Origin of the sequence: Flavobacterium muglaense (assembly GCF_014305155.1) — a bacterium.
GTDB classification, from domain to species: Bacteria; Bacteroidota; Bacteroidia; order Flavobacteriales; family Flavobacteriaceae; genus Flavobacterium; species Flavobacterium muglaense.
This window is the reverse complement of sequence record NZ_JACRUK010000035.1, coordinates 1-42,913: the sequence shown is the minus strand read 5'-3', so window position 1 is coordinate 42,913 and position 42,913 is coordinate 1. Positions and strand designations below refer to the sequence as shown.

The 42,913-nt window shown below is 35.6% G+C and carries 38 protein-coding genes; 33 read left to right on the top strand and 5 right to left on the bottom strand.

Annotated features, from left to right (window positions below; translation table 11 throughout):
- Window positions 1-53: 53 nt before the first annotated feature.
- The 19 genes from H8R24_RS13035 (at window position 54) to H8R24_RS12945 (ending at window position 18,085) form a co-directional block, all read left to right on the top strand.
- Complete coding sequence (locus H8R24_RS13035; RefSeq protein ID WP_187019719.1) at window positions 54-695, top strand: NAD(P)H-dependent oxidoreductase; 642 nt, start codon at window positions 54-56, stop codon at window positions 693-695.
- A gap of 50 nt (window positions 696-745) precedes the next feature.
- Entirely contained in the window at window positions 746-1,312 is a 567-nt protein-coding gene (locus tag H8R24_RS13030) for a YceI family protein (protein ID WP_187019627.1), read from the top strand.
- Between the two features lie 335 nt (window positions 1,313-1,647).
- Window positions 1,648-3,048: an anthranilate synthase component I family protein gene (locus H8R24_RS13025; RefSeq protein ID WP_187019630.1), complete on the top strand. Its 1,401-nt coding sequence runs from the start codon at window positions 1,648-1,650 to the stop codon at window positions 3,046-3,048.
- A 57-nt stretch (window positions 3,049-3,105) separates the two neighbouring features.
- Window positions 3,106-3,735 (top strand): anthranilate synthase component II, encoded by a 630-nt coding sequence (locus H8R24_RS13020; RefSeq protein ID WP_187019632.1) that lies wholly within the window; start codon window positions 3,106-3,108, stop codon window positions 3,733-3,735.
- An 85-nt stretch (window positions 3,736-3,820) separates the two neighbouring features.
- A complete protein-coding gene (trpD, locus tag H8R24_RS13015; protein ID WP_187019635.1) occupies window positions 3,821-4,813 on the top strand; it encodes an anthranilate phosphoribosyltransferase in 993 nt (330 codons plus the stop codon).
- An 84-nt stretch (window positions 4,814-4,897) separates the two neighbouring features.
- Window positions 4,898-5,683: an indole-3-glycerol phosphate synthase TrpC gene (gene trpC, locus H8R24_RS13010; RefSeq protein WP_187019637.1), complete on the top strand. Its 786-nt coding sequence runs from the start codon at window positions 4,898-4,900 to the stop codon at window positions 5,681-5,683.
- 160 nt (window positions 5,684-5,843) lie between these two features.
- Window positions 5,844-6,482 (top strand): phosphoribosylanthranilate isomerase, encoded by a 639-nt coding sequence (locus tag H8R24_RS13005; RefSeq protein WP_449404290.1) that lies wholly within the window; start codon window positions 5,844-5,846, stop codon window positions 6,480-6,482.
- Between the two features lie 12 nt (window positions 6,483-6,494).
- Window positions 6,495-7,676 (top strand): tryptophan synthase subunit beta, encoded by a 1,182-nt coding sequence (gene trpB / locus H8R24_RS13000; RefSeq protein ID WP_187019642.1) that lies wholly within the window; start codon window positions 6,495-6,497, stop codon window positions 7,674-7,676.
- 154 nt (window positions 7,677-7,830) lie between these two features.
- Window positions 7,831-8,151 carry a gamma-glutamylcyclotransferase family protein gene (locus H8R24_RS12995; protein WP_187019645.1) on the top strand — a complete coding sequence of 107 codons (321 nt, stop codon included), beginning with the start codon at window positions 7,831-7,833 and terminating at the stop codon, window positions 8,149-8,151.
- 54 nt (window positions 8,152-8,205) lie between these two features.
- Window positions 8,206-8,967, top strand: a complete 762-nt coding sequence (gene trpA, locus H8R24_RS12990; RefSeq protein WP_187019647.1) for a tryptophan synthase subunit alpha — start codon at window positions 8,206-8,208, stop codon at window positions 8,965-8,967.
- 189 nt (window positions 8,968-9,156) lie between these two features.
- Window positions 9,157-9,630 (top strand): SRPBCC family protein, encoded by a 474-nt coding sequence (locus H8R24_RS12985; protein WP_187019650.1) that lies wholly within the window; start codon window positions 9,157-9,159, stop codon window positions 9,628-9,630.
- Window positions 9,631-9,943: 313 nt separating this feature from the next.
- The gene (locus tag H8R24_RS12980; protein WP_187019652.1) at window positions 9,944-10,594 is read left to right on the top strand and encodes a peroxiredoxin-like family protein; all 651 of its coding nucleotides are present in this window, start codon (window positions 9,944-9,946) and stop codon (window positions 10,592-10,594) included.
- Between the two features lie 311 nt (window positions 10,595-10,905).
- On the top strand, window positions 10,906-11,415 hold the full coding sequence (locus H8R24_RS12975) for a TlpA family protein disulfide reductase (RefSeq protein WP_187019653.1): 510 nt from the start codon (window positions 10,906-10,908) through the stop codon (window positions 11,413-11,415).
- Between the two features lie 11 nt (window positions 11,416-11,426).
- Entirely contained in the window at window positions 11,427-12,125 is a 699-nt protein-coding gene (locus tag H8R24_RS12970; protein WP_222617405.1) for a thioredoxin family protein, read from the top strand.
- 127 nt (window positions 12,126-12,252) lie between these two features.
- The gene (locus tag H8R24_RS12965; RefSeq protein ID WP_187019655.1) at window positions 12,253-12,870 is read left to right on the top strand and encodes a YbhB/YbcL family Raf kinase inhibitor-like protein; all 618 of its coding nucleotides are present in this window, start codon (window positions 12,253-12,255) and stop codon (window positions 12,868-12,870) included.
- Between the two features lie 78 nt (window positions 12,871-12,948).
- On the top strand, window positions 12,949-13,626 hold the full coding sequence (locus tag H8R24_RS12960) for a response regulator transcription factor (protein ID WP_187019657.1): 678 nt from the start codon (window positions 12,949-12,951) through the stop codon (window positions 13,624-13,626).
- Window positions 13,619-14,884 carry a sensor histidine kinase gene (locus H8R24_RS12955; RefSeq protein WP_187019659.1) on the top strand — a complete coding sequence of 422 codons (1,266 nt, stop codon included), beginning with the start codon at window positions 13,619-13,621 and terminating at the stop codon, window positions 14,882-14,884. Before H8R24_RS12960 ends, H8R24_RS12955 begins: the two co-directional genes overlap by 8 nt.
- Window positions 14,885-15,008: 124 nt before the next feature.
- Window positions 15,009-17,420, top strand: a complete 2,412-nt coding sequence (locus H8R24_RS12950) for a TonB-dependent receptor domain-containing protein (protein ID WP_187019662.1) — start codon at window positions 15,009-15,011, stop codon at window positions 17,418-17,420.
- Window positions 17,421-17,569: 149 nt separating this feature from the next.
- A complete protein-coding gene (locus H8R24_RS12945) occupies window positions 17,570-18,085 on the top strand; it encodes a GNAT family N-acetyltransferase (protein ID WP_187019665.1) in 516 nt (171 codons plus the stop codon).
- 103 nt (window positions 18,086-18,188) lie between these two features.
- On the opposite strand, the gene H8R24_RS12940 is transcribed toward H8R24_RS12945, so the two are convergent.
- The 3 genes from H8R24_RS12940 to H8R24_RS12930 form a co-directional block, all read right to left on the bottom strand.
- Window positions 18,189-18,752: a DUF4494 domain-containing protein gene (locus H8R24_RS12940; RefSeq protein ID WP_187019667.1), complete on the bottom strand. Its 564-nt coding sequence runs from the start codon at window positions 18,750-18,752 to the stop codon at window positions 18,189-18,191.
- Window positions 18,753-18,908: 156 nt separating this feature from the next.
- Window positions 18,909-19,361, bottom strand: coding sequence for a hypothetical protein (locus H8R24_RS12935; protein ID WP_187019669.1), 453 nt, complete (start codon window positions 19,359-19,361; stop codon window positions 18,909-18,911).
- 137 nt (window positions 19,362-19,498) lie between these two features.
- A complete protein-coding gene (locus H8R24_RS12930) occupies window positions 19,499-20,056 on the bottom strand; it encodes a C40 family peptidase (RefSeq protein ID WP_187019671.1) in 558 nt (185 codons plus the stop codon).
- A gap of 448 nt (window positions 20,057-20,504) precedes the next feature.
- Between H8R24_RS12930 and H8R24_RS12925 the strand changes: the two genes are divergently transcribed.
- From H8R24_RS12925 to H8R24_RS12890, 8 genes are all read left to right on the top strand, one after another.
- Entirely contained in the window at window positions 20,505-21,857 is a 1,353-nt protein-coding gene (locus tag H8R24_RS12925; protein ID WP_187019673.1) for a cytochrome ubiquinol oxidase subunit I, read from the top strand.
- Between the two features lie 9 nt (window positions 21,858-21,866).
- Complete coding sequence (cydB, locus tag H8R24_RS12920; protein ID WP_187019675.1) at window positions 21,867-22,904, top strand: cytochrome d ubiquinol oxidase subunit II; 1,038 nt, start codon at window positions 21,867-21,869, stop codon at window positions 22,902-22,904.
- A 661-nt stretch (window positions 22,905-23,565) separates the two neighbouring features.
- Window positions 23,566-27,231: a CheR family methyltransferase gene (locus tag H8R24_RS12915; RefSeq protein WP_187019678.1), complete on the top strand. Its 3,666-nt coding sequence runs from the start codon at window positions 23,566-23,568 to the stop codon at window positions 27,229-27,231.
- Window positions 27,232-27,234: 3 nt separating this feature from the next.
- A complete protein-coding gene (locus H8R24_RS12910) occupies window positions 27,235-27,651 on the top strand; it encodes a response regulator (protein ID WP_187019680.1) in 417 nt (138 codons plus the stop codon).
- 189 nt (window positions 27,652-27,840) lie between these two features.
- The gene (locus tag H8R24_RS12905; RefSeq protein WP_187019682.1) at window positions 27,841-28,473 is read left to right on the top strand and encodes a TetR/AcrR family transcriptional regulator; all 633 of its coding nucleotides are present in this window, start codon (window positions 27,841-27,843) and stop codon (window positions 28,471-28,473) included.
- Window positions 28,463-29,788: a TolC family protein gene (locus tag H8R24_RS12900; protein ID WP_187019685.1), complete on the top strand. Its 1,326-nt coding sequence runs from the start codon at window positions 28,463-28,465 to the stop codon at window positions 29,786-29,788. The genes H8R24_RS12905 and H8R24_RS12900 overlap by 11 nt, the downstream gene beginning before the upstream one ends.
- A gap of 11 nt (window positions 29,789-29,799) precedes the next feature.
- Window positions 29,800-30,879 (top strand): HlyD family secretion protein, encoded by a 1,080-nt coding sequence (locus H8R24_RS12895; RefSeq protein ID WP_187019687.1) that lies wholly within the window; start codon window positions 29,800-29,802, stop codon window positions 30,877-30,879.
- A 1-nt stretch (window position 30,880) separates the two neighbouring features.
- Entirely contained in the window at window positions 30,881-32,461 is a 1,581-nt protein-coding gene (locus H8R24_RS12890; protein WP_187019690.1) for an MDR family MFS transporter, read from the top strand.
- A gap of 67 nt (window positions 32,462-32,528) precedes the next feature.
- Here H8R24_RS12890 and yaaA read toward each other — a convergent pair whose 3' ends face one another.
- On the bottom strand, window positions 32,529-33,287 hold the full coding sequence (yaaA, locus tag H8R24_RS12885; RefSeq protein WP_187019692.1) for a peroxide stress protein YaaA: 759 nt from the start codon (window positions 33,285-33,287) through the stop codon (window positions 32,529-32,531).
- Between the two features lie 177 nt (window positions 33,288-33,464).
- Here yaaA and H8R24_RS12880 point away from each other — a divergent pair, with 177 nt between their 5' ends.
- The 4 genes from H8R24_RS12880 (at window position 33,465) to H8R24_RS12865 (ending at window position 37,817) form a co-directional block, all read left to right on the top strand.
- Entirely contained in the window at window positions 33,465-34,001 is a 537-nt protein-coding gene (locus H8R24_RS12880; RefSeq protein WP_187019703.1) for a GNAT family N-acetyltransferase, read from the top strand.
- A gap of 21 nt (window positions 34,002-34,022) precedes the next feature.
- Window positions 34,023-35,024 carry an LLM class flavin-dependent oxidoreductase gene (locus H8R24_RS12875; RefSeq protein ID WP_187019706.1) on the top strand — a complete coding sequence of 334 codons (1,002 nt, stop codon included), beginning with the start codon at window positions 34,023-34,025 and terminating at the stop codon, window positions 35,022-35,024.
- A 287-nt stretch (window positions 35,025-35,311) separates the two neighbouring features.
- A complete protein-coding gene (nhaA, locus tag H8R24_RS12870; RefSeq protein WP_225876823.1) occupies window positions 35,312-36,484 on the top strand; it encodes a Na+/H+ antiporter NhaA in 1,173 nt (390 codons plus the stop codon).
- Complete coding sequence (locus tag H8R24_RS12865; protein WP_187019710.1) at window positions 36,468-37,817, top strand: TIGR00341 family protein; 1,350 nt, start codon at window positions 36,468-36,470, stop codon at window positions 37,815-37,817. The genes nhaA and H8R24_RS12865 overlap by 17 nt, the downstream gene beginning before the upstream one ends.
- Window positions 37,818-38,019: 202 nt before the next feature.
- On the opposite strand, the gene H8R24_RS12860 is transcribed toward H8R24_RS12865, so the two are convergent.
- Window positions 38,020-40,500 (bottom strand): zinc-dependent metalloprotease, encoded by a 2,481-nt coding sequence (locus H8R24_RS12860; protein ID WP_187019712.1) that lies wholly within the window; start codon window positions 40,498-40,500, stop codon window positions 38,020-38,022.
- Window positions 40,501-40,848: 348 nt separating this feature from the next.
- On the opposite strand from H8R24_RS12860, the gene H8R24_RS12855 reads away from it, so the two are divergent.
- A complete protein-coding gene (locus tag H8R24_RS12855; protein WP_187019715.1) occupies window positions 40,849-41,463 on the top strand; it encodes an alpha-ketoglutarate-dependent dioxygenase AlkB family protein in 615 nt (204 codons plus the stop codon).
- 186 nt (window positions 41,464-41,649) lie between these two features.
- Window positions 41,650-42,873: a caspase family protein gene (locus H8R24_RS12850; RefSeq protein WP_187019716.1), complete on the top strand. Its 1,224-nt coding sequence runs from the start codon at window positions 41,650-41,652 to the stop codon at window positions 42,871-42,873.
- The last annotated feature ends 40 nt before the right edge of the window (window positions 42,874-42,913 follow it).

The window sequence follows — 42,913 nt, the reverse complement described above, 5'->3', positions numbered from 1 at the left end:
GTTATAATATAGACCAAATATAATATAAAAAAACCAATTATCAAAATTGGTTTATATTATATTTTTGTTCGGTATTAGACCATCAAAATTGGCGTTATGCCACAAAAAAATACGACAACAGTAAAAAAGTAAGTACTGAAGACCTTGCCTTCTTAAAAGAAGCCGTTCGCCTAAGTGCATCTTCGTACGGATTACAATTATACAAAGTATTAATTATCGAAAGTGATGAGGTAAAAGCGAAGTTAGTTGCTGCTTCTTACGGACAAACTCAAGTTGCAGATGCATCGCATATCTTTGTATTTGCATCGCAAACCAATGTAGGGAATACTGAAATAGATGCTTATTTGAAAAATGCTAGCGAAACAAGAAAGCTTCCTATCGAAGCTCTTGCTGGTTATGGCGATTTCATGAAAGGCACCATCAACCCGATGCCTGAAGACGCTAAAAGTATCTGGACAGCAAAACAAACGTATATTGCAATGGCAAATTTATTGAGCGCCGCTGCCGAGTTAAATATTGATGCAACTCCTATGGAAGGATTTAATGCCGCTCAATTTAATGAAATATTAGGCCTAGATAAATTAAACTTAAACGCAACCGTAATCGTTCCTGTAGGTTACCGTCACGCTGAGGATGACACACAACATTACATTAAAGTAAGAAAATCTAACGAAGATTTATTCATCACAATATAATTATAATTCGAACTCAAATTAAACTAAATACAAACACAAAAATTAAACAAATGAAAAATTTAAAAGCAATCGCATTAGCACTAGTTGTAGTTTTATCTACAGCATCAGTAACAGCACAAACTAAAAAAGTAGATGTTACAGGAAGTACAATCAACTGGGTTGGAAAAAAAGTAACAGGTCAACACAATGGAACTGTAAACCTTAAAGATGGTGCTTTAGTTTTCAAAGGAACTAAATTAGCAGGTGGTACATTTACGGTAGATATGACTTCATTAACTGCAACTGACTTAACTGGTGAGTACCAAGGGAAATTAAACGGTCACTTAAAAGGAGAAGATTTCTTCGGAACTGAAAAATTCCCAACTTCTGTTTTGGTTTTCAAAACTATCGGAACAAAATCTAAAGACCTATATACAGTAACTGCTGATTTGACTATCAAAGGAATTACGAAACCAGTTACTTTTGAAATGGCTGTAAAAGGAAACACTGCTACTACAAAATTTATGGTAGACAGAACTAAATATGACATTAAATACGGTTCAGGAAGTATTTTTGACAACTTAGGAGACAAAGCAATCTCTGACGAATTTGAATTAGCTGTAGCTTTAAAATTCTAATTCTTTTTTTTAAAGTAAGATATAAAGGGACCCAACAAGCAATTGTTGGGTTTTTTATGGGGTACATTTAATTATTCTAACAAAAAACATCAAAATAATAGATTTTTTTTGGTTTTAACTGATTGTCATACAAAATTATATTTATATCTTTGACTTATGAAAACAATTACAAACAATACTTGGTGGTGGAATAATTTACGTCAGTCGTCGTGAACTAAGCTCCTATAGTATTTTTTGAATACAAATATAAAAGGCTTGTCATCACGACAAGCCTTTTTCTGTTTTTATACTTTTTTGAATAAAAATGAATTACAAATCATATAAATTTATTAGCCTTGAAATCATTTAAATTAAACACTAAATACAAACAAATACTCGCCGACACGATAACTCCTGTAAGCGTTTATTTAAAAATACGTGATAAATTCCCTAACAGTTTATTGCTTGAAAGTAGTGACTACCACGGGAGTGACAATAGTTTTTCGTACATCTGTTGTAATCCTATTGCTTCGATAAAAATTGAAAACGAAACCATTTTCAAAAACTATCCTGATGGCACTTCAGAGAAAATAGCCATCAATGCAACTACAAATGTTCCTGAAATAATTGAAGAATTTTCACGACAGTTTAAATCAGAGAAAAATGATTTCAAATTCATCAATAATGGTTTATTTGGGTACATTTCTTATGATGCGGTTCGTTACTTTGAAAAAGTAAAAATTGCAAAAAAAGAAAACAGCAATACCATCCCTGATGTGTATTATGCAGTCTATCAAAATATCATTGCCATTAACCATTTCAAGAATCAAGCTTATCTTTTTTGCCACAGTGTAGAGGATAAAAACAATATTTCTGAGATGGAACAACTGTTACAATCTAGAAATATTGCTTCGTATAAATTTACCAAAGAAGGCGAAGGGTTCTCTAACTTAACTGATGAAGAGTTCAAACACAATGTGGCTTTGGCCAAAAAGCATTGTTTCCGTGGCGATGTTTTTCAATTGGTATTATCTCGCCGATTTACACAAGGATTTAAAGGAGATGAATTTAATGTCTACAGAGCATTAAGAAGCATCAACCCTTCTCCTTACCTTTTCTTTTTTGATTATGGTGACTTTAAAATTTTTGGATCTTCGCCCGAAGCGCAAATTATTGTAAAAGATCGTAAAGCCGAAATTCACCCAATTGCTGGAACTTTCAAGCGTACAGGTGATGATGAAAAAGATGCTGTGCTAGCGAAACAATTATCCGAAGATAAAAAAGAAAATAGCGAACATGTGATGCTGGTCGACTTGGCTCGCAATGATTTGAGTCGCAACGGTCATAACGTAAATGTAGAACGCTACAGAGAAGTACAGTTTTTCTCTCACGTAATTCATCTGGTTTCCAAAGTAACAGGACATTTACACGAAAAAGCAACCACGATGCAAGTAGTAGCCGATACTTTTCCAGCAGGAACATTGAGTGGAGCACCAAAGCACAGAGCGATGCAACTCATTGAAGACTATGAAAAAACAAATCGTAATTTCTACGGTGGCGCCATCGGTTTCATGGATTTTGAAGGTAACTTTAACCACGCAATTATGATTCGAACCTTCCTGAGTAAAAACCACCAATTGCACTCACAAGCTGGTGCCGGAATTGTAGCGAGCTCTGATGAAGAAAGCGAAATGCAAGAAGTGTATAACAAGTTAAGAGCATTGAATACCGCGCTGGATTTAGCCGAAACAATCTAGCCCCCTAACTCCCTAAGGGGGAATAAAAAAAACATCAATTAGTAAAAAAATAAAAAAATGATTAACAACATATCTACTCCAACAGTTCCCCCTTCGGGGGCTAGGGGGCAAATTTTAGTTATAGATAATTACGATAGCTTCACTTACAATCTAGTACATTACTTAGAGGATTTAAACTGTGAAGTGACTGTGTATAGAAACGATGAGTTTGCTATTGATGACATTGCTCATTTTGATAAAATATTACTTTCTCCTGGTCCTGGAATTCCAGATGAAGCGGGATTGTTGAAAGCAGTGATCGAAAAATACGGTCCAACCAAAAGTATCTTTGGCGTATGTTTGGGTCAACAAGCCATTGGCGAAGTATATGGCGGAACACTTTCTAACTTAGATAAAGTATATCACGGAATCGCTACTAATGTAAAAACAGTAGTCGATGACGAGCTTTTATTTGAAGGATTAGGCAACGAATTTGAGGTAGGACGTTACCATTCATGGGTAGTGGATGCTGATTTACCAGATGTGCTTGAAGCCACTTCATTCGATGAAAATGGTCAAGTAATGTCCTTACGCCACAGAACGTATGATGTACGAGGCGTACAATTTCACCCAGAAAGTGTATTGACACCAAACGGAAAAAAAATGTTAGAAAATTGGGTAAAAAGCACCCAAATCTCTAAGGGCTAATAAACTAGCGAAAGACATTATAAATTTAAAACCCTATTTACCCCAATAGGCTACTCCCCTCCTTCGGAGGGGTTGGGGGAGGCTAATGAAAAACATATTAAATAGACTAATCAATCACGAAACGCTTTCAAAAGAAGAAGCTAAAGCGGTGTTGGTTAACATATCAAACGGAAGTTATAACCCAAGCCAGATTTCGGCCTTTGTCACCGTGTACATGATGCGTAGCATCAGTATCGAGGAACTAGCTGGTTTTCGTGAAGCGCTTTTAGAATTGTGTATTCGCGTGGATTTATCGCAGTATAATGCAATCGATTTGTGCGGAACGGGTGGTGACGGAAAAGACACTTTCAACATCTCAACTCTAGCTTCATTTATTACAGCTGGCGCGGGAGTAAAAGTGGCAAAGCACGGAAATTACGGACTTTCATCGATCTCCGGCTCGAGCAATGTGATGGAGAATTTAGGAATCAAATTCAGTAATGATGCCGATTTCCTTGAACGATCTATCGATCAAGCTGGAATTTGTATTTTGCACGCTCCCCTATTTCACCCCGCTATGAAAAACGTGGGGCCTATTCGAAAAGAATTAGCCGTAAAAACCTTTTTCAATATGTTGGGTCCTATGGTGAATCCTTCGTTTCCAAAAAATCAATTGGTTGGGGTTTTTAACTTAGAGCTGGCTCGAATGTATGCCTACTTATATCAAAATACCGATGTGAATTTTACTATTCTACATTCATTGGACGGATATGACGAAATTTCCTTAACAAGCCCAACAAAAATCATCACCAGCAGCATGGAAGGCATGTTGACACACGAAACTTTCAACGTGGGTTTATTAGCCCAAAGCGAAATAGAAGGTGGAAAAACAATAGACGAATCAGCACAAATTTTTACAGATATCCTTTCGGGTAAAGGAACCGAAGCACAAAACAATGTGGTTTGCGCCAATGCTGCCATGGCAATTGCAACAGTGACCAATTGCACACCACTAGAAGGTTTTGCCCAAGCCAAAGAAAGTTTACTTTCAGGAAAAGGATTGAAAGCATTGACAAAATTGCAAGAGTTAAGTAAATAAAAAAAAGTTTAAAGTTTAAGGTTTAAAGTTAGTCAAACCGAGAACTTTTAAACTTTAAACAAAGAAAACTTTAAACAAATCAGAATGAACATACTCGATAAAATAATAGTTGATAAAAAACGAGAAGTCATTCTCAAAAAATCCATCATTCCGGTTTCCCAATTGGAAGCTTCGGTATTTTTCGGGAAAGAAACTATTTCTTTAAGTCAGAATTTAAAGAATAGTAATACAGGAATCATTGCTGAGCACAAACGCCGCTCCCCTTCTAGGTCAGTAATCAATCACGGTTTCACTGTAGAAGAAGTGGTAAAAGGCTATGAAAGCGCTGGTGCCTGCGGAATTTCGGTTTTAACGGATGGAAAATACTTTGGAGGTTCTTTGGATGATTTATTGTTGGCAAGAGCCTCAGTGAATATACCGTTATTGCGAAAAGAATTTATCGTAGACGAATACCAAATATTAGAAGCAAAAGCACATGGTGCAGATTTAATTTTACTAATCGCAGCGGTATTAACGCGTGACGAAATCAAATCATTATCCGAATTTGCAAAAAAATTAGGTCTTGAAGTATTATTAGAAGTTCACAATCAAGAAGAATTAGAAAAATCAATTATGCCTACTTTAGATATGATTGGGGTAAACAATAGAAACTTGAAAACCTTCGAAGTAAGTTTGGATTTCAGCAAGCAATTGGCGAATCAAATTCCGAATGACTTTGTAAAAGTTTCCGAAAGTGGCATCAGTTCTATCGAAGCAATAACCGAATTAAAACCGTACGGATACAAAGGATTTTTAATAGGCGAAAACTTCATGAAAACCGATAATGCAGGTCAAGCTGCAACGGAATTTATCAAGCAATTAGCCCCCTAGCCCCCGAAGGGGGAACTCCCCTTTTGTGGGGAAATAAAAGAAGTAAGAGTAAACAAAGCGTTCGATTTTTCGCCAGAAAAATGGAACGCTAAATCACAAAACAATGAACAACGCAATCAAACATAACACAACGTCTCCCTCCCCTTCGGGGAGGGCCGGGGTGGGGATAAAAATCTGTGGTATGAAATACCCCGATAATATACTCGAGCTAGGTACACTCCTACCCGATTATATGGGATTTATATTTTGGGAGAAATCGGCTCGCTATTTTGATGGAATCATTCCTGAACTGCCAAAATCCATTAAGAAAACGGGCGTTTTTGTCAATGAATCGGTAGCAACAATTGTTCAAAAAGTGGAATTACACGATTTACAAGCAGTGCAACTGCATGGTAAGGAATCAGTGGCTTTTTGTGCCGAATTAAAAAAATCATTGTTAAACCATATCGAAATCATAAAAGTGTTTTCAATTTTGGATACCTTTGACTTTGCGGTACTTGAACCATTTGAATCGGTTTGTGATTATTTCCTTTTTGACACAAAAGGAAAATTACCCGGCGGAAACGGAACCACATTTGACTGGAAAGTGCTCGAGAAATATCCATCATCAAAACCCTTCTTCCTGAGCGGCGGAATAGGTCTAGAAGAAATGGATGCCGTTCATGAAATTTTAAAAACCAATTTACCCGTTCACGCCATAGACGTCAACAGTAAATTTGAAATAGAACCTGGATTAAAAAATATATCATTCTGTAGAGACGCACTGCAGTGCGTCTCTACATTTAATGATCCACAATAAAAAAATAAAAAGATGTCATACAATGTAAACGAAAAAGGCTATTACGGTGAATTTGGAGGAGCCTACATTCCTGAAATGTTATATCCAAATGTAGAAGAATTGCGTCAGAATTATTTAAAAATCACGGCTGAACCAGAATTTCAAGCCGAATTTGACGCCTTACTAAAAGATTATGTAGGTCGCCCTACTCCTTTGTATTTTGCAGAGCGTCTGTCTGCAATGTACAACACTAAGGTGTACCTAAAAAGAGAAGATTTGTGTCACACGGGTGCGCACAAAGTCAACAATACTATTGGCCAAATATTATTAGCCAAGCGTTTGGGTAAAAAACGCATCATTGCCGAGACTGGTGCTGGCCAACATGGTGTGGCAACTGCTACGGTTTGTGCTTTAATGGGATTAGAATGTATTGTTTACATGGGCGAAATTGACATCAAGCGTCAAGCCCCAAATGTGGCTCGTATGAAAATGCTAGGCGCTGAGGTTCGTCCTGCACTTTCGGGTTCAAAAACCTTGAAAGATGCTACAAACGAAGCCATTCGCGACTGGATCAACAACCCTGTAGACACCTATTACATCATCGGATCTGTGGTTGGACCGCATCCCTATCCTGATATGGTGGCGCGTTTTCAATCGGTGATTTCTAAGGAAATAAAATCGCAATTACTAGAAAAAGAAGGTCGTGAAAACCCAGATTACGTAATTGCATGCGTAGGTGGTGGTAGTAACGCTGCCGGTGCATATTATCATTTTCTTGACGAAAAAGACGTGAACATTATCGCTGTTGAGGCTGCTGGTCTGGGCGTACATTCTGGCGAAAGTGCTGCTACTTCTGCTTTAGGAAAAGTAGGTGTCATTCACGGAAGTAAAACCTTGTTGATGCAAACCACAGATGGTCAAATCACGGAGCCTTACTCCATTTCGGCGGGATTAGATTACCCTGGTGTAGGTCCTATGCACGCCCATCTGTTCGCTTCAGGACGTGCGCAGTTCATCTCAATTACAGATGAGCAGGCGATGGATTGGGGATTGAAATTATCCAAATTAGAAGGCTTGATACCAGCCATTGAAAGTGCACATGCCTTTGCCGTTCTAGACGAAATGAAATTTAAAAAAGACGATATTGTGGTCATCAACCTTTCGGGACGTGGCGACAAGGATTTGAACACTTATATTGATTATTTCAAATTATAGTTGGGCGTTACCGCTGAAAAAGCGGTCAGGCTATTCGTTACAATCTTTATTAGCTCGTTAAAAAACGAGCTAATAAAGGATTTTCACTACTATCCCTAACGCAAACAAAACAAGAAGATTTAGTTTTCATATTACAATTTCAAAAACAGAAAAAATGGAAAAATTATTCGCATACGGTTCATTAAAAGAAAATGACATTCAGCAAACTATTTTTGGACGCTCACTTCAAGGAACTCCTGTAACCTTGATGGGATACGTAGTAAAAGAAATCCTAATCGAAGAAGAGTTTGGAATGGAACCTTACCCTATTATTGCAGCCACAAATAACAATGAAGACACCATCGACGGGATGTTGTATGAATTGACCGTTCGCGAATTACAACTTGCTGATACCTATGAAGGCAAATATTACAAACGAATTGAAGTGCAATTACAGTCTAATGAAGTAGCGTGGGCATACAGTGCTACCACATAAAAAAGACAAAACACCAATCAATACAGCAGCACAAGCTGAATAAACAACATACTAATGAACAGAATAAATCAAAAATTACAACAAGGCAAAAAAATACTATCTATCTATTTTTCTGCTGGATATCCTAGCTTAACCGACACCGTTCAAATCATTGAAGATTTAGAAAAAAGCGGCATTGACATGATCGAAATTGGCTTGCCTTTCAGTGATCCATTAGCTGATGGACCAACTATTCAAGCGAGTTCAACGCAAGCTTTACATAACGGAATGACAACGCAAGTGTTGTTTGACCAATTAAAAGACATTCGTAAAACCGTATCGATTCCCTTAGTGATAATGGGTTATTTCAATCCAATGTTACAATACGGAATAGAAAATTTTTGCAAAAAATGCCAAGAAATAGGCATCGACGGTTTGATCATTCCTGATTTACCCGTAGATGTGTATGCTGATGAGTACAAAGCTACTTTTGAGAAATATGGTTTAATCAACGTATTCTTAATAACACCACAAACCAGCGATGAGCGCATTCATTTTATCGATAGTGTTTCTGATGGGTTTATTTATATGGTAAGTTCAGCAAGTGTTACGGGATCACAATCTGGTTTTGGAGCTACGCAAGAAGACTACTTCAAGCGCATTGCTAGCATGAACTTGAAAAACCCACAAGTTATAGGCTTCGGAATCAACAATGCCGAAACTTTCAAACAAGCTACCCAATTTGCACAAGGTGCCATTATAGGAAGTGCGTTCATCCAGCATCTAACCGAAAACGGAACTACTAAAATTGCCGATTTTGTAAAAGCAATTCGATAATATCCATTTTATAAAATAATAACAACGGCGTTTAAGTAAAACTAGATGCCGTTTTTTTATTACCCTTTTTAATGATGACAGTAATTATTTAAGACTACTATCTTATTACTGCTGCTTTAAAAAGTTCTGTTTTTTTTGCTTAATTTTAAATAGTAATAAAAACTTTGTTGGTTATTAAAAATAGAAAACATGAAAACACTTTTTAAAACAGACAACTATCTGGAGCCAATAGCGCTACTTGAACACGAAATAGACGCCAATTGTGAGTCCGTTTACCAAGCTTGGACTGATTTGGAGTTATTTAAAAAATGGTTTTGCCCTACTGGTTTTTCAATTGCACAAGCCGAAATGGATTTAAAAGTTGGTGGCTACTTTAGCATACACATGAAATCCCCAGAAGGAGAAATTTATCCTACAAGAGGAGAATATCTATTGCTTGACAAACCAAATCGAATGGTATATAAAGATTCTTGGGATGATGATAGAGCCAATAACGAACCTATTATTACCGAAATAATTTTCGAGCCTTTAGAAAACAAAACCATACTGAAACTATATTCAAGTTTTGCAACCGAGCAACAAAAAGAAACGGTTCTTAGTTCGGGAATAGAACACGGATGGAAAATGTTTTTTGAGAATCTCAATACACTACTAAAAAAGTAAAAACAGCGCTTTATCACTAACTATTACAGTAATGAACTATGTTCAATTTAAAACGAAACCTTGTAGTGATACTTTAACACCTTTTTCGGTAGCATAACACTATTGAGGAAAACAAGTTGTTATTAGAACACTAATATTGTGATCCAAATCTTGTTTAGCTATTTTCTCCATTACATTCTACACTAAAAATAAATCATCCATTTGGTAATTGATCCATTTGATTAGATCATTGAAATGACCTTAGAAAAGTCAAATATTTACAACAACTAACAGCAATACGAATCGATAAAACGATACAAATTAAAGCAAAATTATGAGCTATTTAAAAGAACAAACAGACGCCAAAATTGCAGCAGGACGCCAAGCAAATCCTGATTTCATGAGCAATGTTGACGCTATCATTGACAAGGCAAAAGCTTTTCAACAAGGCGCAGATGCTATCAAAGTTGGGCAAAAAGCACCGCAATTCGAACTCCCTAACGCCCAAGGCAAATTGATATCCTTAGAAAGTTTACTTGATAAAGGTCCGCTTGTTGTTACATTTTATCGCGGTGATTGGTGTCCGTACTGCAACTTACAACTAAGAGCTTTGCAAGCCCGATTGAGCGAAATTCATGCACTGGGTGCAACATTGGTTGCCATCAGTCCACAGGTTCCAGACGGATCATTGACAAAAAATGAAATTAACGAAATGGATTTTATTGTGTTGTCTGACCAAGATGCCAAAGTCGCTTCACAATATGGTGTTGCATGGGAAGTACCAGAATTCTTAGTAGCGCATATGCGTGTAGATCGCAACCTTGACCTCGACAAAATAAATAATGGCAACGGAAGTATACTACCAATTCCTGCTACATTTATTATAGGTAGTGATGGCCAAGTGGCATGGAACTATGTTAATGTTGATTATAGAACTCGTTCAGAACCAGACGACATTATTGCCGCTTTACAAAACACTAACTAAAAACATATTAGACTACAAAAAAAATAGCAATCATAAGTAGGCTTATCGCCACTTCACAAATAATTTTAAAACTCTTTTACATCAGCTTAGTAAAACAGTTAAAAATAGCACTCAATTAAACGCAAAACGTTCAACGCTTTTGCGTTTTTTATTAGAAAAAAATACTAACTCCCTAGCTTAGCAATTAACTAAAAAGAGCATAATTCCATCTATAAAATAAGATAGTTTATAGGTTGAATATCCCTAAACGTCTATTTGCTTTTTAAATGATATATTAGAATTGCATCTTTAACCTAATAAAAAATAAAAACATGAAAGCTTACCTCTTGATAACCTGCTTTTTTATTAGCCCTTTCTTTTATGCACAAGCAACAGAAACACAAAAAAGTAGCACGGCAACAGATGCAATTGCTGTTTATGATTTCAAATCACTAGAACCGCTATTGTACACCGAGACCGATAAAGTATATATTGTCAATTTCTGGGCCATGTGGTGCGCTCCCTGTGTAAAAGAATTGCCTATAATTGCCGAATATAAAAAGAACAATCCTACTGTAGAGTTGTTACTAGTTAGCCTTGATTTTCCTGAAAATATTGAAAAATCATTAAAGCCCTTTTTAAAGAAAAAAGGCATTACTGCAAAGGTGGTTATTCTTGATGATCCTGATGCTAACGGCTGGATTGATAAAATAAACCCTAATTGGTCCGGATCATTACCTTTTACCATACTATTTAACAGTAAAAACAGATCGTATCATGAACGGGCTTTTGTAGACAGTAAAGACTTAGAAAATGAAATTAACAAAATTATAAATCAATAAAACAATTCCCAATGAAAAAAAGCAATGCACTTTTAACGATGATCCTTTTAGTTAGCAGTTTTTTTATAAATGCGACTATGAATGCTCAAGACAGACAAGGACCACCTAAAGATGGAAAACACTCTGGCCCTCCTCCCGGTGGACATAATCCGGAGCAAACAGAAAGCTTGGAAGAAATGAGCGGGTATAAACTAGGCGACACAGCAACCGACTTTAAACTAAAAAATGTAGATAACAAACCATTTTCATTAGCAAATATAAAGGGTGCCAAAGGTTATATCGTTGTTTTTACATGCAATGAATGTCCATTTGCTAAAATGTATGAAGACCGTTTAATTGCATTACATAAAAAATATGCGCCCCAAGGATACTCCGTTATTACCATCAATCCTAATGCAAATGAAGATAATGAAGGCGAGAATTTTAAATCTATGCAAAAAAGAGCCAAAGAAAAGAAGTTTCCGTATGTATATTTAGCTGATGAAGATCAAAAAGTTTCTTCAAAATTTGGCGCTATTAGAACGCCACATGTGTTTTTATTAGATCGTGATTTAAAGGTGCAATACATAGGTACGATTGATGATAATGCCAAATCTGCGAAAGAGGTGAAAATAAAATACGTTGAAAAAGCCATTGAATCATTAGAAAATGGAAAAAAACCAGACCCAAGCTTCACAAAAGCGATTGGTTGTCCTGTGAAACGTAAATAAAGCTTAATTATAATAATAAAGGTTGTTAATAATCGAGATAGGAGTCATTACAAATGTTTTGACTCCTATTTTTTTTTACTTTTGGTTGTCGATTTAAATTATCAAACGCCTTATAGAACTCAATAAGATGAAGTACTTAAATACCCTGAAAATATTCCTTTCAGTTACCGCAATTGCATTTTTCATGAATGCTTGCCAACATAAAAACAGCACAGCTACTTATCAAAAATATGATGATTTTAAAACTATTAATACTAATTTTAAAATAACGAGTCCTGCTGTGGAGAAAGGCGTGCTGCTACCAGCGTACCAATGCGAAGAAAAAATTAACGACATTGAGAACTCTATTCCTTTGTCTTGGTCTAATGTGCCCAAAGGAACCAAATCGCTAGCTATTATAATGTACCACTACCCGAAAAAAGACGACAAATCAGAAGTCAACTCGTATTTACTTTTATGGAATATTGATCCTTCTGTTTCGAATATTCCGTACAAAACGGCCAATAATCCCAACTGGTTTATGGGTGCTAATAAAGACAAAACAGCAGTCTCCTATACTTCGCCTTGCTCCAAGGGTCCAGGAAAACACGAATACACAATTGCTCTTTTCGCTTTAGGGGAGAATTTAAAGTCATTGCCACAATCAAATTCGCTTGAAGTTGATTATGCAGTTTTTATGAAAGCCATAAGCGAAGTAAAAGTAATTGATCGAACGGCATTGACCTTTACAGCATCACGTGAATGATTGTCAGTTTCATTACACAAAAAAGGAATAAAAGGGTATTCTAAATTTCTTCTAAATTGATTGCTTATCTTTGCTTTCATGAAATTACTCCTCATAGAAGACGAAAAAGACTTGGCGCATAGCATACAAAGCTATTTGACAGGAAAAGATTTTGTGTGCGAATGGGTGTCTACTACCCAAGCGGCAATTGATAAGATTTCGAACTATGAATACGATTGTATTTTACTTGATTTGATGTTGCCAGATGGCGATGGATTTTCGGTGTTACAAGAACTTAAAAAGCAAAACAAAACCGAAGGTGTCATCATCCTTTCGGCCAAGGAGAACTTAGAAACCAGAATCGAAGGTTTCCAACTTGGCGCCGATGATTTCATGACAAAACCCTTTCATTTATCGGAACTTTTAGTGCGCATTCAGGCCTTAATTAGGCGTAAAAACTTTAATGGTAATAATCTTGTCGTTTTTAACGAAATTGAAATTGACACACTTGCAAAAGCAATAAAAGTAAAAAACGAGCAAGTTGCCGTCACTAAAAAAGAAATTGATTTATTGCTGTATTTAATAGGTAACCTGAACAAAGTATTGCCTAAAAGCGCCATTGCTGAACACCTTTCGGGCGATATGGCTGATATGCTAGATAACCACGATTTTGTTTATGCACACATCAAAAATCTCAAAAACAAACTGAAAGAGGCCGGTTGCGATGATTATATAAAAACCGTCTACGGACTGGGTTATAAGTGGCAAAATGACTAAAAACTTACTTTATAAAACCTCCAGAGCTTATGTGCTTTTTTCGGTGTTACTACTCGTAGTTTCGGCGCCTTTATTTTATTATAGCACTAAAAAATTATACATTGATGAGACGGATGATACGCTCCTTTTGCATAAAAATGAGTTTGTAAAATTCACTTTACCTACATTAAAAGTTAGCGAAATTGCACCATGGAATGCATACAATAGAAACAGCAAGATTCAAGTTTTTAAAAACATAAAAACCGATACGCTATTTTATACATCCTATCACGATGTTTTAGACAACGAGATTGAACCGTACCGCGAATTGAATGCTACAATTACCATTGAAGGCAAACCGTATAGCTACATGGAACGCATCAGTTTAGTAGAAACTGAGGATTTAATGCAGAATATTGCAATCCTATTTCTAAGTATCATTTCTCTCCTACTCCTGGGATTATTCGTGATCACTAAACGATTATCAGTCCAACTCTGGAAGCCTTTTTATAAAACACTTGCGCAAATAGAACAATTTGAAATTGATAAATCTAATTTACCACAATTCCCTGCCACAACCATCGCCGAATTCAACAGATTGAATGCTAGTATCGAAAAATTAATAGTCAAAAACACTTCCATTTATCGTTCACAAAGGGAGTTTATAGAAAATGCCGCTCACGAATTACAAACCCCTTTGGCTGTTTTTCAGGCCAAAATAGACAGTTTTGTACAAACGGGTTCTTTTACCGAAAAACAATACCAAGAACTAAGTTCCATAAACGAAACTATTGTTCGTATGACACGGTTGAACAAGAATTTGCTATTGCTTTCTAAATTAGAAAATGATAACTATAGCCAAAAACAAACGATTAATATACCAGAAATCATCCAGAAAAATATTGATTTTTTTAGGGAACAGGCTTTCGCAAAAAAGGTAACGATTCAGCTTCAGTTAACTGAAAATCTACTTGTTCAATCTAACCCTGTACATGCTGAGATTATGATTAGCAATATGTTTCTTAACGCCATCAAACACAATATAAACGAAGGTGTTATTCAAGTAAAAACAGGCCATAACGCTTTGATTTTTTCAAATTCGGGACAATCAAAAGCGTTGATTACAGATAAATTATTCAATCGTTTTTCAAAGTCAAATCCTTCTGATCATGGCAATGGTTTGGGACTAGCGATTATCCAGAAAATTGCAACCGTTAATAATTGGACCGTTTCTTATACTTTTAAAGAGCAACTGCATTCTTTCAAAGTACAGTTTTGAAATTTACTTTTGCGAAAGCGAAAAAATTCTAAATTTCTTCCAAATTGAATGGCAACTTTGTACTTCTATTTTACAAGAACTGAAAAATATTAGATTACAAATAAAATTAAAACATCAGATCAGAATGAAAACCAAATTAATTTACACTTTACTATTTATAAGCTTTTTCTCGGCAGCCGTATTTGCTCAAGACAAAAGCGTTACTGTCTCGGGATTAATCAAGGGCAAAACAGATAATAGTGCACTTCCCTATGTAAATGTTGTGGTGAAAACCGAAAAAGACAACGCATTTGTTAGCGGGACAGTAACGGACGAAGAAGGCCGATTTTCGTTGTCTAAAATACCTTCTGGAAATTACTTTATAGTTGTTTCATATCTTGGGTATGCAACCAAAAAACAATCCTTATATGTTGGGAAACTTTCGGATTATTTGGATTTAAAAACCATTGAAATTGAAGAAGAATCCACTTCGCTAAACGAGGTTGTCATTACTACAAAAGTAAAAGAGATCAGCGATAAGATGGACAAAAAAACATTTTCGCTTACCGATAACATCAGTCAAAATGGAGGCTCAGTATTGCAAGCCATGCAAAACTTACCAAGCGTAACCACCCAAGACGGAAAAGTGCAATTGCGCGGAAACGATAAAGTAACAGTGCTTATTGACGGAAAACAAACGGCCTTAACGGGTTTTGGAAACGCCACTGGATTAGACAACATTCCAGCTTCAGCGATTGAGCGTATCGAGATTATCAACAACCCTTCGGCTAAATATGATGCAAACGGAAATGCGGGAATAATCAATATTATTTACAAAAAAAATAAAAAAAATGGGTTTAATGGGAAGCTGGGTTTAACAACAGGTTTGGGTTCTTTATGGGTTCGAAAAGAGAATTTACCCACCATAAGACCGCAATACACTTTTACCCCAAAAATCAACCCCAGTCTATCGCTAAACTACCGAAAAGACAAAGTAAATGTGTTTTTCCAAGGGGATTATTTGTACACCGAAACACTCAATAAAAACGAATTTGTGACCCGAACGTATGATGACGGAACCATAATAAATTCGCAATTGAAAAGAAATAGAAATACGCAGTTTGCCACCTTAAAATCGGGGATTGATTACGCTATTGACGACCAAAATTCAGTAACAATCTCTGGACTTTTTGGGAGCGAAAAAATAATTGATCGTGGTGACCAACCGTTTTTTAATAGTGATTTTACAGAGCGATTGCGTTTGTGGCAGTTTCTAGAAGACGAATTGAAAACTACTGTTATGGCCACAGCTAGTTACCAACATAAATTTAAGGAAGCCGGTCGTTTATTGAATGTTGGTTTTAATTACACCTTTCATAGAGAAGACGAAAAATATTTTTACGACAATTATTTGCCATCCTCAACTGGAACAGATGCATTTAAACTATTGTCTGATGAGCAAGTCTATGATTTTAATATTGATTACATCAAACCCTTAAAATACGGCCGATTAGAAACGGGAATTAAACTAAGAAACCGCAATATCCCCACTAATATGTTGTTTATTTCAGGAGCAAATTCGGTTCTAGACAACAATGCAGGCGGATGGGCGACTTATAAAGAATTGATTCCTGCAGTTTATGGAAACTATATTTTTGAAAATAAAAAATGGGAAGCAGAACTGGGATTGCGACTGGAATATGTCAAAATTCAGTACGATGTAAATCCGGGGCATGTAGTGTATAAAAGTGACGGTTACAACTACACACAACCGTTTCCTACTATGCGCTTGGCTTATAAAATTAATGACAACGATAAACTTTCTATCTTTTATAATAGACGAGTTGACAGGCCTAACGAAGTGGATATTCGTATTTTTCCAAAATATGATGATGCGGAGATTATCAAAGTTGGAAACCCAGCCTTACGACCACAATTTACCAATTCGGTTGAAATGGGATTTAAAACAAGTTGGGAAAAAGGAAGTTTGTATGCTGCCCTTTACCATCGATTTGCTACCGGAACCATCACTCGAATTTCAAGTACTGTGCCTCCTAGCACTTTAATTTATGCTACTTTTCAAAATGTAAATAAGAGTTACAATACGGGAGTTGAAATGGTTTTGGCACAAGAGCTATCTAGCTTGTATTCATTCAATATAAACTTGAACGCCTATCGCAATCAAATTGATGCTTTCACGGTCGAAAACAAATACCCTACGACACATACATTCGCTGCTGATCAGCAAGAATTAATTTCGGGTAACCTAAAACTGAATAATAGCTTTCATTTTGCAAACGGAATTGATGCGCAACTTACGACCGTTTATTTAGCACCCGATATTATTCCGCAAGGAAAAATACAATCGCGTTTTTCATTAGACCTAGGATTAAAAAAAGCGATTCAGAAAGGAAAAGGCGAACTGTTTTTAAACGCAACTGATTTGCTGAATACTATGATCATCAAAAAACAAATTGACGGTCAAGGTTTCAAATATACCAGCAATGATTATTATGAAACCCAAGTCGTACGATTTGGCTACAGTTATAAATTTTAAAACAACTTCAATTGTTTAATTCTAAATGCGTAAAGTCTTGAATTTTACGCATTTATTACTTGCATTAACATCTTATAAATCCATTTAGAAATAACCGAAAATAAAACTTAATTTTGATTTCTTATTTCACCACAACTTTAAAACACACCATGAACTACCATTTTAGAAAAGCAGATTTATCCGAGAAAAATACGGTTTGGGAAATTTTACAGCAAGCCATTATTCGACGCAAAAAAGACGGTAGCAATCAATGGCAGGATGGTTATCCCAATCCTGATGTGGTACAAAATGATATCGAAAAAGGCTACGGTTATGTTTTAGTTGATCAAGAAACCATTATTGGGTACACCGCCGTTTTACTAAATGATGAGCCTGCATATGCTGGAATAGAAGGAAAATGGTTGACTAATGGGGATTTTGTTGTTATTCATCGTGTAGCAGTTTCAGAAAGTCAATTGGGAAAAGGTCTTGCCAAAATAATCATGGGGTTTATTGAAGAATTGGCGCTTAAGAATCATATTTATAGCGTTAAAGCCGATACGAATTTTGACAATATCCCGATGATGAAGGTTTTTGAAGGTTTAGGATATACTCTTTGTGGCGAAGTTTTCTTTAGAGGAAGTCCTAGAAAAGCGTATGAAAAAGTATTGGCAATTCAAGATTAGTTGAACATTGATCGAATAAAAAACCGCAAATTCGCAAATTAAACCACTTAAAAAATGGTTATACTAATTTGCGAATTTGCGGTGTTATTGTAAAGAAAAAATATTATAGGGCAGCTTCTTCTTCCACCTCTTCTTCAGTTGCAAACTCCATATGATCTTCTACATCTGCGACTACTTCAGGTTTGGATGCTTTTAAAACATTAAAACGTTCTATTTTTTCTAAATCTCCTTCTTCTCCAGAGAAATAGGGGAATACATCCATAATCGGAGACTCTGTAATAGCAGGAATACTGTAATCTCCCATTGTACCTTTCATCACAGCTGTTGTATTATCAAAAGCTTCTTTTACATCATTGGCTTGCAATAAAATATACATATTCGTTTTGCGTTCTTTTCCGCTTTCTTCATCATAAGCGAGCAAAGATACTTTCGACTTAAACCAACGGTCACAGTTTTCAAAAGGGTGAATCTCTGCATAATTTGCTACTTTTATATTCGTGATTTTGAATTCTTCACTGATATAAGCCGACATCTCTTCATTGATTCTGCTTTCTGCTTCTGTGTATGATAAAGCATCTACTAAATACGGTTCAGTAGTCACTTTTTGTGTTCCAGTATCATCTGTCTTTCTATATTTTACTTTGCATTCGTACCAAGTTGCGCTCATAATTTTATTTTTTAAGGATGTCAAAGATAGATTTTTAAAGAAAAAAAAATCGCCAATTCATCAAATAGATATTCACAAATTTGACACCCACTACTTTAAATTTATCTAACTACTTCAAAAACAACAAATCAACTTAATTCGAAGCTTTTTTTGTTTTTAATACAAATCTTCAATAACATAAGTCGTCTCATTGAACTGAAAAGAATTCCCTTTTTCTAATCCTCTCATGCTCGCATAGATAGGTGCTCTGGTTGAAATACCTACGATTGTAGATTGGTCTTTTTCTATTTTATCACTTGAAATTGCAATGAAAAAAGTCAGTTTATCAGTCACAACAACTGCGCCTGGTTCTACAACAGTACTTTCAGTAGTCACATCGAGATCACTTAAAAAAGCCAACTCTTTTTGGGCGAAAGCCAGTTCATCCCCTATTGCTTTTAGCAATTCATATTTACCTGCGCTACGGTCTTCACTTTGACTAGCAGATGCATTCTTCTTGAAAGCAGCGTCATTAATTTCGGATTCCCGTTTTTGAAAATTAGCTATAAGCTCATTTTGATTTGCCAAACAGCTTTCTAAAATCCAATTTTTATCTATTTTATTCTTCATAATTAGTATCGTTTTAATTTAAAGTAAGATATACTATTTTTTTTACAAATAGCAGGAAATAACAGTACAAATAAATGCCTGTTTTATTTTAATGTGTGTTTCTAACTTGGAAATTGATTGTAGGACCACAAAGGTTGCTACTCTAGCACACGAACTGCTTTTACAAATCTTCTGGTGTATCCTTTTTGCTTTAGACTCGAAATCATAACCTTCATTTCCCGACTTGAAGATGCGTGAATAAAGTTACTATCCATTCCGTTCGCCTCCGAAACAATACCAACATGACCTATGGCTTTTCTAGTTGGACTTAAAAAAAGTAATATATCTCCTTTTTTTACTTCTGCAATCGGAATTTCTTGTCCGAAATTTTTAAACTGCGAGGAACTTCTTGGTACTTTGATATCAAAATTTTTAAAAACATAATAGACAAAACCAGAGCAATCAAAACCTTTAGCACTTGTACCAGCATACACGTACGGAGTACCCAGTAAACTTTGCCCAAAGCGCAGAATATCCTCTCGCAAATCATCATCCCTATTAGTTGGCACTACTGAATTATTGGTTTTGAATGTGATTTTTTCAGTACCAACTTGGCTGTTTTTGGTTGCAATCGGATGGCTAAAACTACTTAAAACAAGCACTAAAAAACTTGTTTTGAAAATCAATTTTAGACGTTTTGTATGGGTAGTGATCATTAGTAAGAAGTCGTTTTTAATGTTGCATAAAAAAATGAAAAGCCTAGTATTAACAGCTATAAAGAATCTATTTATAACAGTTCCTTTGTTACAAATCTACTTCTTTTTATATAATTAGCAGGCCATTACAACAAAAACCTCGTCTAAAAAACGGAACGCTACTTACTTTTAGCTACCAATACAGCATTCATAACAACGAACTCAAACAGCCAAATATTGCACTTTAATAGTAGTTATTTATTCGAAAAAAAAATAAGAACACACTATCAATGAGTTAAACAAATTTTTATTTATAGGTACAAAAAACAATTTAAAAATTAGCCAAAAAACAGCTAATATTCCAGCCGAAACATCACAAAAAACTACTTATTAATTTGTTTTCTATGTAACATAAGTCACGCTTTTATGGTAAATTTACACTTACTTTTGAATACAAAATTACTACCTCATGGATGTTGAAATACTTGCCCGTATCCAGTTTGCCTTTACCATTGCATTTCATTATATCTATCCTCCATTAAGTATAGGGATAGGATTAATTATGGTTATCACTGAAGGCCTATATCTTAAAACTGGAAATAAAGATTATGAAATCCTAACTCGTTTTTGGATTAAAATATTTGCTCTCACCTTTGGTATCGGTGTTGCCACAGGAATTATAATGGAATTTGAATTTGGAACCAATTGGGCTGTCTATTCGCGCTATGTAGGTGATATTTTTGGAAGTGCATTGGCTGCCGAAGGACTATTTGCTTTTGGGCTTGAAAGTACTTTTCTGGGTGTACTCCTATTTGGTTGGAATCGAGTGAGTCCTAAGGTGCATTTCATTTCTACTTTAGGGGTGTTTTTAGGATCTATGTTCTCAGCCGTTTGGATTGTTGTAGCCAACTCTTGGCAACAAACTCCCGCAGGCTATCATATTGTGGGCGAAGGTCTAAATGCACGGGCCGAAGTCACTGATTTTTGGGCCATGGTTTTTAATCCTTCTAGTGTGGACCGCATTATTCACACTTGGCAAGGGGCTATTTTGGCTGGTGCTTTTTTAGTTTTGAGTGTTCACGCCTACTACATCCGTAAAGGCCGTTATATTGAAATCTCGAAAAAAGGGTTCAAAATAGCTTTAGTAGTCGCCACCGTATTTTCTCTTACGCAATTAGTATCAGGGCATAGTTCTGCCGATGGTGTTGCCGTTAATCAACCCGCAAAACTAGCTACCATGGAAGGACATTTTGAAAAAGATGCCCCCGCAGATTTATACCTTTTAGGATGGGTGGATAAAGAACATCAAAAAGTAACTGGAATTGGTATTCCTGGTGGTTTATCGTTCTTAGTGCATCAAGATTTTAATGCACCAATCAAAGGTTTAAACAGCTTCCCTGTAGCAGATAGACCGAGTCAAATAAATGCTGTTTTTCAATTTTATCACATCATGATTGCTATAGGAATGGCCTTGATAGGACTCAGTTTATACGGTAGTTTTTTATGGTGGCGCGGCAAACTATTTGAAACAAAATGGTTGATGTGGATTTTTTCATTTTCGGTAATATTACCCCAAATAGGCAATCAAGTAGGCTGGTTTACCGCCGAAATGGGGAGACAACCTTGGGTAGTTTATGGGTTATTACGCACTAATCGAGCGTTTTCGCAAGAGGTGTCCTCAAATCAGATCGTATTTTCTTTAGTGTTATTTACTGTTGTCTACTCTTTATTGTTGGTATTATTTATCTACTCTGTAAACAAAAAAATAAAACATGGTCCTTATGTCGAAGCACAAAAGCCATTACAACATAAATCCTTTTAAATTATAATTATGGAAACTTTTTTAGGCATTGATTATCCAACATTATGGTATTTAGTAATTGGATTATTATTCTCGGGCTATGCCATTTTAGAAGGCTTTGATTTTGGTGCAGGCGCATGGCATTTGTTCTTTAGAAAAGATTTAAGTCGCCGAATAGCCATAAACGCTATAGCGCCTGTTTGGGATGCAAATCAAGTTTGGTTGGTAATTGGTGGTGGCGCCTTATTTGCTGGTTTTCCCGTGATGTATGCTACCATGCTATCAGCTATGTACATACCGTTTATGTTATTTTTAATGTTTAATGTACTTCGTGCCGCTGCCATAAAATTTAGAAGCGCCGAAGAAATGCTGTGGTGGCGTAAAACTTGGGATATTACTTATAGCGTTTCTAGTATTATGATCGCTTTTTTATTGGGTGTGGTATTGGGAAATATTTTGCAAGGTTTTGCCCTAGGCCCTAATTTTGCCTATCAAGGCGAGAAATTTTTCTCTTTCTTAAATCCGTATGCCATCATGGTTGGATTTACCACATTGGCTTTATTTATGACGCAAGGCGCTATTTATCTTTTATTAAAAACAGAAGGAAAACTACACGTTCGACTCACTTTTTTACTAAGAAAAGGGATGATCTTTTTTATTATCTGTTTTGGGATTACCACTATGTATACTTTGATTTTTATTCCTGAAGTAACGGCTACTTTTAGAGCGAACCCTTTATATTTTGCTGTACCTGTTCTTTCCTTTTTGGCTGTAGCCAATGTACCTCGTTTGGTTTCGAAAAAAAGATACATGCTAGCGCTAGTATTTTCGTCTTTAACAATGGCTTTTTTATTGATTTTAGTAGCTTTACAATTGTACCCTACACTTTTAATTTCGACCATAGATCCAAAATACAGTGTAACGATCTACAACGCAGCGTCATCACAAAAATCACTAGGAATTATGCTAACTATTGTCCTGATTGGCGCACCGCTATTAGGCGCTTACTTTTTCTTTTTGTATCGCACATTTAACGGTAAAGTACAACTAGATGACACTAGTTATTAAAAACAAAAACGGAAACTTTATTTAATTCAAGCTTCATTCCTTTAACAAACAACTAATTACAATGGAAAAAATAATCTTCGGTATCGTAATTCTACATCTAGTAGTAGGCTTTGGATGGTTGATTTACAAATTAGAATTCGAAAAAAAGAAGCCTAAAAAATAGATGTCTTTACGAATATGTTGTACTACGAATTACACATATTACAGTCCATAGTTACTTAATATTTTAAACAATTACCACAAATAGACAAACCATATTTAGAAAATACTTAAAAACACCTTTTTTAAAGGCGCTCCTCAGTCTTTTAAGAAGCTTTTTAATGAATTGCTATATTTTTATAGTTATTGATTTAAATTCGACATAAAAACAACGATTACATTAAAATAAAATATTACATTTGACTAGCTAAAAGCTATAAAATACTGTTATTAATTTTAATCAAATAAAGCGCTTATTCTCTAATTAAAAAATACCGTTTAAAATTGAGTAAATATAGATCCTGATTAAAGTGCTGTTGCACTATTCTTTTACTATTAGACAAAAAGAAGTAAAAAAATATCGGTTCTATTTTAGGAATATTCGAATTCACAAATAAAGAATAGTAATCTCACAGTATTACATCATAGAATAAATTTTAAGGGAATTATTAATAGTAAATTAATGGCTATACAAAAAAACACCCCAAAGAGTGAAGCGCTACCTGCTCTAATTAAAGTAAAAAAACCTCGAAATGACATTTATGTAGTGGGTATTGGTGCATCTGCCGGTGGCCTGGACGCTTTACAAGAATTCTTTGATAATATTCCTACAAATACTGGTATGGCGTTTTGTGTTGTACAGCATTTATCTCCTAATTTTAAAAGTTTAATGGATGAGCTTTTAAGCAGGCATTCTAGAATGAAAATTTCGACAGTAATCGACGGAGAAAAAATTGAACCCAATCGCATTTATCTCAACTCTAAAGAAGTTAGTCTCAAAATAAAAAATGGTTGCTTTGAATACATTGAAAAAGAAACACGAGGCACTTTAAATTTACCTATTGATATGTTTTTTCATTCACTAGGCGAAGAATTTCAAGAAAACGCTATAGGAATAATCTTATACGGAACAGGAACTGATGGTTCCCGCGGGATACGCACTATTAGAGATTTTGGAGGTACAGTTATGGTACAAGAACCATCATCGGCACAATTTGACGGAATGCCCAATACTGCTATCTCAACAGGCTTTGCTGAATACATTGGTACGCCTACAAAACTGGCTCAGGAAATCATCAAATTTCCGTACAAACCCACCTTCTTCGGAAATGTAAATAACGGCGGTACAACTACCGAAACCGAATTTATTTATATTCAAATTTTAGATGAACTACATAAATATTGTGGTGTAGATTTTAGGCTCTATAAAAACAATACATTAGTAAAACGTCTTGAAAAGCGAATGAATTTACTAGATATAAACGAGCTAGAGGATTACTTAGAATTCATCAAAAATAATGACGAAGAACTAGAAATTTTAAAAGGAGATTTCTTTATCGGGGTAACCACATTTTTTAGAGACAAAGAGGCTTTCATCACTTTAAAAGAAACTGTTTTACCCAAATTATTCAAAGATAGACCTACACACGAACCTATTCGATTATGGTCTGTAGGTTGTTCCACAGGCGAAGAGGCCTACTCACTAGCTATACTAGTTGACGAATACATTAAAGAAAATCGATTAAAACACAACTTTAAAATATTTGCTACTGACATTGATCGAAAAGCTATTGACATAGCTAGTAATGGCCAATATATTGTAAATGCGGTAAACGATATTTCGCAACAACGGCTCGAACATTACTTTATACGAACGGGGGAACACTATCAGATCATTAAAAGAATTCGAAAAAAGATCATTTTTTCGACCCATAACATCATCAAGGACCCACCATTTATCAAGATGGATTTCATTTCCTGTCGCAACTTGTTAATTTACATACAACCGAAAACACAACAAAAAATATTCCAACATTTTCAGTTTTCTTTAAATGTGTTTGGGTTTCTATTTTTAGGAAATAGCGAAAACTTAGGCGATTTACAAAAAGATTTTGAAGTACTAAACAATAAGTGGCGCATCTATATTAATAAAACCAAAACAAGAGTTTTACCATCCTTTGACCAAGGAGATAAAATGCATCAAATTACTACTAATAACTCTAACTTACATGTAACATCCAAATTTCAAAAGCAAAAAAGCTCTCCCGAAAATGTTTTTACTTCTCAACTAGCAGAAATATTTGCTCCAAAATGCATCTTTATTGACAATGAGTACAACATATTATATATAAAAGGGAATTTCCAAGACTTAATCCAAATTCCTCAAGGTATTGTACAAATGAATTTAATGCTGTTGCTAGATGAAAAATTAGCAGTAATGGTGCGCAATGGAATACGAAGACTGAATGAAGAAAAAAAATCAATAGTGTTCACCAACGTTCTTTACCCGCAAAAGAACACGCAAACCAAATTAAATATATCTTTTACTAGGATAACGAAAGAAAACAATGTCATGTACCTCATTGCTTTTGATCAAAAAGAAAACAGAGATGCAAAAACGATAGTATACGATCAATATGAACTCGATGAATTCTCCAAACAGCGCATTGACGACCTTGAAATTGATTTAAAAACCAAGCAGGAGGAATTGCAATATGTAGTAGAAGAACTTGAAACTAGCAACGAAGAGTTGCAAGCTTCAAATGAAGAATTAATGGCCAGTAATGAAGAACTACAAGGAACGAACGAAGAGTTACAATCTGTTAACGAGGAACTCTACACGGTCAATACGGAACTACAGGCTAAGAACAAGGAATTGCAAGACTTGAGTAACGACATAAATAATTTATTGATTAGTACAGATATAGGTACATTATTCCTAGACAACACCTTAGTCATTCGTAAATTTACTCCGGCATTAAAGAAGCACTTTAATTTAGAAGACACAGACATAGGCCGACCGATTAGTAATTTTACGCATAAATTCCCCAATAGAAATGATGGTGAATTTATAGAGAGTATTAAAACAGTCATCAGCACTCAAACTGCCATAGAACTGGAAATATTTGATACAGATGGAAATATTTACTTGAATAAAATCCTACCCTATGTAACATCTAAAAAAAGCACTGACGGCGTTGTAATTACCTATGTTGATATTACCAACACCAAACAAATTGAAAAAGATTTAAGAAGAAGCGAAGAGAAACATAAAAACTTACACAATGAATTACAAGTAATTATCGACAACTTCCCAGGCTTGATTTTTTACAAAGACAGCAATAACAACTATCTCAAGGTCAATAAACTAATGGCCGACACCTATAACCTAGATAAAACAGAAATTGAAGGAAAAAATTTAAAAACTTTCTATTCCGCTAAACAAGCCAAAGCATTTTGGGAAGACGACAAAGCTATTATGGCTTCAGGAATTTCTAAATTAAATACCATACAATCCTTAGAAACAAGCGAAGGATTAAAATGGTTAAACACTAGTAAAATTTTAGTAAAAAACTTAATTGATGGCTCTACCAACATCCTAGGAGTATCAATGGAAATTACCGAATTAAAGAAAACCGAACAACTGCTAGAGGAGTCTTTATCCAAATTAGTGATCTCTAACAATGAATTATCGCAGTTTGCCTACGTAGCTTCGCATGATTTGCAAGAGCCCTTAAATAATATTGTAAGTTTCATCAAGTTATTTATCGAAAAATACGACAGCATTGTTGACGATGAAGGGCAGCAGTTCTTGGATATTATTTTGAATTCAAGCAATAGAATGAAGGATTTAATCAAAGCAGTCCTAGAACATTCTAGACTAGACAATGAAGTAAACACCGTTTCATTCACTCCTTTAAATACAATAAATCAAATTATAACTGATATGAGCGCGCTTGTAAAAGCAACTAATACTACAATTAACATTGATTCATTGCCTAAAAAAATGAAAGGACAAGAGATTAATATTCGATTGTTGTTTCAAAATTTAATCTCGAATGCTATTAAATTTAATAGCTCAAAAGCACCTCAAATTGACATATCCTGCCAAGAAAAACATGGGTATTACCAGTTTAACGTTAAAGACAACGGAATAGGAATTGACAGTGCTTATGCCAAAAAAATATTTGATGTTTTTCAAAGATTACACAATCAAGATGAGTATCCCGGAACGGGAATCGGACTAGCCAATTGTAAAAAAATTGTCGAAATGCACGATGGCCATATTTGGTTTGAATCTGAAGAAAATAAAGGAACTACCTTTATGTTTACAATATCAAAAACCTAACTTATGAAACGAATTAGCAATGTTTTATTAATTGATGATGATTTTGCTTCCAATTTTTTACATAAAATATTTTTGGAACGATTAAAAATCATAGACAACATACATATCGTAAACAACGGGAAACAGGCGTTAGAACTACTATTTGACAAATCGCACCAACCGCTTGTTGTACCAGAACTCATTTTCCTTGACATCAATATGCCTATCATGGATGGTTGGGATTTTCTAGATGAATATCAAAAAATTGTTGGTACAGCTCAAAGCAAAATCATAATGCTATCCGCATCCGCAAATCCTGCAGATGAAAAAAAAGCTATTGCACATCCTTGCGTATTCCAGTTTGGCAGCAAACCCTTCAACGAAGCCAAGTTGTTGCACTTATTAGCGCAAATCAAGATGAGTGATGGCTCTAATACCTAAAAACCATTGGATACCAAACAAGTATTAAAACGCAAACAGCAACAAAGCTACCCTGCTGATTGCTAGTAGAAACCCCTTTTAAAACAAGATTCCTTCACAAAAATAATTTTGTTAATTTTATGTTAAATAAAAATTAAACAACTGTTTAAATTAAACAGTTGTTTAATTTTGTTTAACATTATTTTTAATATGACTTCAGAAGAAACTTTTAACGACAAACAAATCCAAATTCTACAAGTAGCCGAAACGCTATTTGCCGAGAATGGTTTTGATCGCACTTCTATTAGATCTATATCTAAGGAAGCCAAGATTAACGTTGCCATGATTTCATATTATTTTGGATCAAAAGAGAAACTGCTAGAATCATTAGTTTCCTATAGAACTAAGGATTTAAAATTTCAACTAGAAAATCTTTCTGCCGAAAACCTAGAACCTATTGATAAAATTGATAAACTAATCGAGTTATATATCAATCGAATCAATTGCAACAAAGGAATTTACAGGATTTTACATTTTGAATTTGCAGTGGGCAATAATGATATAAAAATCGAAGTTCTTGATGAATTGCGAAAAGGAAATTTAAAATCTTTGACTGCAATCATCAAAGAAGGGCAAAACAAAGGCGTTTTTAGAAAAGACATTATTATTGAATTGATCTCCCCTACTATATTAGGGACGTTCTTTCATTTTAACATGAATAAGTCTTTTTTTCAAAATCTGCTACATTTAAACAAAGAGGAACAATTTGAAAGTTATATTAAAACAAGTCTTACCAAACACATTCAACAAACAATAAAAGCGCTATTAATATATGAAAGTTAGTCAAATCATGCTTTTTGGATTTTTCTTTATAGGAATCTACTCGATGGAAGCACAAGACAAAACGAGTTTAACACTCGAACAAGCTATTCAAATGGCTTGGAATAAAAGTAATGAAGTTACTATGGCTAACACCAAGGTAGAAACTTCAAGACTGGAATTGCAATCGGCGAAAAACAATCAGTATCCTGATTTTAAAATCTCTGGCCAATACCAGCGTTTAACTAAAGTAACTATTGATTTAAAAACAACTAGCAGCAGTAGTTCAGATCCTTTGCCTATTGTAGATCAATTGGTTTTAGGTCAAGCCAATGCTACTTTGCCTGTATTTGCAGGGTTCAAAATAAAAAATAGCATTAAGCTTTCGGATCAACTCTACCAAGCGGAGGCTGCAAATGCAATGCAAACTAAGGAAGAGGTGGCTATGAAGGTGGTGAACTTATACGCTAGTTTATACAAAGCACAAAAAACGGTTGAACTGCTTAAAGAGAATCAAAAAAGTGCCCAACAACGTGTCACTGACTTTATAGAATTGGAGAAAAACGGAATTATTCCGCGTAATGATTTATTGAAATCACAACTTCAAGTTTCAAAAATACAGTTGACATTAGACCGCGCAATTAGTGATTTAAACGTAGTCAACTTTGAGCTTATTAGTCTGTTAAAAATGGATGCTAAAACAAAGTTGGAAGTTAGAGAAAGTGATTTTGCCGACTTTCAAATGAACAATATCCCTACAGACGAGCAACTGGCTTTGCAAAACCGTAAAGATCTTGAAGCAATACAGTTTCAAGAAAAAGCAAGTCTAGCCAATATCAAAATTGCAAAAAGCGGGTATTATCCGTCCATTGCTATTCTAGGTGGTTACACAGCCTTAAACCTAAAAAACGTGCTGGTTGTTCAAAACGCCATGAACATAGGTGTTGGACTATCGTATGATCTAAGCGGAATTTTGAAAAACGGTACTACTGTCAAAATTGCCGAAAGCAAAGCATTAGAACTTCAAAATGCCGAAGCCATGCTAAAAGATTACATCAAGATTGAGGTGCAAAAAGCGATCGAAGATTATGACTTAGCCTTAAAACAAAACCTAGTTTACAACCAAGCTGTTGAACAAGCTTCGGAAAATTATAGAATCATCAAAGACAAATACGATAACGGTCTTTCAGACACTAATGATTTACTAGAAGCAGATGTAGAACAATTAGGCTCAAAAATCAATAAAACATTAGCGAAAGCAAATGTGATTCAAAAATATTACGAACTGCTTTCAGTAAGCGGACAATTAAACCAAACCTTCAATCTTTCAAAAATATAATCAGTACCAAAATGGAAAAGAAAAAATCAAACCCAAAGTTTATCATAATCATCGTTTCATTAGTACTATTAGGTTTTGCTTATGGAACTTACAAATACATTCACTCTCTTTCACATGAAGGAACAGATGATGCACAAGTTGAAAAGAAAATGAATCCTATAATCCCAAGAGTTTCGGGCTATGTGAGTAAAGTATACATCAAAGACAATGATTTTGTAAAAAAAGGAGATACCTTATTTACCATTGACAAAAGAGATTACCAATTAAAAATTGACGAAGCAACGGCTAATCTTGCTGCTGCCGAGGGGAATTTTGAAGTATCAAAAGCCGATATCGGAACTATTTTGGCTAGTATTTCAGTATCTGATGCCAATGTTAAATCGGCAGGTGGAAATATTGAATCGGCTAAAATTAAATTAGGTCGTATGACTAGTGATTTTAATCGATATAACAATTTATATCAATCGCATACTATTACAAAACAACAATACGAGCAAGCATTAGCAGCAAAACAAGAAGCCGAAAATCAAGTGCGTATTTTACAACAGCAAGAAAAAGCATCTGCTTTTCAAAAATCGGCTACGATTGCTAAATCCAAAGTTTCAAGCAAGCAAACTGATGTGGCTGCTGCCAATATTAAAAGAGCGCAAGCGTTACTAGATACTGCCATTTTAAACTTAAGCTACACTGTAGTTACTGCTGCCATTGACGGACAAGTATCTAAAATTGATATTCAACCAGGGCAACTAGTACAACCGGGACAGTCTTTATTTTATATCATCAACAATCAAGAAGCTTGGGTTATTGCTAATTTTAAAGAAACACAATTGAATAAAATGGTAACAGGACAAAAAGTGACTATTAAAGTAGACGCTTACCCTGACTATGACTTCAAAGGAACTCTTACTTCATTTTCACCAGCAACAGGATCTCGTTTTTCAATCTTGCCTCCTGACAATGCTACAGGGAATTTTGTAAAAACCATTCAGCGTTTGCCTGTGAAAATCAGTATTGATGCCGATAATGATGTAGAAAAAATAAAATTATTACGTCCAGGAATGAATGTGGATGTTGATGTACATATAAAATAACATGGTAAAACCAGAAGACGATTTAGTAGAATACGGCTTTAGACGTGTTATTATTACGATTACAGCAGTGCTATGTGCCCTACTGGAAATTGTAGATACAACTATTGTCAATGTTGCACTAACCAATATGCGAGGAAGCCTAGGCGCCACCCTAACCGATGTGGCTTGGGTAATTACTGCTTATGCTATTGCAAATGTGATTGTGATCCCCATGACGAGCTGGTTGTCTCAGCAATTTGGACGACGTAATTATTTTGCTGTTTCAATAATCATTTTTACCGTTTCTTCCTTTTTATGTGGTAATGCTACCAATATATGGGAACTTGTGGCCTTTCGATTTGTTCAAGGTCTTGGTGGAGGTGCTTTATTAGTAACCGCTCAAACTATTATAACCGAAAGCTACCCCATTGCAAAACGCGGAATGGCCCAAGCCATCTACGGAATGGGGGTTATTGTTGGACCTACCTTAGGGCCGCCATTAGGAGGATATTTAGTCGATCATTTTTCTTGGCCTTATATTTTTTATATCAACATCCCGCTGGGAATTATAGCTACATTACTAACACTTAGCTTTGTAAAAAGTCCAAAATACGGCGAAAAATTAAAGTCAAACCAAGTCGATTGGTACGGAATTATTCTACTAGCCACATTTATTGGTTCCTTACAATTTGTATTAGAACACGGCCAACAAGACGATTGGTTCAATAATGATTTAATTATAACATTGAGTGTTACTTCGTTTTTTGCGCTGCTGTTTTTTATATGGAGACAATTAACCTATAAATATCCAATTGTTAACTTAAGCGTATTAAAAGATGGAAACTTACGAATAGGAACATTAATGAGCTTTATTCTAGGTTTTGGTTTGTACGGATCTACCTTAATTATTCCAATATACACGCAGTCTGTTTTGGGATGGACCGCCACAGATGCTGGTTTATTATTAATTCCTGGATCCATCACAACCGCTTTTATGATGCCTATTATTGGTAAACTAATTCAAAGAGGAGTTCCTCAAGGTTATATGGTAAGTGCTGGTTTTCTTGTGTTTTTTATCTTTACGTTCATGATGCATGACGCAATGACACCAGATACCGGAGTTGAACATTTATACTGGTCATTAATTTTGAGAGGAGTTGGTTTAGGATTGCTTTTTGTTCCTATTACAACCTTATCGCTGTCTACTTTATCTGGAAAGAATATTGGTGAAGGAGCTGCATTTACAGGAATGATGCGACAATTGGGAGGCTCCTTTGGTATTGCAATTATCACCACTTTTATCACTCGTTTTAGTCAAGAACACCGCGTAAATCTTGTTTCGCATTTAGACGGAAGTCGTTTCGAAGTACAACAACGCATTATCAAATTACAACAAGGATTTATGTCCAAAGGATTTACATCCAATGAAGCCTTAAAAAAAGCTTATCAAGCCATTGATTATTCCGTGATGAAGCAAAGTACTATTTTATCGTATATGGATATTTTTTACTACTTAGGAATTATGTTCCTGTGTTGCATACCGATTGTTTTTCTAATTAAAAAAGGAAAAAACAAAATCAATCCGGCCGATGCAATGCACTAGTAATAAAATAAAAAACGCCAATTTCAACTATTGAAATTGGCGTTTTTTTATCGGGTTTCATCATCCGTTATCGTGTAAAAACTAAGTGATTCCCTTTTGATAAATTTGCGTCAAATTGATAGCCCTCGTAATTAAATCCTTTTAAATCGTCAATGGTTTTAGCATCGGTATCAATAATATAGCGCACCATCATTCCCCTCGCCTTCTTGGCAAAAAAGCTAATTATTTTTAATTTCCCCTCTTTATAGTCCTTGAAATCTGGAGTAATTACTGGTACTTTTAATGCTTTTACATCAACAGCCGAAAAATATTCATTACTTGCCAAATTGATAAACAACTCCCCTTCTTCTAGCTCTTTATTCAAGGCTTTAGTAATGGTTGTTTTCCAAAATTCGTATAAGTTTTTGCTTTCGCCAATAGGAATTTTTGTACCCATTTCCAAACGGTAGGCTTGGATGAGATCTAAAGGTTTTAATAAACCGTACAATCCGGATAAAATGCGTAAACTGTCTTGAAGTTTGTCTAATTTTTCCATCGGTATGGAATAACCATCTAAACCCGTGTACACATCACCATCAAACGTATAAATTGCTGGACGTGCATTTTCTATTGTAAAAGGAGTTTTCCAATCTTGATTGCGTTGCCAATTCAAATTGGCTAATTTTTCTGAAATATGCATCAGTTCCGATAGGTTTTTCGGACTTTCATGCTTTAAGACTTTTTGAATTTGTCTGGATTCCTTCAAAAACAAAGGCTCAGTATAGTGCGTTGTAGGTAGGTCTTTTTCGAAATTTAATGATTTGGCAGGCGATATAACGATTTTCATAAGTAATTCCTATTTCAGGTTGATGCTTCTAATAGTCCAAAAGTACAAATTGAAAATAAGAAATAGCTATTTACAAATTGAATAGTTCTATGATGAAATAGAAATTAAAAATGGTTTCAATTTTTATTTACCGTATTTTTGAATCAGAATGCCAATTATACTTTTACCACATTAAATATGCCTGCAATAACACTGAAAAAAGCCGATTTAAACGATCTTACTTCCATTCAACAATTAGGACAACAAACGTTCATGGAAACTTTTGCATCCGAAAATACCACCGAAAACATCGCCCAATACCTCGAAAAAAGTTTCAATACCCCTCAATTAACAAGCGAATTACAAAATCCAGAATCCCAATTTTATTTGGCTTTTTGGGACGATCTCCCTATTGGTTATCTCAAAATCAATTTTGGTCAATCACAAACCGAAGTCATAGACCAAAAGGCATTAGAGGTACAACGCATCTACGTTTTAAAAGAATACCATGGAAAAAAAATAGGCCAACTTTTTATAGACCAAGTATTCAAAATCGTGCAGCAAAAACCGGTCACTTTTATCTGGTTAGGCGTTTGGGAACAAAATCACCGAGCAATTGCTTTTTATACAAAAAATGGTTTTAGCACTTTTGATACTCATGTTTTTACTGTGGGCAATGACAAACAAACCGACTTACTAATGAAACATACTATTGCGTATCAGGCTGTAGAATAGTTTCATAAAAAAACACTTAAAATGACAAACGAATTTCAAAATATACCTTTATCCATTTTAGACTTAGCGGTCATTTTAGAAGGAAAAACAGCCGCTGATTCCTTCAAAAACAGCCTTAACTTAGCACAAAAAGCCGAATCCCTAGATTTCAATAGATTCTGGCTGGCTGAACATCACAATATGGCAAGCATAGCCTCATCGGCGACAGCCATTTTAATAGGTCATGTGGCCAATGGAACTACTAAAATACGAGTAGGATCCGGAGGTATTATGCTTCCCAATCATGCACCACTTGTTGTTGCAGAGCAATTTGGCACACTTGCCACCCTGTATCCCAATCGAATTGACTTAGGTCTTGGTCGTGCTCCAGGAACCGATCAGTTAACCGCAAGAGCTTTAGAACGCAACGACCAAGCAGCATTTGCGTTTCCAAAAACCGTACGCGAACTACAAGATTATTTATCAAATGACAATCAAGATGCACCCGTACGGGCCATTCCTGGTGAAGGCCTCAATATTCCCATTTGGATTTTAGGATCCAGTACTGAAAGTGCCAAACTAGCTGCTGCAGCAGGACTTCCCTATGCTTTTGCCAGTCACTTTGCACCACAACAATTGCACGAAGCTTTGCGTATTTATCGTACTAATTTTAAGCCTTCGGTGCATTTACAAGCACCCTATGCTATGGCATGCGTCAACGTAACTGCCGCCGATACTACCGAAGAAGCACAAATACTTGCCACTTCAATGCAAAAAATATTTTTAGGAATATTGACTAACGATCGCAAACCATTGCAACCCGCCGACTCCAATTTCCAGATGAGCCCACAAGCAAGCCAAGCCTTAAGTCAATTTTTAAAATATTCTTTCATTGGTAATCCTGTGGACCTGAAAAAACAACTAACGCAGTTTGTACAGCAAACACAAATTGACGAGTTAATGGTGGTTTCTCACATTTACAATCATGAAGCACGGTTGAAATCCTATTCGATATTAAAAGAAATACAAAACTCTCCTTGCTAAAATAAATATCTACCTTAACAAGCTAATGCTAAACAAATTATAATGTTACCTGCATTTTAAGATCTTCAAAAAAGAAAACAGGATCGCTACAACCTCCTATTTACGGTAGTAAATTGTTTTTGCTTTCTTTTTTAGAATTCTAAAAAAATCCCATAATTAATCTTTTATTAAGTGGGGTTTAGTAACAATTTACTTATTTTTGTAAATAAGCTCAAAAAACAGCAGCAAACAGACAATAAGCCCTTGATTATGGGCAAAAAAATACTTTAGAATACATGAAAGGAAAAATGAAAAAAACCATTAAGAAAATTTATACTGGTGATCTCTTTAAAGAATTCTTTGACAATGAAAAAGCAAGTGGATTAATCTTGATCGGGTGTACGTTGTTTTCATTAGTAATGGCCAATTCGATATTTGCTACACAATACCTTCATACTTGGCACACAAAATTAGCTGGTGAGCCTATAGAATACTGGATCAACGATGGTTTAATGACTATTTTCTTCCTACTAATTGGTTTAGAACTTGAACGCGAAATTTACAAAGGTGAACTATCAAACATCAAAGACGCCTTACTACCAATATTTGCCGCACTGGGCGGTATGCTTGTTCCTGCTGGTCTTTATTTATGGCTTAATTATGGAACGGTAGCCCACTCTGGAGCAGGTATCCCAATGGCTACAGATATTGCCTTTGCCTTAGGAATCTTGTCCTTATTAGGAAACAGAGTACCGCTATCGCTTAAAATATTCTTGACAGCACTTGCTGTTATAGACGACTTAGGAGCTATTCTTGTCATTGCTATCTTTTATACCAAAACCATTTTATGGACCAATCTATTTATCTCATTAGGAGTAATGCTATTGCTGTTTGTATTAAATAGACGAAAAGTACACAACATCATTCCCTACATGGTTGGTGGTGTGATTATGTGGTGGTTCATGCTACATTCTGGGATTCACGCAACAGTAACAGGAGTTTTACTCGCATTTGTTATTCCGTTTGGTAAGGGCGACGAAGATTCTATTTCGACCAAATTACAACGCTTTTTACACAAACCTGTTGGTTTTATTATCCTGCCATTATTTGCATTAGCGAACACTGCTATCGTTATAGGTGCTGATATTGTAGATATTGTTACCCAACATTATAGTCTAGGAATTGCATTAGGACTAGTGATTGGGAAACCGGTAGGAATCTTTTTATTCAGCTTCCTTGCTGTCACTCTAGGACTGTGTAAATTACCAGCCGATTTGAACTGGAAAACAATTTTTGCTGTAGGTTTTTTAGGAGGAATAGGATTTACAATGTCTATTTTCATAACTTTACTCGCGTTTGATGATCAAACCATTATCAGTCATGCCAAATTTGCGATACTTTTATCATCGTTAATTGCAGGAGTAATTGGTTTTTTCTTCTTAAAAAAAACTTTAAAACAGGGAAATGAATATAATTCTTAATAAGCTTTTTGATTACATCAATCTGAACAAAGGCGAAGAAGACAAAAATAAAGTCTTAGAAGATGTAAAGTCAAACATTTCATTTAGAGGATCTAATCTATGGATTCTTGCCTGCGCCATTGTGGTTGCTTCTGTAGGTTTAAATGTCAACTCGACTGCTGTAATTATTGGAGCTATGCTTATCTCTCCATTGATGGGACCTATTGTAGGTGCCGGATTTAGTTTGGGAATTTATGATTTTGATTTACTAAAAAAATCGCTTAAAAACTTATTAGTCGCTACTTTAGTAGGTCTATTAGTATCCGCCTTTTACTTTTATTTAAGTCCGTTTAAAGAAGTACAACCCGAATTATTATCCCGAACATCGCCCAACATCTACGACATTCTTATTGCCTTTTTTGGTGGAATTGTAGGTGCAGTTGCTACTACTAGGGTTGACAAAGGAAATCCTATTCCAGGTGTAGCCATTGCTACTGCTCTTATGCCACCACTTTGTACGGCAGGGTATGGATTAGCATTAGGGAACTTTAAATTCTTTTTTGGAGCCATGTACTTGTACTCTATTAATTGTGTTTTTATCTGTATCTCGACTTTCTTTATTGTTAAGTTTTTAAAATATCCAATCAAAAAACTATTGGATCAAAGACATCAAAAAATTGTAAAAAACAGTATTACCGTATTGATCACATTATTAGTACTGCCTAGTATTTATTTTGCAAATCAATTGTTTAAAGAAAAAAAATACCAACATCAGATTGATGTTTTTATGGAAACAGAATTCACCAACAAAGGAATTGCCATTTTGTATAAAAAAACAAAATTCAACGTAAGTCCTAAAAAACTAGAGCTGGGATTCCTTACTAAAAAATTTAGCGATAAAGAGATAAAAGCGCTGAATGAAAAATTAAAAGCCTACGACATCAATAACACCAAATTGATTGTGATGCAGGATACCACAGATTTGAAAAGCGATATCTTAAACGAAATTAAGTACAACAAATCCGTTTTGAGTGAAAAAGATATTTCGATTTTAAAACTTAAAAAAGAAATAGCCGACAATAAATACCCAACCAAGCTATTGCTATCCGAAATAAAAATTCTGTTCCCAGAAGTACAAAACATTTCGATTGCAAATCACAGCTTCAATGAAGGTACAGACAGCCTTAAAACAGTCCCTATTTTGATTTACAAATCACAAGTCGAACTGAACTCTGCATCCAGAGCCAAACTATTAAGCTGGCTAGAGCAACGACTTATGAAAAAGAATTTAGAGATCTTTAGCGAACCCATCCAGAAAACGGTGACAAATCCTAAAGCCAAGAAAAAGAAATAGTTCCTGAAACAAAAATATCCGCCAATGGCGGATATTTTTTTGTCTATAAGTGCCTATTAAAGGGTTTCACTGCTATTTGAAATTGCATAATGGCAACTACTGCTTTTTAATATAAAACCATTTAAACGTATTGCAACCTTGGATTGCGATCCTTTAAATGAAGCTAAAGCAACCTCATTTAAAGGGCAATCTGGTCTTTGTATTACTTAGGATCAAGTATCAAGTCGATTCGCTTGATGCAATCCATATAATGGTATTTGGTTTCCGTATTTACCGCTTTTGCTTTGGCAAGATTCAAACTTGATTTCAAAGCGGTCAACTCTCCGCGCACCAGTGCACGCACATCAGACTGTGATACATTGTAATACTCTTCATAACCGCCTGGTTTCAAGCTTTCGTTCATCAAGTACTCCATTCTTTCAATGTACGCACGTTGCAAGTTTCGGCGGTAAATCGTGGCATTCGTTCCCGAGATTGCTTCTTTCCAAATCCCTTTGCGCATGTCACGCAGCAAGTCCAATGCTTTGTAATTATTGGCACCCAGAATCTCGGCATCCATTAAACGACCAATACGGCCAAAACTCAACACGTTGTTTAAATGACGTACTTGCAAACTTCTAAAACGCTCTGTATAACCAGCATAATCAATGTTCTTTAAAGTAGATACATTCACTAACCAAGTAGGTGAGTTAAAAGCGTTACTTTGCAGCCATTGCATGGCTTCTTGCTGCTTTTCTTTGGCAACCAGTTCGTACACCGCTCCTTTTTGGTTCGGTTTTTTTAAGTCTTCATATACACCACCTACATTAGTAACCACATGACCTACGTACCTACTCCATACATCCAGCATTTCCTTGTACAACTCATCCAGATCCTCATAATTATTAGTCACATCACTGGTCCATTGTGACAAATGACTGGCTACAAACTGCAAGTTTTTAAGTCCGTAGGTGCTCGCTTTCATCGAGTTATTCCCTATATCTTCGGTTTGTGAACTGGGATCAAAACTGCTGCTTTGTTTTCCAAATTTATACATAGGATCAGCTGCTTTTTCCATAATCCATTTGTCCAGTGTTGGCACTTCGGCTTCTGGAGTACTTGCATTAGCAATCGCGCGGTAGCCCCAATTCACTGCATAATGGTCATAAGGTCCCATCTGGCGTATGAAACGCACTCCTTTGTCTCCTGGCTGTGCGATATAATTAAAACGAGCATAATCCATTAAACTGGCAGCAATACCATTCTTTTGCGTAAAAGCAGCATCACGATAACTCTCGGTATCATAAGCGCAACTGGCTCCCATATTATGCGGAAAACCAAGTGCATGTCCCACTTCGTGCGCAATTACAAAACGCATCATTTCACCCATTTCCTCATCACTTGTTTTCAAGGTACGCGCCGTTGGGTTAGCCGCACCAGTTTCAAGTAAATAACGGTTTCTATACGATCGCAAATGGTTGTGGTACCATATTACATCGCTCTCAATTATCTCCCCCGTTCTTGGGTCAGATACGCTTGGGCCAACCGCATTACGCGTAGTGCTGGCCACATAACGAATCACCGAATACCGAATATCCTCTGGGCTAAAATCAGGATCTTCCTCCTTAGTAGGCGGATCTTTGGCAATAATAGCATTCTTGAATCCTGCGGTTTCAAATGGTTTTTGCCATTCTTCAATTCCTTGTTTGATGTACTTTCGCAATTTCTCTGGCGTAGCAGGATCAATGTAGTAAACAATCGGTTTGATCGGTTCTACCAGTTCCCCTTTTGCGTAAGCGATAGGATCTTTGGGCTCTAGCCTCCACCTGCGAATGTATGTTTTCTGGTCTGATTTTAATTCCTCACTACTGTAATTGTATTGACTCATCGTGAACCATCCCACTCGAGGATCTGCCAGTCTAGGCTGCATTAACTTTTCGGGCAATAGGATCATCGATTGATTCATCTGGATGCTTATCGTCTCTGTATCTTCCAGCACGGGAGGTTTTGAGGCATTATAGGTAAAATCCTGAATCACCTCAATATTCATGGGGTAACTGCGCATCGCATTGATAAAACTACGCGAATCATCCAGTCCTTTTACCTTGTAAGCCTCTCTCATACTGCCCGATAAGCCACTAATGGACTTCACATCGGTGCTGTAAAATTTAGTGACATCAATCACCGTATTGGCCGAATCTTTGCTAAAAGCGACAATATCAAACGCATACAAAGTAGGCTCATAATTATTCGATTTGACAGATATACTAATAGGTAAACTATCATTGGCCACGGCATTATACGACTTAACTTTGATCAATATTTTGTCCTGGAAACGCTGCCAAACAATCAATTGCTCATTAGTCTCTGATCCTGCATTCACATACCCACCTCCTAAATTAGATGGCAGTTTAGACAGCCTACTCACCAGCAGCATATCTTTATTAAGTAACGCATTGGGAATCTCAAAAAAATACTTTTTGTCCACTTTATGCACCGCAAACAATCCTGCGTCAGTCACGGCATCCTTCGTAATCACCTTGCTGTATTCCTTAATAGTCGTCTCCGGTTTCTTCTCGACAGGCGCTACAACCGCAGGTTTTTTATTCTTTTTCGAATCAATATGCCATCTCTTTTGGGCAACTATTTGATGGGGTACAAACAGTAAGGCAACAAGACCAGCTACAATTAATACTTTCTTCATATAGGGGTGTTTTTTATGATTTATTTCTACCAAAAATAATTTTAAACCTCGTTTTAATGCATTTTAGAATGGCATTTAACGTATAATTAACAATTGATAAAGCAGTTAGCCACAAACAGCCAAAGTCCCCGTTCCACCCCATCCAGAGTTCGTGTAGTAGGTACATAGTTTGGGCGTGCCCCTACGGGTCGGGTCTTCCGTTGCAATCTCCCGAGAAAACGGGAGGATTTTCACTGCAACCCCTCACGCAAAACCGTCGCTGTGACCCCCTTATTTTTGGACCAAAAAAGTTCGAATTTCAAAAACATTTCCCGATCTTGTACTCCCGATACCTTTTCCCGTACCACTATGGATTTATTCAATACCGCACCACAAGAAACCATCAATTTACTACCTCATGACGGAACCGTAAATTACTACGGCCCCTTGATGCCCAGCGCAAAAGCCGTGGCCTACCTGCAAGAATTACTCACTAACATTGACTGGCAAAACGATCAAGCCATCATCTTTGGGAAACGCATCATTACCAAACGCAAAGTCGCTTGGTACGGCGATGCAAATTACAACTACACCTACTCTAACACCACCAAGCAAGCCTTGCCGTGGACAGCAGCACTATTAGAACTCAAATCCCTAGCCGAAGCCCGTACTGGAGAAACATTCAATTCCTGCCTCCTCAATTTATACCACGATGGCAATGAAGGCATGGCCTGGCACAGCGACGGCGAGAAAGACCTCAAGAAAAATGGCGCCATTGCTTCCCTAAGCTTTGGTGCCGAACGCAAATTTGCGTTCAAGCACAAAGAAACCAAAGAAACCATTTCTAGAATCCTAGAGAACGGCAGCCTACTAGTCATGAAAGACCAAACCCAAACCCACTGGCTGCACCGCCTACCCCCAACGAAACTAGTGACCAAAGCCCGAGTCAACCTCACCTTTAGAACCATAGTTGAAGGCCAATAATCAATCCGTCAAAATATCACTAAAAGTAGGTATAGGAATACTAATTTTTAAAGTAGTTCTTTACAACTAGGAAAAGTAGTGCGTAACAGAGTGGGTTGTGGAGAGGAGAGAAAGTGATGTTATATACTAGTTGGCAGATATTTTGGCGCAGAAAGTAGGAAACAAACATAAATTTGAATATAATAAATGGTAAATAAAATTTTAGGAATTGGCATTGATGAATATTCAGATGATAGAATTAAAAAATTGAATAATTGTCAAAGTGATTTGAATAAATTAATCAGTTTATTACAATCTAAATATCAGTTTGACGATGTAGAATTATTACTTCATAAAGAGCAAACAACAAAAAGCTTCATTTATAAAACTCTTTACGATTACATCATAAATTCTTTAGATGATGAAAATTTAATAATTCTTTTTTTTGGTCATGGTGAATACAATCCAAGAATTGAAACTTCATTTTGGCTTCCATCTGATGCAGATATTTACGATCAATCAACTTGGATTTCAACTCTTGAAATACTAAATTTTGTAAAAAAAGCTGAAATAATGCATTTTTGCTTGATAGCAGATAATTGTTATTCTGGCGCAATCTTTGAAGAATCTGAAAGAGGTGGAGGAATAGAATCATTAGAAAATCGAAAATCAAGATTTGCTTTAACATCTGGAAGTAGCGAAAAAGTAAAAGACGGTAAAATAGGAGAATCAAGTCCTTTTAATAAAGTTTTGTGTGAAGTACTTGAAGAAAATACTTTAGAAGAGATTTCAATAGAAATTATTGCAAATCAGGTAATTTTAAATTTCCCAAAAGACATAATTCAGACTCCACGCAGTGGAATACTTAATGGCTTAGGACATGAAGGCGGAGCTTTTATACTGAGGTTAAAAGATTCAGATTCTAAAACTATAAAATTTAAGGAAATCGAATTGCCTTTAAACATTAAGAATAATGTCAAAATAAATTATGAGTGCTCAATACCCTTTTTTGAAAATAGCGATAAATTTGATTCTAACAATATAAATAGTAATCTTCAAAATATAGTTTATGAAATTTTAAGTGATTTAAGAACTGGCTTAATAGATTCAGAAACAAGTTTGGAAGAAGTTCCTCAAGTTTACGATTATTTCTATGAAATAGGTTACAATATAAACCTCATATCCTCAAAATTTATTAGTATTGATATCGTTACTTTTAGTTCTTTAGGTGGTCCATATCCAAGAAGTGAAATTATTTCTATAAATTATATTTTATCACCAGAAAGGAAAATTAAACTAAATGATATAATCCACATAGAAGATGAAAGAGCCTTTTTTAATTCTATAATTCAAAAATATTCTGAAGATGGATACGAAAAACAAACCCTATTAAGTTATAGAGGTGTAAAGATAAATTCTTATCTTTCGTGAAAGAATTTTATTATGGAATCATTCAAAGGAGAAAGTATTA

Coding starts and splice junctions, on each gene's coding strand:
- trpC (WP_187019637.1), top strand. CDS start 4,898: ATGAACATACTCGATAAAATAATAGTTGATAAAAAACGAGAAGTCATT.
- H8R24_RS12940 (WP_187019667.1), bottom strand. CDS start 18,752: ATGAGCGCAACTTGGTACGAATGCAAAGTAAAATATAGAAAGACAGAT.
- trpA (WP_187019647.1), top strand. CDS start 8,206: ATGAACAGAATAAATCAAAAATTACAACAAGGCAAAAAAATACTATCT.
- H8R24_RS12945 (WP_187019665.1), top strand. CDS start 17,570: ATGAACTACCATTTTAGAAAAGCAGATTTATCCGAGAAAAATACGGTT.
- H8R24_RS12855 (WP_187019715.1), top strand. CDS start 40,849: ATGGATTTATTCAATACCGCACCACAAGAAACCATCAATTTACTACCT.
- H8R24_RS12860 (WP_187019712.1), bottom strand. CDS start 40,500: ATGAAGAAAGTATTAATTGTAGCTGGTCTTGTTGCCTTACTGTTTGTA.
- yaaA (WP_187019692.1), bottom strand. CDS start 33,287: ATGAAAATCGTTATATCGCCTGCCAAATCATTAAATTTCGAAAAAGAC.
- cydB (WP_187019675.1), top strand. CDS start 21,867: ATGGAAACTTTTTTAGGCATTGATTATCCAACATTATGGTATTTAGTA.
- H8R24_RS12995 (WP_187019645.1), top strand. CDS start 7,831: ATGGAAAAATTATTCGCATACGGTTCATTAAAAGAAAATGACATTCAG.
- H8R24_RS12900 (WP_187019685.1), top strand. CDS start 28,463: ATGAAAGTTAGTCAAATCATGCTTTTTGGATTTTTCTTTATAGGAATC.
- trpB (WP_187019642.1), top strand. CDS start 6,495: ATGTCATACAATGTAAACGAAAAAGGCTATTACGGTGAATTTGGAGGA.
- H8R24_RS12985 (WP_187019650.1), top strand. CDS start 9,157: ATGAAAACACTTTTTAAAACAGACAACTATCTGGAGCCAATAGCGCTA.
- H8R24_RS12890 (WP_187019690.1), top strand. CDS start 30,881: ATGGTAAAACCAGAAGACGATTTAGTAGAATACGGCTTTAGACGTGTT.
- H8R24_RS12935 (WP_187019669.1), bottom strand. CDS start 19,361: ATGAAGAATAAAATAGATAAAAATTGGATTTTAGAAAGCTGTTTGGCA.
- H8R24_RS12960 (WP_187019657.1), top strand. CDS start 12,949: ATGAAATTACTCCTCATAGAAGACGAAAAAGACTTGGCGCATAGCATA.
- H8R24_RS12970 (WP_222617405.1), top strand. CDS start 11,427: ATGAAAAAAAGCAATGCACTTTTAACGATGATCCTTTTAGTTAGCAGT.
- H8R24_RS12905 (WP_187019682.1), top strand. CDS start 27,841: ATGACTTCAGAAGAAACTTTTAACGACAAACAAATCCAAATTCTACAA.
- H8R24_RS12865 (WP_187019710.1), top strand. CDS start 36,468: ATGAATATAATTCTTAATAAGCTTTTTGATTACATCAATCTGAACAAA.
- H8R24_RS12955 (WP_187019659.1), top strand. CDS start 13,619: ATGACTAAAAACTTACTTTATAAAACCTCCAGAGCTTATGTGCTTTTT.
- H8R24_RS12850 (WP_187019716.1), top strand. CDS start 41,650: ATGGTAAATAAAATTTTAGGAATTGGCATTGATGAATATTCAGATGAT.
- H8R24_RS12880 (WP_187019703.1), top strand. CDS start 33,465: ATGCCTGCAATAACACTGAAAAAAGCCGATTTAAACGATCTTACTTCC.
- H8R24_RS12980 (WP_187019652.1), top strand. CDS start 9,944: ATGAGCTATTTAAAAGAACAAACAGACGCCAAAATTGCAGCAGGACGC.
- H8R24_RS13030 (WP_187019627.1), top strand. CDS start 746: ATGAAAAATTTAAAAGCAATCGCATTAGCACTAGTTGTAGTTTTATCT.
- H8R24_RS12975 (WP_187019653.1), top strand. CDS start 10,906: ATGAAAGCTTACCTCTTGATAACCTGCTTTTTTATTAGCCCTTTCTTT.
- trpD (WP_187019635.1), top strand. CDS start 3,821: ATGAAAAACATATTAAATAGACTAATCAATCACGAAACGCTTTCAAAA.
- H8R24_RS12930 (WP_187019671.1), bottom strand. CDS start 20,056: ATGATCACTACCCATACAAAACGTCTAAAATTGATTTTCAAAACAAGT.
- nhaA (WP_225876823.1), top strand. CDS start 35,312: ATGAAAAAAACCATTAAGAAAATTTATACTGGTGATCTCTTTAAAGAA.
- H8R24_RS12950 (WP_187019662.1), top strand. CDS start 15,009: ATGAAAACCAAATTAATTTACACTTTACTATTTATAAGCTTTTTCTCG.
- H8R24_RS13020 (WP_187019632.1), top strand. CDS start 3,106: ATGATTAACAACATATCTACTCCAACAGTTCCCCCTTCGGGGGCTAGG.
- H8R24_RS12965 (WP_187019655.1), top strand. CDS start 12,253: ATGAAGTACTTAAATACCCTGAAAATATTCCTTTCAGTTACCGCAATT.
- H8R24_RS12910 (WP_187019680.1), top strand. CDS start 27,235: ATGAAACGAATTAGCAATGTTTTATTAATTGATGATGATTTTGCTTCC.
- H8R24_RS12925 (WP_187019673.1), top strand. CDS start 20,505: ATGGATGTTGAAATACTTGCCCGTATCCAGTTTGCCTTTACCATTGCA.
- H8R24_RS12915 (WP_187019678.1), top strand. CDS start 23,566: ATGGCTATACAAAAAAACACCCCAAAGAGTGAAGCGCTACCTGCTCTA.
- H8R24_RS12875 (WP_187019706.1), top strand. CDS start 34,023: ATGACAAACGAATTTCAAAATATACCTTTATCCATTTTAGACTTAGCG.
- H8R24_RS12895 (WP_187019687.1), top strand. CDS start 29,800: ATGGAAAAGAAAAAATCAAACCCAAAGTTTATCATAATCATCGTTTCA.